Below are 57,671 nucleotides of genomic sequence, written 5' to 3'. Positions count from 1 at the left end.
GACCCGCCCGGCCCCGGTCGAGGTCCTCGTAGCTGAGCGCCGCGAACGGCAGGCCGCCGTTGTAGAGAGTCTGCGGCGTGCCCGTGATCAGCTGGGACAGGATCTCGGTCACCACCGGGTTCACGCGCTGCCAGTAGTGCAGGTGCACGTCCGCCGGGTCGGGATGCTCGGTCTCCATCAGGGCAACCCGGCGGGCCACCTGCCCGAGTGCCATCGACAGGGCCTGCACCGGGTACTCGGGGTGGTCGCCGTCGAGATAGGCCAGCCAGGGTGCGTCGTGCCCGGACTCCATCTTGTCGCGGAACGGCTGCACGTCGCGCGCGGCCGCCGGCATGCCGCTCAGCACGCGGTCGAGGCGTGCCCGGTCCTGCTCGTCGCGCGTCCACCACCACAGCCAGAGCGGGAACTCGAGCTGCATCGGTCCGAAGTCGAACCATCCCTCGGTGCCGTGGCGGTGCGGGACGAGCAGGGCGGGCTCGTCCACCCCCGCGCCGTACCGAGCGCGCCAGAACTGGCTGAGGCTGAACGGTGTCGCGGCCGGCGGCGCCGTGATCGCGTGCTCGAGCACGGTGTCCAGCGCCGTGCGCGTCACGTCGAGGAAGGTGCTGTCGCCGGTGACGAGCGAGGCGTTCAGCCCCGCGACCAGCGTGGCGGAGGCCACCGAGTGCAGCCCGTGGGGCCAGGTCCAGCCGTAGTGGCCGCCGTACCAGCGACCCTCGTGGAGACCTCCGACGGTGCCGTCGGGCGCGACGTTGTCCGGGATCAGACCGCGGTTGCGGTCGGCTCGCTCGTGCCAGCCCCCGACATACCGGGAGATCCAGGACGATGCGGCGGGGTCGCCGTCGTACAGCCAGCGGTTGGCGACCAGCGAGGTCGCCGCGAGGTTGACGGCGGTGTCCCCCTGGGCTCGGTGGTGCAGGGCGCGCCCCATCGCCTGAGCGTTCGCGGGCGAGCGGAGGTCGTCCCAGCTGGTGATGCCCGGGAGCCCGTGCAGCGGCAGCCCGTAGGGCTCCATGTGGACGAGGTCGGCCGAGTACGCCTGCCAGGTGGGGCCGAGCCCCTCGAGCGCGCCGCGTGCGCCGTTGTGCGGTGCGCGGATGATGTTCCGCTCGGGGTCGTAGTTGCCGCGCGCCGGATCGGTGTAGAGGTCCGCGAACCGTGCTGCTCGGCCGGCGAAGGCCGGGTCGCTGGGGTCGGCTGCGCAGAGCCCGTAGAAGAACACGAGCGACTCGCCCTGGTGGAACCAGTCGTAGCCGTTCTCGTACTCCTCGGTGAGCATGCCGGCCTCGGTCAGCTGGGCCGTGACGCCGGACCAGTGGTGCTTGGCCGCGGTCAGCACGGCATCGCTGCCGCCGAGCAGGTAGAAGGCGGGCCAGTTGAAGAAGGGCTCGTAGAGGTCGTCGACGCCGTCGCGGTCCTCGAAGCCACCGCTGTAGCGGAGGCGTCCGTCGGCCTCGGTGTACCGCTCGGCGAACTGTCGCCATGCGGTCTCGATCGCGTCGAACAGCCGGCGCTGCAGCACCGCCCAGGCGGGGACCTCCCGCATGGCCTCGGTCAGGATCGGTTGGTTCATCCCTTGGTCGCTCCTGCCACGAGCCCGCCGATGATGTGGCGCTGCATGATCACGAAGAAGATGACGGCGGGGAGGATCGCGAGCAGCAGGGTGGGGAACACCACGGTGTAGTCGGTCGAGTACTGGCCGACGGCGGCGTAGACGCCCGTCGTCACGGTGTAGATCCCGGAGCTGGGGCCGAGGATGATCTGGGGCGAGACGAAGTCGTTCCAGACACTGATCGAGTTGAGCACCAGGATCGTCGCGACGACCGGCTTCATGATGGGGAAGATGCAGGACCAGAAGGCACGGATCTGGCCCGCTCCGTCGAGCGCCGCCGCCTCGTCGATGTCGCGCGGGACCGTGCGCAGATAGGCGCTGAACAGGAAGATCGTCACCGGCAACGTCGCGGCCGTCTCGAACAGGATGAAGCCCGGCACGGTGTTGATCAGCCCGAGGAGCCGGAGCACGAACACGACCGGGATCAGCGTCACCTGCCCGGGGATGAACAGACCGGACACGAAGAGCAGCAGCAAGCACATGTGCCACTTCTTGCGGCCGCGTGCGATCACGTACGCCACCGGGGCGGCCAGGGCGATGCCGAACACGTTGACCATGAGGACGAAGGACAGCGTGACGCCGTACGCACGGACCACGTTGAACTTCTCGCTGGTCAGCGCTTCCTTCAGGTACTCGAGCGTGAACGTCGAGGGATCGATCAGCAGCGGCTGCTGGATGATCTCGGCCTGCGGCTTGAAGGCACTGATCACCAGGATGTACATCGGGATGAGCATCACCAGCGCCGTCGCTGCGAGCACCACCCACTTGATGGCGGCGCCGGGGACCGTGCCGCGCCTCGTGGCGGCACTCATGCGGCGACCTTCTGCTCGGCGCTGCGACGCGCGAACGTCACGGCGAGTCCGGCGACCGCGGTGACCACGAGGAGCACGACCGATTGCGCGGCACCGAGACCGAGCGCCGAACGCGCGAAGGAGTCCTTGAGGATCTGGTAGACGATCGTCTGGGTACCCGCTGCCGGGCCGCCGTCGGTGAGCGCCAGCACGACGTCGTACACCTTGAGCAGGCCGACGAGCGTGAGCACGAGGTTGACCGTGAGCACCGGTGCGATCAGCGGCACCGTGATCGCGCGGAACTGCTGCCAGCGGGAGGCGCCGTCGACGGTGGCGGCCTCGTAGTACTCGTTCGGCACCGACTTGATGCCGGCGATGAACAGGATCATGTTGAAGCCGAAGCTCGACCACAGGATCGTGGCGATGACGCTGCCCTTGGCCCACGTCGGGTCGATGAGGAACGGGAGCGGCCCGACCCCGACGTGCGCGAGCAACGAGTTGGCGACACCGTTCGGCTGCAGCATCGCCGACCACAGGAACCCGATGATCAGCGAGCTTATGATGTAGGGGTAGAAGAAGATCGTGCGCAGCACGGTGTTCGCCCTGCCGGGCGCTGCGATGAGCACGGCCACCGCCAGCCCGACGACGTTGCACAACGTGGTTCCGACCAGTGCGACGATCGCCGTGAAGATCGCGGCGTCGACCGTGCGCGGGTTCTTGAAGGCGAACCGGTAGTTCTCGAGCCCGATGAAGTCGAAGTTGAGGCTGTAGCCGTTCCAGTCGGTGAGGCTGAGCACGAACGCCAGGATCATCGGGATGATGAACATGAGGACGAACACCAGCACGGCGGGTCCCGCCATGATGAGGTCGGGCACCCTCGACCGCAGTGGCTTGCGGCGTGCGGCTCGCACACGTGGCGGGTGCGGCGCCCGCGGTTGCTGCGGGGGTGCTGTCACGGTCGCTGTCATCTCTCGCCTTCCTGGCCGAGCGGGGGCGCGGGTCTTTGCGGATCCGCGCCCCCGCTGCTTCAGCCTGCGTTCGCCGCGAACCAGTCGTCCATGGCGCCGATGACGTCAGCGGCAGGCGTGCCGCCCATCAGGGCCTGGGTCTGGGTGTTGAGCTCCTCGGAGTACCCGGCGGGGAGACGGCGCTCGCCGTAGCCCTCACCGGTGGGCGTGTACGAGCCGGCGGGTGTCTCGGCAACGATCTGGAACAGCTCGTCGCCCAGCGCCGTCGTCTCGTAGGCGTACCCATCGCGGAAGTTCCCGTCGACGATCAGCTGGTCGATCACCGCGGTCTCGTCCGTCGTCAGGAACTCCACGAGCAACGCGGCCTCGTCGACGACGGGGCTGCTCGACGGGATGCTGTAGGGGCTCGCGATGTTGGCACCCATGGCGGGCTCGCTGACACCCTCGATCGCCGGGGCGCGGAAGACACCGATCTCGGCAGGGTTCTCCGCCGCCGCCTCGGTGCCGGCGAACCAGCTGCCCATCGGGTAGATGGCACTCTCGCCGGCGAGGAACGCCTGCTCGGCGTCGGGGTACTGGATGCCCAGCGCCTCGGTGGGCACATAGCCCGCTGCCACCCAGTCGGCGTACCGCTCGATGAAGGTGCCGTAGGTCTCGCTGAAGGTCGCCTCACCGGAGGACATCCGGGCGTACCAGTCCGGGTCCGTTCCGACCACGCTGGGCAGCGCGAGCGCCTGCAGTGCGTGGCTGCTCATCCAGTCGCCGCCGGTCTGGATCGGTGTCCATCCCGCAGCCGACAGCGCGGCGAGCGCCTCGTCGAGCTCTTCGAGCGTGGTGGGAAGCTCGGTGATCCCGGCCTCCTCGAAGGCGGTCTTGTTGTAGAACATCAGGCTCTGCAGCTGCACGCCGATACCGGCCATGTAGTACTTGCCGTCGATCGTGTACTGCTCCGCGAGCGGCCCCTCCGTCGCCCAGTCGTAGCCCGACAGGTCCACGAGCTCGGGCGCCAGCTCGGGCGTCGGTGGCAACGACTGCACCACGTCGGGTGCGTCACCCGCGGCCAGCAGACGCGGCAGTGCGGCGGCGACGCCTTCGGCACCCGGGTTCTGGATGATGACGTCGATGCCTGGGTTGGCCTCCTCGAAGGGAGCCACCAGCTCGTTCCAGAACTCTTCGGTCAAGTTCGGGGTGACGTTGACGAGCATGCTCACCTCGACCTTGCCGTCCTCGCCTCCTCCCCCGTCGTCGTCGCCGGCGGCGGTGGAGCACCCTGCCAGCGCCACGGCGGCCACGCCCATGGCAGCGAGGGCTGCGCGCTTTCTGATCATCGTCGATCCTCTCGATACGAAGTGCCGTCGTCGGCAGACCAGACAATAATCGATAATCGCTCGATGCGCCAGTGGCGTGGGGTGGACGCACCGCCCGGGGACCTGTGCGAGGGCGCATAGGAGCGCGCTCGAGCTGTGCAGGAACGCCCTCGAACCGTCCGGGAGCGGCCCCCGACGACCCGCGTGTCGTCGGCGTCAAGCAGCGCGCGCGGCGAGCCCCGACCTGCGCGCCAGCGCCCCGTTCACCTCGGGTGCCAGCGATCACATGCCGCCAGGGTGCATGGCACGGACTCAGGCAGCATGCGAACGCTTTCCGCCCAGGCCGCGGCGTATCGCTCGGTGGGTGAGAGTCGAGGGCCTTTCGCGAACGGGTCGCGCACCGGCCTGCGGTCGCGTGGAAGGGGGCTCCCCAGCGCGCTCGGGGCGGTCAGCGCCAGAGGACGGCGAGCGCGTCGCGCGCACCAGCCTGCGCCCGCGTCGAAGCGGGCTCCCCTACACGCTCGTGCGGTCAGCGCCAGAGGACGGCGAGCGCGTCGCGCGCACCAGCCTGCGCCCGCGTCGAAGCAGGCTCCTCCTGGTCGCGCGTGCCGGTCAGCGCCAGAGGACCGCGAGCGCGATGTTGAGGATCGTCAGGCCGGCGATGGCTCCCAGGTAGCCGGTGGTGACGCTCTCGTGCTTGCGGCCACGCCAGACGAGGACACCGACCACGAGCGCCACCACGAGCTTGACGCCGATCTTGATGTTGTTGACCTCGCCGTCGCCCATCTCGAGCACGCCGACCAGGAGGATGCCGGTCACGAGCGCGGTGAGGATCCCGTGCCACACCCCCGGGTTGATCTCCGGCTTGCGCATGCGGGTCACGACACCCCCGAGCACGAGAGCCCACCCGATCAGGTGGAGGACGAGCAGCACACCGTGGACGATCTCCATGGATCTGACGCTACGTCATCACCCCACCCTGGCGCGAATCGGGCCGGCTCCGCGTGTCCCGTACCCGCGAGTTCGCACATCGACGGCGAGATCGCACCGTGCGGAGTGCGATGTCGCCGTCGAGGTGCGATCTCACTAGGCAGCGGCCCACGAGCGACGCCGGCGACCAGCGGCGGCCCCGCGCGTGGGCCGTCACCTCACCGTCGGTAGCTGGCGATCCGCGTCAGCGACGGTGTGCGAGGCGCACCGGAGCCTCCGAAATCGACGGGCGGGTCGACCGGTGCCATCGCGCCCAGGTCCGCGCCACCGAGCGTCCCGGAGACCGTCGACAGCAGCCGGTGGTCGGACGCGGCGTACCAGAGCTGGTCGTCGCCGTTCCGGACGGCGGTCCGGACGCTCGGCATCACGCGCCGGGCGATCGGGTCACTCAGCCGCGCCCACCACAGCCGCTCCCGCAGCGCCGAAGGCTGGAGCCGCAGCAGGTGTCCCAGCGCGGTCCGGCGGCCGACCCCCAGCACGAGATCGAGGCCCGGCCCGGTCACGTGCCAGGCGGGGCCACGCGTGATGTGCACGTCGCCGAGCACGACCTCCTCGAAGCGGTACCGGGAGGTGATCTCCTGGGCCAGCGGCTCGAGCGGGGCGTAGAGCACCCGGCGGCCGTCGGGATGGGCCACCATCACGTCGTCGACCCGGCCGAACGGTCCGGAGTCCCACGAGCCGACGACCACACGCGGGCCTCGGGTCGTGCCTGTGGCCGCGATCCAGCCCCGGAACGGCTCCGTCGCCGCCGGAGCGCGGGTCATGCCGCCGCGCTGCTCACCGCACGCCCGTAGAGCTCGTCGGCGACCGTGAGCACGTCGGGCCACGCCACCGCCGGCGGCGTGGCGGCGTTGGTCGCGCGGATCCGACCGAGCAGCTCCGGCTCCGACGCGAGCCGCACGAGGGTGCGGCTCATCGCCTCGTCGGAGGGAACCAGGAACCCGTTGACGCCGTCCTCGACGAACTCACCCAGCCCCGTTCCCGCACGGCCGACGACCGCCAGCCCGGACGCCCGCGCCTCGAGCGCCGCGATCCCGAAGGCCTCCAGGACCGAGGGCGAGACGAACACGTCCTGGTCGCGGTAGATCGTGGGCAGCAGGGCACGCGGCACCTTGCCCATCACGGTGACCACGTCCTCCAGCCGGTTCGCCTGCACCTCCGAGCGCACCTGTCCCTCGGCCGGCCCGCCGCCGACGAGGGTCATCCTGATGCGGGGCGTGCCGTCGGGATGGCGACCCAGTGCCTCGTGCGCCCGCGCCACCGCCATCAGGAGCGGGATCGCACGCTTGCGCGGCGCCAGCCGCTGGGTGCCGACGACCCTGAGCGAGCCGGGCGAGGCAGCGGGCACCGGGTTGGCGGCGGCCGCGAGCCACGGCGCGAGGTCCAGCCCGTTCGACAGCACGGTCACGTCGGTGCGGTCGAGCGCGTCCGCGACGCGCTCCGCGGCGACGGTGCTGACGGCGCTCGGCGCGAACGGGGCGTCGTCCCAGCCCGTGGCCCTCGCACCGGCCGAGACCAGGCTCTCGACGCCGTCGAGCATGCAGTGCCAGGTGATCGCCAACGGGAGGCCGAGGGACCTGGCCGCCCGGGCGCCGTCGTAGGCGAACGGGGAGACCACACCGGCGTGCACGTGCACGACGTCGGGCTTGAGCATCCGCAACGCCCGCCGGATCAGCCAGAGCCCGAGCGGGTGGACCGGGAGGCCGAACGTGGTGCGGGAGGCGAGCCGGTGCACCCGCAGACCCAGCGACTCGGTGGTGCTGGCGCGATAGCGGCTCCGCCCCTGCGCCTCGGCGCCCTTGGGAAGGGCGGTCGCGGTGAGCACGTGGACGGCGTCACCCCGGGCCGCCTGGTGGGTCGCCAGGTCCTGGACCTGGGTCTCGATACCACCCACCCGGGGCGCGTAGCAGTCGGAGATGTGGACGATCCGCACGTCGCCCTACTCCCACTCGATGGTGCCCGGCGGCTTGCTCGTCACGTCGAGGGTCACGCGGTTGACGTCGGGCACCTCGTTGGTGATCCGCGTCGAGATGCGCGCGAGCACGTCGTACGGCAGCCGTGTCCAGTCGGCGGTCATCGCGTCCTCGCTGGAGACCGGGCGGAGCACGACCGGGTGGCCGTAGGTCCGGCCGTCACCCTGCACGCCGACCGACCGCACGTCGGCCAGCAGCACCACCGGGCACTGCCAGATCTCGCGGTCGAGCCCGGCGGCGGTCAGCTCCGCGCGGGCGATCGCGTCGGCGGCCCGCAACGTCTCGAGCCGCTCCGCCGTGACCTCGCCGACGATCCGGATGCCGAGCCCGGGACCCGGGAACGGCTGACGCCAGACGATCACCTCCGGCACGCCGAGCTCGAGCCCGACGGCGCGCACCTCGTCCTTGAACAAGGTGCGCAGCGGCTCGACCAGCTCGAACTGCAGGTCGTCGGGGAGACCGCCGACGTTGTGGTGCGACTTGATGTTCGCCGCGCCCTCGCCGCCGCCGGACTCCACCACGTCCGGGTACAGGGTGCCCTGCACGAGGAACCTGACCTCCTCCGCGGGCCCGTGCGCATCGACGGCCCTGTCGTGGCCCTCGTTGATGACTTCACGGGCGGCCTGCTCGAACACCCTGATGAACTCGCGGCCGATGATCTTGCGCTTGGTCTCGGGGTCGGTGACGCCGGCGAGCGCGCCCAGGAACTGCTCGCGCGCGTCGACGACCTTCAGCCGCACGCCCGTGGACTCCACGAAGTCGACCTCGACCTGCTCAGCCTCACCCTCGCGCAGCAACCCGTGGTCGACGAAGACGCAGGTCAGCTGGTCGCCGACAGCCTTCTGCACCAGTGCCGCGGCGACCGAGGAGTCGACGCCACCGGAGAGCCCGCAGATCACACGCGCGTCCCCGACCTGCGCCCGGATCGCCTCGACCTGCTCGGCGACGACGTTGCCGGCGGTCCAGTCCCCGGCCAGCCCTGCGCCGTCGTGAAGGAAGTTCTCGAGCGCGCTCTGACCGAGCGTCGTGTGCCTAACCTCGGGGTGCCACTGCATCCCGAACAGCCGCCGCTCGGGGTTCTCGAACGCGGCGACCGGGGACCCCGGCGAGGTGGCGAGCACGTCGAAGCCGTCAGGTGCCGCCTGCACGGCGTCACCGTGCGACATCCACGTGGTCTGGTCGGGCGGCGAGCCCTCGAGCAGCGTTCCCTGGGCGCTCACCTCGACGGCGGTGCCGCCGTACTCACGCGTCCCGGTCTTGGCGACCGTGCCGCCGAGCGCGGCCGCCATGGCCTGGAAGCCGTAGCAGATGCCGAGCACCGGGACCCCGGCCTCGAACAGCGCCGGGTCGACCCGCGGCGCGCCCTCCTCGTAGACCGACGACGGCCCGCCCGAGAGGATGATCGCCGCCGGCTCCTTGGCGAGCATGTCCGGCACCGCCATCGTGTGCGGGACGATCTCGCTGTACACCTTCGCCTCGCGCACGCGGCGCGCGATCAGCTGGGCGTACTGGGCGCCGAAGTCGACGACGAGGACAGGGCGATGCAGCTCGGCAGGCGATGGCACCCCGCCAGGATAGAGGTCGCGTCAGCGAATCTCCTCGCCCGCCCACTCGAAGACGAAGGTCACGCTCGCGTCCCACAGCGCCAGCACCGGCCGGTAGCGAGCGAACCAGCGCTCGTACCGTTCGCCCGTGATGGCCTCCTCCCAGGTCCGGCGGTCGGGCCAGGTCTGGGTGGTGAGGTAGCGCCGGCCCTCGAGCCGCATCAGCCCGAGCGTGACGTCGGCGTGCAGCTCCGCGTACCGCGGCTCGATCTGCTCCTCGACGAGCACGAGGAGATCGGCCTCCTCGCCGCCCTCGACCAGCTCCCACACCTTCCCGGTCACCCAGCTCATGTCAGCGCCCCTCTGCGGCCACGGCCGCGACTCGGTCCTCGAACCACCCTCGTGCGCGCACCTCCATCACGAACGACAGCACCGGCACCACCCCGCCGGCGATCAGCGCGAGGATGCGCCCGAAGGACCAGCGCATCCGGGACCAGAGGTCGAACACCGTGACGGCGTAGATCACGTAGATCCAGCCGTGCACGATCGCGATCCAGTCCCCCAGCACCGCGTTGTCCGGGCCGTTGACCTGGAGCACGTACTTGAGCACCATCTCGACGCTCAGCAGCAGCAGCATCCCGCCGGTCACGAACGCCATCACCCGGTAGCGTCCGAACGCCGCACGCGCCTTGGGCACGTCCAGCGCGGGGTTCGGGGGCTGCGCGGTCTCGCTCGGGTTCTCGGTGCTCACCCGGTCATTCTCTCCGGTCGAGAACGGTGCCGAGAACACGCCTCGCGCGTCATGATGTCGCCATGGTCCGCCTCCGCACCGTCTCGCCCAGCTCCCGAGGATGGAGCCGGCGTCGGCGCGGTGCGGGCTTCTCCTACGTGGACGCCGACGGCGTCCCGCTCGGCTCGGAGGACGTCGCGCGGATCCGCTCGCTCGCGATCCCACCCGCCTGGACCGATGTGTGGATCTGCCCGTTCCCCAACGGCCACCTGCAGGCGGTCGGCACCGACGTCGCCGGTCGCCGTCAGTACCTCTACCACCCCGACTGGCGGATCAAGCGCGACCGCATGAAGTTCGACCGGGTGCTCGACGCGGCTCACCGGCTGGGCGACGCGCGCCGCCGGGTGGCGGCCGACCTCGCGATCAGCGGCATGCCGCTGGAGCGCGCGACCGCGCTCGCCGTGCGGCTGCTCGACCAGGGGTACTTCCGGATCGGGAACGACGCCTACGCCGAGGCCGGCAGCTTCGGGCTGACGACCTTGCAGCGCAGGCACGTGAGGTTGCGCGGTGGCGCGCTGGTGTTCCGGTTCGTCGGCAAGTCCGGGATCGAGCACACGATCGAGATCGCCGATCCCGACGTCATCGAGGCGCTGACACCGATGCGGAGGCGGCGCGCGGGCGAGCGGCTGCTCGCCTACCAGCGGCGGCGCAGGTGGGTCGACCTCGCGTCCGACGACGTCAACGGCTACCTGCACGAGCTGTTCGACGGCGACCTCACCGCGAAGGACTTCCGCACCTGGCACGCGACGGTGATCGCCGCGACCTCGCTCGCGCTCGCCGACCCGGGCGAGACCAAGGCGTCCCGACAACGAGCGGTACGGGCCGCCGTCGAGGAGGTCGCCGAGTACCTCGGGAACACCCCGACGATCGCCAAGAACTCCTACATCGACCCCCGCGTGATCGACCTCTTCGAGGCCGGCACCACGATCGCCGAGGCGGCGCGGACCCGCCACCGCGACCCGGCTCGCCGGCAGGCGGCGCTCGAGCGGGCGGTGCTCGACATGCTCGCGGGCTGAGGCCCGCGCCGCTCGGCCTGAGCGCGCAGAGGTGACCCTGGTCACGACACGCCGCGCGGCGCGGTTATCCAGTCGCCCCGCAGCGGTGCTCGGGCCTACCGTTGAACCTCGTGCGCTCTCTCCCCGAGGCCGATCCCGGCACGCCTCCGCTGACGACGCCGTTGGCCTTCCTCCTGTGGCAGGCGCGGCGCCAGTCCGGCGTGCTCACCGCGGCCGTCGCGTTCGGCATCATCGGTGCCATCTGCCAGGCGGCGCTGCCGTACGTGATCGGTCGCGCGATCGACGACGGCCTCGAGAACGGGCTGACCGCACCGCTGCTGCGCTGGTGCCTGGTGCTGCTCGGGATCGGGCTGGTGACGGTGGTCGCGAACTCCGTGGGCCACCGGTTCGACGTGCAGAACTGGCTGCGCGCCTCCCTCAACGCCTCCCAGCTGGTCGGTCACCACGTCACGCGCACGGGCTCGGCGATCACCAAGGAGCTGCCCACGGGTGAGGTCGTGGCCACCGTCGCGTCCGACGCGCTACGGCTCGGGGAGATCTACGCCCACTCGGCACGGTTCCTCGGCGGCGTGGTGACCTACGTCGTCGTGGGCATCGTGCTCATGCAGAGCTCGGTCCCGCTGGGCGTGGCGGTGCTGGCGGGGCTACCGGTGGTCGCCGCGGTGCTGGGCCTGCTCGTGAAGCCGCTGCAGACGAAGCAGGCCGCGCAGCGCGAGCAGTCCGGTCGACTGACCACGATCGGTTCCGACACCGTGGCCGGGCTGCGGATCCTGCGGGGCATCGGTGGCGAGGAGGCGTTCTCGCGCCGGTACGCCCAGCAGTCGCAGAAGGTGCGGCAGGCCGGCGTGGACGTGGCCCGGGTGCAGTCGACGCTCGACGCGCTGCAGGTGCTGCTGCCCGGTCTGTTCCTCGCCGGGGTGGTCTGGTTCGGCGCGCACCTGGCGCTGCAGGGCGAGATCACCACCGGCCAGCTCGTGACCTTCTACGGCTACGCCACGTTCCTCACGCAGCCGCTGCGGGCGGCCACGCAGGCCGTGCAGAACGGCACCCGCGCGTTCGTCGCCGCCCGCAAGATCATCGGGGTGCTCCGCACCACCTCCGACGTCGCGGACACCGGCACGACCGCAGCTCCCGCCCCGGGTGCGGTGCTGCGTGACGAGCCCTCCGGGCTCGAGATCCGCCCGGGCGAGCTGATCGCCGTCGTCGGGCCCGATCCGGACGAGACCGCCGACATCGTGACGCGGATGGCGCGGTTCGACGACACCGCCGCGGACGTGACCTGGGGCGGCGTCCCGCTCACCGCCTTCCCGCTCGCCGAGCTGCGCGAGCGGATCGTGCTCTCGGAGCCCACGCCCGCGCTGTTCACCGGGAAGCTGTCGACCGAGCTCGACGTGCGTGGTGACCTCAGCGAGGACCAGCTGCTCGAGGCGATCCACGTGGCCGACGCCCGCGACGTGCTCGACTCGATGCCGGACGGCCTGCACGGCGAGATCACCGAGAAGGGTCGCTCGCTCTCAGGTGGGCAGCGTCAGCGGGTCGCGCTCGCGCGCGCCCTGCTGACCGACGCCGAGGTCCTGCTCCTGATCGAGCCGACCTCCGCCGTCGACGCCCACACCGAGGCGCGCATCGCGGCCAACCTGCGCCAGGCGCGGGCCGGGCGCACCACGGCGATCGTCTCCGCCAGCCCGCTCGTGCTGGACGTGGTCGACGACGTGGTGTTCGTGGTCGACGGCACGGTCGTCACGCGGGGCTCGCACCGCGACCTGCTCGAGCGGGCAGCGGCCGGCGAGCGCTGGCCCGAGGCCTACCGGCGCGTCGTCAGCCGGGCGGCTGCCGACGACGGTGACGAGACCCAGCACGCGCTCGCCACGCCCGATGGAGGTGCACGATGAAGCTGCCGGTCGCGGACGGACCCGTGCTGCGCTCGCGCGTCGCCGATCTGCTCAAGATGCACCGCGGTGCCCTGACGAAGGTCGTCGCGCTGCACACCGGTGCGGCGGTCGCCGGGCTCGCCGGACCCTGGTTGCTCGGTCGGATCATCGACGACGTCAGGACCGGCACCACCCCCAGCGCGCTCAACGTCATGGCGGCGATCCTCGCGGTCGCGGTCGTGCTGCAGACGCTGCTGGTGCGGCAGGCGCAGCGCTCCTCGATCGTGCTCGGCGAGCAGGTGTTCGCGGAGATGCGCGAGGACCTCATCGACACCGTGACGTCGCTGCCGCTGTCCACGGTGGAGCGTGCGGGCACCGGCGACCTGATCGCGCGCACCACCAACGACGTCGACAGGATCAACTTCACGGTCCGGTTCGGCGTCCCGCGCGTGCTGGTGTCGGTGGCGAGCATCGTGCTGACCGTGCTGGCCGCGGTGCTGGCGAACGGGCTGGTGGCCCTCGGGATGTTCGTGGGCGTGCCGCTGCTGCTGATCGCGTGCCGCTGGTACCTCAAGCGCGCGGCACCCGGCTACCTGCGCGAGTCGGCGGCCTACGCCACGATCAACGGCTCGCTCACCGAGTCCGTCGAGGGCGCGCGCACGATCGACGCGCTCGGCCTGGGCAGGCGCCGCCGCAACCGCATCGACGACGACATCCACGAGGCGTTCCAGGCGGAGAAGTACACGTTGTGGTTGCGCACGTGGCTGTTCCCGGGACTGGACGGCGCCTTCATCCTGCCGATCATCGCGATCCTCGCGTGGGGTGCCTACCTCGCCAGCACCGGCCAGGCCACCGTGGGGGCCGTGACCACCGTGGTGCTCTACGCCGTGCAGATCATCGGCCCGGTCGACGAGCTGATCTTCTGGCTCGACGAGATCCAGGTGGGCACGGCGCGGCTCGCGCGGATCTTCGGGGTCGGGCTGGTCAAGCAGGACCGCGAGGCCACGGGCGCCAAGCCCGAGGCGCAGGACATCCGTGCGCGTGACCTGGAGTACGCCTACCGCGAGGGTCAGAACGTGCTGCACGGGATCGACCTCGACCTGCGGCCCGGTGAACGGCTCGCGATCGTGGGGCCCTCGGGTGCGGGCAAGTCCACGCTCGGGCGGATGCTGGCCGGGATCCACCCGCCCACCGGTGGCAAGGTCAGCGTGGGCGACGTGCCGCTCGTCGACCTGGAGCTGGAGGACCTGCGCGGTCAGGTGGCGCTCGTGACCCAGGAGCACCACGTGTTCGTGGGGACGCTGGCGCAGAACCTGCGGCTCGCGAAGGAGGACGCCGACGACGAGGAGCTGGCCGAGGCGCTCCGTGCGGTCGACGCCTGGGGCTGGGTGGCCGCGCTCGAGCACGGCCTGGAGACCGAGGTCGGCTCCGGCGGCGTCACGCTGACGCCGGCGCAGGCGCAGCAGATCGCGCTGGCCCGGCTCGTGCTCCTCGACCCGCACACGCTGGTGCTCGACGAGGCCACGTCGCTGCTCGACCCGCGCGCCGCGCGCCACCTGGAGCGATCGCTGTCAGCGGTGCTGACCGGCCGCACCGTGGTCGCGATCGCGCACCGGCTGCACACCGCTCACGACGCCGACCGGGTCGCCGTGGTCTCCGACGGCCTCATCGACGAGATCGGTCCGCACGACGAGCTCGTCGCCGCCGAGGGCTCCTACGCCGCGCTCTGGCACTCCTGGCAGCGCGAGTAGCGCGGTCGGGTCGGCGCGGCACCTCCCCGGCACGCGCCGTGCAACATAGCCGTCGTCAGATCGCCCAAACCTGCGCGATCGAACGCGCATGGGTGATCTGGCGACGGATCTGTTGCAGGTGCGGCACATGTCGCCGTCCACAGGTTTCTCCACAGCTTCGGGGGCGACGACCACGATGAGCATGCACTCGTCGAGGATGCCGAGATGGCCGACCTGCCGAAGCTGCTCACGCGAGCACACCGTCATCCGTCATGGCTCTCGCGCGCGCACCACCAGGGGTTGATCGTTCCGACTCTTCCCGGTGTCTACCTGCGAACTGACGTCGCTGACAGCGTGGCCTGGCGCGCTCGCGCCGCGCTGGTCTGGAGACCGGACATGATCCTGCTCGGCGAGGTGGCGGCGAGCTGGACCTTCTGGCGGGAGATCCCGGTGACCGCCGTCGACGTCGCGACCCGTACGGAGATCGACCGGCCCGGCTACCGGTTCCACCGGCGCAGCGTCCCTCCGCATCTCGTCGGGCGCTACGGGGACTTCCGGACGTCGCTGCCGGCGCTGACCGCGCTCGACCTGATCGGCACCCACGGCCTGGACGCGATCGACCACGTGCTGCGATCTCGGCGGGTGCGGATCGAGGACCTGTTCGCCGCCCTCGAGGCCACCCCGGGTCGCTACGGCAACGTGGACCGGCGCCGCATGCTGGTGCGTTCCCGCACCGAGCCGTGGTCGGCCGCCGAGCGCTTGGCACACGCGATCCTCACGGGCGCCGGCATCTCCGGGTGGCGATCCAACGTGCCGCTCCGTCTCGAAGGTCAGCAGTACTTCCTCGACATCGCGTTCTCGGACATCAAGCTCGTTCTCGAGATCGATGGCCGGGAGATCCACGAGCAGGCGGCCGTGTTCGAGTCCGACCGCGAGCGCCAGAACGCTCTGGTCCTCGCTGGTTGGACGGTGCTGAGGTTCACGTGGCTCCAGCTGCACCGACGGCCCGACTACGTGCTCGAGAGCGTTAACCGCGGCAGGCGACTCGCCACCCGGCTGCAACGAATCCGTCGCCAGATCGCGGATTCCGGCGAAAACTGAGCCCGATCGTCGATGTGGCGACGGGTTCGTTGCGCCGAGCGCTAGATCTGGCCGCGCCGCAGCCGTTCGAGCGCCGCTCGCGGGTCCGCCGGGTCCAGGCCCTCGCCGACGGCGATCACCCGGCGACGACCCGCCAGCTCGTCGGCATCCTCGAGCTCGACAGCATCCTCGAGCTCGTCGGCGGCCACGTCGGCGGGCTCGACGGCGTCGGCGGAGCGCAGGTGCGACGGCGGGCGGCCGTGGGCGCGCCGGGCCAGCACCGCGACCACGAGCCGGCGGTAGGCCTCGTGGTCCTCCGGTGCGGTCAGCCAGGCGTCGGCGGCCTCGGCGACCGCGTGCTCCAGGACCCTCGACACCTCGTCCTGACGACCGTCCATGGCAGGCAGCGTAGTTCGCGCCCGCGGCGACGCCCGAGAGCAGCCGGCTACCGCCGAAGGGATGGCGGCGGGCTCAGGCGGCGACGGGCGGAGTGGTGACGCCGGGGGCGGCTCCGCGCTCGGCCCGCCGCACGCGCACCTCGTCGCGGACCATCCGCCCCCAGAGGACGAGCGCGAAGCCTCCGAAGATGAACCACTCGGCGGCGTAGGCGACGTTGCGGAGGTTCAGGCCCCCGCTGGGCAGCGCGGGCGGCGGCATGCCCTCGATCGCGGCGAGCCCCGCGGGGGCGTCGCCGGGCGCACCGCCCTCGGGCGCTGCCGAGATCAGGATGATGTACCCCGAGTAGATCGGCCCGCCCCAGACGTTGACCAGCGCTCCGGCGCTGACGGCGTCGATCTCGTCGCTGCCCGCGGCGCCCGTGTCGGCCGCCTCGGAGCCGTCGATGAATCCCACCACGGTCACCGTGCCGGCCGGGACCTCGAGATAGCCGGGGTCCTTCTCGGGGACCCATCCGCGCACGACCGGCATGATCGCACCGGTGCGGTCCTCGCGGAAAGCGCTCAGCAGCAGGTAGCCGGACCGCCCGTCGAGCTCGCGGTCGGGGACCCAGTACGTCAGGTCGGGCTCCCAGCTGCCGGTGAGCTCGACGCGCGCACCGACCATCGACTGCGTGAACGAGGTCTGCGGCGCCACCACGTCCGCCACCGGGACCGGAGGGCTCTGCTCGCGGGCGGCCTGCTCGATCGCCGCTTGCTGCTCCGCGGCACCGACGGCCCGGTCGATCTGCCAGGCGCCCAGCCGCACGCAGACGATCGCCCCCACCAGGAGCAGCGCGAAGATGCCGAGCATCCGGGGAGTCGTCGCCGCCCGTACCCAGTCCCGCACTCCCCCAGGGTAGTTCGGCTTCGCGGCAGCGCCGCCACGCGCCCAGAGCTCCCCGCAGAACTCTCTCGAGCTGGGGGACCAACGACCGAGACAACGGGTGCCTGGGTGCAGTTGGATGGGTGATCGTGGGCGTGACGAAGGAGACTGACATGACTGCTGATCCGAGCACCACCACCTGGCCGGCCCGCGCCGTCGTCGATCTCGACGAGGCGACCCTGGACCGCATCGACGCCTGGTGGCGCGCCGCGAACTACCTGTCGGTCGGGCAGATCTACCTGCTGGACAACCCGCTGCTGCGGCGCGAGCTGACCCGGGACGACATCAAGCCACGCCTGCTGGGCCACTGGGGCACCACACCCGGTCTCAACTTCCTCTATGCCCACCTCAACCGAGCCATCCAGCAGCGCTCGACCAACGCCATCTACATCACCGGCCCCGGTCACGGCGGACCGGGCCTGGTGGCGAACTCCTACCTCGAGCGCACCTACACCGAGACCTACCCGGACATCACCAACGACGCCGAGGGGTTGCGCAAGCTCTTCCGGCAGTTCTCCTTCCCCGGTGGCATCCCGAGCCACGTGGCGCCCGAGACGCCAGGCTCGATCCACGAGGGCGGCGAGCTCGGGTACGCGCTCTCGCACGCCTACGGCGCCGCGTTCGACAACCCGGACCTGCTGGTCGCCGCCGTGATCGGCGACGGCGAGGCCGAGACCGGCCCGCTCGCCACCTCCTGGCACAGCAACAAGTTCGTCAACGCCGCCCAGGACGGCGTGGTGCTGCCGATCCTGCACCTGAACGGCTACAAGATCGCGAACCCGACCGTGCTGGCCCGGATCCCGTCCGAGGAGCTGGGCGACCTGATGCGCGGCTACGGGCACACGCCGTACGAGTTCGTCGCCGGGTTCGACGACGAGGACCACCGCTCGATCCACCAGCGGTTCGCGCTCCTGCTCGACGAGGTCCTCAACGACATCGCCGCGATCAAGAAGGCGGCGGCCGAGGGACAGACCGACCGCCCGTCGTGGCCGATGATCATCTTCCGGACGCCGAAGGGCTGGACCTGCCCGCCGGAGATCGACGGCAAGCGCACCGAGGGGTCCTGGCGTGCGCACCAGGTGCCGCTGGCCAACGCGCGGGACACCCCGGAGCACGTCGAGGTGCTCAGCTCCTGGCTGCGCTCCTACGGTCCCGACGAGCTCTTCGACGACGGCGGAGCGTTGCGTCCCGAGATCGCCTCGCTCGCCCCGGAGGGCGAGCTGCGCATGAGCGCGAGCCCGCACGCCAACGGCGGTCTCCTGCTCCGCGACCTGAGGTTGCCGGACTACCGCGAGTACGCCGTCGACGTGCCGGCGCCGGGCGGCGCGATCGCGGAGGCGACCAAGGTGCTCGGCACCTGGTTGACCGACGTGGTCCGCCGCAACCCCGACAACTTCCGGATCTTCGGACCGGACGAGACCGCGTCGAACCGGCTGCAGGCGGTCTACGACGCGACCGACAAGCAGTGGAACGCCGAGATGCTCGCCGAGGACGACGACGACCACCTCGCCAGAGCCGGTCGCGTGATGGAGATGCTGAGCGAGCATCAGTGCCAGGGCTGGCTGGAGGGCTACCTGCTGACCGGAAGGCACGGGCTCTTCAACTGCTACGAGGCCTTCATTCACATCATCGACTCGATGTTCAACCAGCACGCCAAGTGGTTGGACACGACCCGCGAGATCCCGTGGCGGCGGCCGATCGCCAGCCTCAACTACCTGCTCTCCTCCCACGTGTGGCGGCAGGACCACAACGGCTTCAGCCACCAGGACCCCGGCTTCCTGGATCACGTGCTCAACAAGAAGGCCGAGATCGTGCGGGTGTACCTGCCGCCGGACGCCAACACGCTGCTGTCGACCTACGACCACTGCCTGCGCAGCAGGGACTACGTCAACGTGGTGGTCGCGGGCAAGCAGCCCGGACCGCAGTTCCTCGACATGGACGCGGCGATCGCGCACTGCACGCGTGGGCTCGGCATCTGGGAGTGGGCCGGCACGGAGGTGCAGGGCACCGAGCCCGACGTCGTGCTGGCCTGCGCCGGCGACATCCCCACGCTGGAGACCCTCGCGGCGGCCGACCTGCTGCGCCGGCACCTTCCTGAGCTGAAGGTCCGGGTGGTCAACGTGGTCGACCTGATGCGGCTGCAGGATCCTGCCGAGCACCCGCACGGGCTGACCAGCCGCGACTTCGACACGATCTTCACCACCGGGTCCCCCATCATCTTCGCCTTCCACGGCTACCCGTGGCTGATTCACCGGCTCACCTACCGACGCACCGGGCACCACAACCTGCACGCACGCGGCTACAAGGAGGAGGGCACCACCACGACCCCGTTCGACATGGTGATGCTGAACGACCTCGACCGCTACCACCTGGTGATGGACGTGATCGACCGGGTCCCGTCGCTCGGCGCCAAGGCGGCAGGACTGCGCCAGCAGATGGCCGACGCCCGGCTGCGGGCCCGCCAGTACACCCGCGACCACGGCGAGGACATCCCCGAGGTGCGGGACTGGGTGTGGCCCGACGGCGGGGACCAGGTCGACCCCGCGGGCGCGTCCGCCGCGACCGGCGGCGACAACGAGTAGAGGTCCGGCTCACCCTCTGGACAACCGCGGTACGCGGCGGGACGATGACTCATGAGACAACGGAGTCGACTCACCGCCCTCGCTCTCGCCGGGTTCGTCGTCCTCGGCGCCGGCTCGATCGCCTCGGCACCGCCGGCGGCTGCCGCCGTGACCGTCGGCGACGTCGTCGTCACGCCCACCGCCGACGGGTTGGAGGACGGCTTCGGGAGGCTCGTCGTCGATGTGTCGCTGCAGTCCGGCGAAGCCATCCCGGACCAGATCTTCAACGGCGTGCACGACGACGTCTGGTCGGTGCAGATGGAGCGGATCGACGAGGCGCCGTGGGCGACGTCAGCCGAACGTCCGGAGCAGTACTTCGGCTGGTTCGGGCTGACGCGGGTCTCGGGCACGGCGACGGACGGCGTCTGGCGGGGCACCATCACGGCCACACCGTGGCACACAGGCAGGTGGCAGGTCACCCAGATCGAGACCTACGCGTTCGACGCGGTCGACCTCGGCGACCGTGACATCGTCATCGAGCTCGGCGATCCCGTGGCCGGCCCGCCGTGGGTCACGCAGCCCGCGTTCGGCACGCCGGTCAAGGTCGTGACGGGGAACGAGCTGTGGACACCGCGGGCACGGGTCACCGACCGCTCCGCCGGCACGTCGATCAGGGCCCCGTGGACCCCGTGGCGAGGGGGCGACCCCTTCAACCTCCCGCAGTCCACCCTGCCCGTCGGCACGCCGCTGCAGCAGGCTGACGCAGGCGGCTATCTGACGCTGCCTGCACAGCCGGTCGTCGGGGCCGGGGGCGAGCTGGATCGGCCCTTCGTCCACGTCTACGGGCGCTACGGATCGCGGGGATACGCCTGGCACGCCGCGACGGCGCTGTTCCCCTACGTCAAGTGGCAGGCCAACTCTCGCTTCGCCGTGAGCGGCCGCACCGTGACCGTCACCGGCAACGCCTGGCCGGCACCGGCCGTCTACGACGCCGCGAACACCAACATCCACCTGCAACGGCTGGTCAACGGCACCTGGGTGACCGTGGCGACCAGCAACGTGCGCGAGAGCGGCCGCTACACGCTGACCTGGGCGGGCCCGGCCGGACAGGTCATCCTGCGCATCTACAAGCCGGGTGGGAGCGAGTACTACGGGCTCGACCGCAGCGAGGGCACCAAGCTCGCCTCCGTCACGCTCACCCTGCGCTGAGCGGAGCGGTTCGATGTCTGGACACCGACGGGATGCGGCAGGAGCATCGCTCATGAGACGTCGACGTCGTGTCATCGCCCTCGCCGTCGCCGCGGTCGTGATGGCCGGCACCGCGTCGGTCGCCTCCGCACCGCCGGCAGCGGCGGCGGTCACGGTGGGCGACGTCGTGGTCACCCCGGCGACCGTCGGGCTCGAGAACGGGTTCACACGACTCGTCATCGACGTGTCGCTGCAGTCGACAGAACCGCTCGACGACATGCTCTCGAACGGCACCATGGGCGGCGGCGAGGCATACACGGTTCTCCTGCGCCGCGCCGACGACCCCTCGTGGCTGCAGGACGCCGAGATCGCGGGTGCGTCGACCGGCTGGACCACGCTGACCCGGGTCTCCGGCTCCGCCACCGACGGGGTCTGGCGCGGCACCGCCACGGCAGCCCCTGGGCACACCGGCATCTGGCGGGTGACCACCTTCGGGACCGTGACCACCGAGGCCGTCGACCTCAGCGACCGCGACATCACAGTCACCATCGGTGACCTCGAGGCAGGTCCGCCGTGGGTGGTCCGGCCCGTGTTCGGCACCCCGATCAAGATCGTCACGGGTCAGGAGACGTGGCGGCCGCAGGCTCGCGTCACCGATCGAGCCGACGGCAGTCCGATCTCGGCCGTCTGGACCGGCTGGGCCCCCAGCGGGTCGACGCTGCTTCAGCCCTGGTACCCGGCGGGCACGAGCTTCCGTCAGGCCGACGCTGCCGGGTACATCACGCTCCCGCCCGAGTCCGTCACACCCGACAGCTTCCCCCCGAACATCCACGTCTTCGGGCGGTACGCCTCGCGCGGGTACGCCTGGCAGGGCGGGACCATCCTGACGCCCTACGTCAAGTGGCAGGCCAACTCCCGGTTCGCGGTGAGTGGGCGCACCGTGACCGTGACGGGCAACGCCTGGCCGGCACCGTCGGTCTACGCCGCGCCCAACCGGAACGTCCACCTCCAGCAGCTCGTCAACGGCACGTGGGTCACCGTAGCGACCGGCACCGTCCGCGAGACCGGTCGCTACACGGTGACCTGGACGGGGCCGGCCGGGCGGGTCACGCTCCGGGTCTACAAGCCCGGCGGCTCCTTCACCCCAGGCGGCGTCACCCGCAGCGAGGGCACCAAGCTGGCCTCGACCACCCTCGTCCTGACCTGACGGACCCGGACGGCACCGACCCGCCGCGGAGGCAGGGCAGAATCACACGCGGGAGCGCAGCCCGGCGCGCCCAGCCGCAACCAGCAGGAGCCGCTCCATGGCGCGCAGCGTCTACGTCACGTCCCCCGAGGGACACACCGGCAAGTCCTCGATCGCCCTCGGGCTGGTCGAGCTGTTCGCCGCGCAGGTGCGGGTGGGGGTGTTCCGACCCATCGCGCGTGCCGACGAGGGCACCGACTCGGTCCTCGCGCTGCTGCTGGCGCACGACGGCGTCGACCTGTCCTACGACCAGTGCATCGGCGTCACGTACGACGACGTGCACGCCGATCCCGATGCCGCGCTGGCTCAGATCATCCGCCGCTACCGGCAGATGGAGGGCCTGTGCGACGTGGTGGTCATCGTGGGGTCGGACTACACCGACGTCGCGGGCCCGACCGAGCTCGCGTACAACGCGAGGATCGCCGCGAACCTGGGCTCCGCCGTCGTGCTGGTGGTGTCGGCGCTCAACCGCCGTGCCGACGACGTCCGCCAGATGGTCGACATCGCGAGCGGGGAGCTGCTGGCCGGGCACGCCGAGGTGGTCGCGGTGGTCGCGAACCGCGCGGACCCCGCGCACATCGACGAGGTCCGCGAGGCGCTGAGCTCGGTCGACCTGCCCACCTGGGTGATGCCGGACGTGCCGCTGCTGTCGGCACCGACGGTGCACGACCTGATGACCGCGGTCGAGGGTCACCTCGTCGCGGGCGACGCCGAGCTGCTCGAGCGCGAGGCGGAAGGGCTGATCGTGGGTGGCATGACGATGGACCACATCCTCGACCGGCTGGTCGACGGCGGTGTGGTGATCGTGCCCGGCGACCGCTCCGAGGTGGTGCTGGCGATGGTCGCGGCGCACGCCTCCGACAGCTTCCCCTCGCTCGCGGGCATGATCCTCAACGGCGGCTTCCTCCCCTCGGAGCAGGTGACGCGGCTGATCGGCGGCCTGCCGCAGCGGCTCCCGCTCGTGTCGACCGAGCTGGGGACCTTCGAGACCACCCGGCGCGTCGCCGAGACCCGGGGGCTGCTCTCCACCGGCTCGCAGCGCAAGCTCGACACCGCACGCGGGAACTTCAGCCAGCACGTCGACGGCGCGGCGCTGCTCAAGGCCGTCGACCTGCCTCGGTCCGAGGTGGTGACGCCGTTGATGTTCGAGTACGAGCTGATCGAGCGCGCACGCGCGGACCGCAAGCACGTGGTGCTGCCGGAGGGTGGCGACGACCGGATCCTGCGTGCCGCGAGCACGTTGCTGGCACGCGACGTCGTCGACCTCACGATCCTGGGTGACGAGGCGAGCATCCGCGCCCGCGGCAGCGAGCTGGGTCTGGACCTGAGCGCCGCATCCGTCATCTCCCCCACCGATCCCGAGCTGCGGGAGCGGTTCGCGGCGACCTACACCGAGGTCCGGGCCCACAAGGGCATGACGGTCGACCGGGCCCGGGAGATCGTCGTCGACGTCTCCTACTTCGGCACGATGATGGTCCATCTGGGCCTCGCCGACGGCATGGTCTCCGGTGCCCAGCACACGACCGCGCACACGATCAAGCCGTCGTTCGAGATCGTCAAGACCGTGCCCGGCGTCTCGATCGTGTCGTCGGTGTTCTTCATGTGCCTGGAGGATCGCGTGCTCGTGTACGGCGACTGCGCGGTCAACCCCGACCCGACGGCGGAGCAGCTCGCCGACATCGCGATCTCCTCGGCCGCCACCGCGCAGCAGTTCGGGGTGACGCCGCGGGTGGCGATGCTGTCCTACTCGACCGGTGAGTCCGGCTCGGGCGCCGACGTCGACAAGGTCCGCGGCGCCACGGACCTGGTGCGTCAGCGCGCTGCCGAGCTCGTGGTGGAGGGGCCGATCCAGTACGACGCCGCGGTCGACGCGTCGGTCGCCGCCTCGAAGATGCCGGACTCGCCCGTCGCGGGTCACGCCACGGTGCTGGTGTTCCCCGACCTCAACACGGGCAACAACACCTACAAGGCGGTGCAGCGCTCCGCCGGCGCGGTCGCGGTCGGCCCGGTGCTGCAGGGCCTGCGGAAGCCGGTCAACGACCTGTCGCGAGGGGCGCTGGTGCAGGACATCGTCAACACGGTCGCCATCACGGCCATCCAGGCGCAGGCCGACACGACGCAGGGAGCCTCCGCGTGAGCACACCGGTGCTGGTGATCAACTCCGGGTCGTCGTCGTTGAAGTACCAGGTCGTCGACGCGGACGACGGCGGGGCGCTCGCCGTCGGGCTCGTCGAGCGGATCGGCGGCAGCGGGCACGGGCGGCTGACCCACACGGTCGACGGCGAGAAGCACCGGTCCGACGTCGCCGTGCCCGACCACGCCGCCGCGATGGCGGCGATGGCTGACGCGTTCGAGCAGCACGGGCCCGATCTCGCGGCCGCGGGTCTGGTCGCGGTGGGCCACCGCGTGGTCCAGGGCGGCGCGCGCTTCGGGCACTCGGTGCGGGTCGACGAGGCTGCCCTCGAGATCATCGAGGAGCTCTCGGCGCTCGCGCCGCTGCACAACCCCGCCAACGCCGCCGGGATCCGGGTCGCGATGGACACCTTCCCCGACCTGCCGCACGTGGCGGTCTTCGACACCGCGTTCCACCTGACGATGCCGGAGGTCGCCCACACGTACGCGATCGACCGCCAGGTGGCCGCCGACCACCGGATCCGCCGCTACGGGTTCCACGGCACGTCGCACGCCTACGTGTCCCGGCAGGCGGCCGAGCTGCTCGGGAAGCCGCTCGAGGAGACCAACGTGATCGTGCTGCACCTGGGCAACGGCGCCTCGGCGTGCGCGGTCCGTGCCGGCGTCTCGGTCGACACCTCGATGGGCCTGACACCGCTCGAGGGCCTGGTCATGGGTACCCGCAGCGGTGACATCGACCCCGCCGTGGTGTTCCATCTCGCCCGCACCGCCGGCATGGACATCGACGCGATCGACGACCTGCTGAACAAGCGCTCCGGGGTGCTGGGGCTGTCGGGCAGCCAGGACATGCGCGACCTGGTCGACGCGGTCGAGGCCGGCGACGCGGACGCGCAGCTGGCGCTGGAGGTCTACTGCTACCGGGTCCGCAAGTACGTGGGCAGCTACCTGGCCGTGCTCGGCCGCGTCGACGCGATCGTGTTCACCGCCGGGATCGGCGAGAACGCCGACGAGGTCCGTGAGCTGTCCCTGCGCGGACTGGAGAGCCTGGGGATCGAGGTCGACGGCGAGGCGAACCGTGCCCGCTCGAAGGAACCTCGCGACATCGCGACGGCCGCCTCACGGGTGCGTGTGCTCGTGATCCCCACCAACGAGGAGCTCGAGATCGCACGCGACGCCGTGCGGGTCACAGGCTCCTGATCGCGGTCCCAGCGACGACAAACAACCACATGGTTGCGCATCAGGCGATCGAGGGGTAACGTACAACTCGATGGTTGTACATGGGCTCTCCGATGACGACGCGGACCGGATCTTCCACGCACTGGCGGACCGGACGCGGCGGGACATCGTGACGCGAGTGCTGGACGCCGAGCAGTCGGTGTCGGACCTCGCGGAGCGGTACTCGATGAGCTTCGCGGCGGTGCAGAAGCACGTGGCTGTGCTCGAGCGCGCCGGGCTGGTCCGCAAGGTTCGCCGCGGGCGCGAGCAGATCGTGCACGCGGGCCTCGATGTCATCCATCAGGCGAAGTCGCTGCTGGAGAGCTACGAGCATCTCTGGCGGCACCGGGTGGCACGCATCGACGCGCTGCTCGCCGAGAACGACACGACACGAGGAGACTGACATGCCTGTCCTGGACACCCGTCTGGACACCGACGACCTGACGCTGACGGTCGTCACCGAGATCGACGCCACACCCGAGCGGGCGTGGCAGCTGTGGGCGGACCACCGCCAGCTCGAGCAGTGGTGGGGACCGCCGACGTGGCCCGCGACGTTCCACCGCCACGAGCTCGAGCCGGGCGGAGAGAGCCGCTACTTCATGACCGGGCCCGACGGCTCCAAGGGCCACGGCTGGTTCAGCATCGTCGAGACCGACGCCCCGAACCGGCTCGTCTTCAAAGATGGCTTCGCCGGCGAGGACGGTGAGCCGACCGACCCCGAGGACTACGGCACGGTCACCGTCACGATCGAGCCGGCCGGCGAGCGCACCCGCATGAGCGTGCAGACCAGGTTCCGGTCGGCCGAACAGCTCAAGGCCATGACCGAGATGGGCATGGCTGAGGGCATGACCGAGGCCATGGGGCAGATCGACGCGCTGGTGGCCGCGTGAGGCACCTCTAGCCTCGCTACATGCACCACCCGACCCGGACCCGCCTCGCGCGCGGGATCCGGGTCGTCTGGGTTCTCGGGACCACCGTCGGGCGTGCTGACGACCTGTTCGGACCCAGGTGCTCGAGGCTGGGCCTACCATGCAAGGGACCGCCCCACCGCCCACGGACAGCTGAGGTGTGATGAGCGAGAACCCCGTAGCGATCGTGCTACGAGATGTCGAGGACGCCGACCTGCACGCGTTCTACTCCTACCTGCAGGACCCGCAGGCGCAAGCGATGGCGTCGTCCTCGACCGAGGACGGCAGCGACCCGCAGGCGTTCGACTCCTACTGGGCGAAGCTGCGCCGCTCCCCCACCGCGGTGATGCGCACCATCGCGCTCGCGGAGGACCCGGAGCACGCCGTCGTCGGCCACATCGAGAAGTTCGACGACGAGGACCGGCCCTACGTGCGGTACTGGGTCGACCGCGAGTACTGGGGTCGCGGGATCGGGACCAACGCGCTCCGGATGTTCCTGGACGAGGTGCGAGAGCGCCCCGTGTTCGCGCGCCAGAACCGCAGCAACGAGGCCTCGCTGGTGGTCCTCAAGCGCAACGGCTTCCGGCACATCGGGCAGGACACCGGCTACGACGCGATGCGCGGTCGCATGGTCGACGACATCATCCTGCGGCTCGCCTGAGTCGATGTCCGGGACCGATCTCGACGACGACGTCGGGACGCCGCACGCTCCACCGGTGAGCATCCACGTCCCGACGCACCCGGTGCGCGTGGTCACCGCGGCGAGCCTGTTCGACGGTCACGACGCGGCGATCACGATCATCCGGCGCATCCTGCAGCAGCAGGGGTGCGAGGTCATCCATCTCGGCCACGACCGCTCGGTGGCGGAGGTGGTGCGTGCGGTCGCCGACGAGGACGCGCAGGCGGTGGCGATCTCCTCCTACCAGGGCGGGCACGTCGAGTACTTCACGCACCTGCTCGCCGAGCTGGAGCACGTCGGGTGCGGGCACGTACCGGTGTTCGGCGGCGGTGGTGGTGTGATCGTCGCCGAGGAGATCGCGCTGCTGGAGTCGCGCGGCGTCGCGAAGATCTTCTCGCCCGAGGACGGCCAGCGCCTCGGGCTGCCGGGCATGGTCAACATCGTGGTGCGGACCGCCGACGTGGACCCGGCCGTGGTGCCGGAGCCGGTCGCTGAGCTGGCTGCGCTGCTCGAGGGCGACCGGCGTGCGCTGGCGCGGACGATCACGGCCCTGGAGGTCGGGGCGCTCGACGCCGCGCTCGTGGACCAGCTGCGGGAGCGGCGCGGGACCGCGCGGGTGCCGGTCCTCGGCATCACCGGAACCGGCGGTGCCGGGAAGTCCTCGCTCACCGACGAGCTGCTCCGGCGGCTGCGGCTCGACCTGGGCGACCGGGTGCGGGTGGTGGTGCTCGCGGTCGACCCCTCGCGCCGCCGCGGTGGTGCGCTGCTCGGCGACCGGATCCGGATGAATGCGATCGACGGCGACGGGGTGTTCTTCCGGTCGTTGGCCACGCGGGCGTCGGGCTCGGGGCTGCCGGACTGCCTGGACGACGTGATCGCCGCAGCAGCCGCGTGGGGTGCCGGGCTCGTGATCGTCGAGACGCCGGGCATCGGGCAGGGCGACGCGGACGTGGTGGACCACGTGGACGTGCCGATCTACGTGATGACGCCGGAGTTCGGTGCGGCGATGCAGCTCGAGAAGATCGACATGCTCGAGCTCGCCCACGCCGTGGTGGTCAACAAGTACGACCGCGCAGGAGCGCCGGACGCGCTACGGCACGTGCGGCGCCAGGTCGCACGCAGCCGCGAGGCGTGGACCACGCCGCCCGAGGAGCTCCCGGTGTTCGGCACGGTCGCCTCCCGGTTCAACGACGACGGCGTGACCGGGCTGTGGACGTTCCTGCGGGCCGAGCTGGCCGAGCACGGGCTCGACGTGGGCACCTCCGGACCCGCCGATCCGGGGGTGCGGGTCTCGACCCAGGTGTCGCCGCTGATCCCCGCCAACCGGGTGCAGCACCTGGCCGAGTCGGCTGCGCTCGTGCGCGAGTACCACCGCGCCACCGCGGAGCAGGCCGCCCGGGTCCGGCGCGCACAGCACCTGCAGGGCGCCGCAGCCGAGCTGAGCCGGCGCGGTCTCGAGGTGAGCGAGCTGACCGAGGCGAGCTCCGCCGTCGAGCAGGAGGTCGCGCCGTGGGCGCGAGCGCTGCTGACCGGGTGGCCCGACCAGGCCGCGCGGGCGCAGGAGGCCGAGCCGGGGGTCTCGCTCTCGGGCACGAAGGTGCCGAGGCTCGCGCTGCCCCGCCTGCACGATCAGGGCGACCTGCTCACGTGGCTCCGTACCGAGCACCTGCCCGGTCACTTCCCCTTCACCGCCGGGGTGTTCGCGCGGCGGCGCACCGACGAGCACCCGGCGCGGATGTTCGCCGGCGAGGGTGACCCCGCGCGCACGAACCGACGCTTCCACTACCTCGCGGCGGGCCAGCCGGCGACGCGGCTCTCGACGGCGTTCGACTCGGTCACGCTGTACGGCCAGGATCCCGCCGAGCGGCCGGACGTGTACGGCAAGGTCGGGAACTCGGGGGTGTCGATCGCGACGCTGGACGACATGGTGGCGCTGTACGCCGGGTTCGACCTGTGCGACCCGTCGACCTCGGTGTCGATGACGATCAACGGTCCCGCGCCCACCATCCTGGCGATGTTCCTCAACACCGCGATCGACCAGCAGCTCGCGCTGTTCGAGGAGCGGGAGGGCCGGACGCCCACGGAGGACGAAGCGGCCGAGATCCGCTCGACTGCGCTGCGCACCGTGCGCGGCACCGTGCAGGCGGACATCCTCAAGGAGGACCAGGGACAGAACACCTGCATCTTCTCGACGGACTTCTCGCTCGGCGTGATGGCCGACATCGCCGAGTGGTTCGTCGAGCACGAGGTGCGGCACTTCTACTCGGTCTCGATCAGCGGCTATCACATCGCTGAAGCCGGAGCCAACCCTCTCAGCCAGCTCGCCTTCACGTTGGCGAACGGCTTCACCTACGTCGAGGCCTACCTTGCGCGCGGGATGGCGATCGACGACTTCGCACCCAACCTGTCCTTCTTCTTCAGCAACGGCATGGACCCCGAGTACGCGGTGCTGGGTCGCGTGGCGCGGCGGATCTGGGCCATCGTGATGCGCGACCGCTACGGAGCCAGCGAGCGGTCGCAGCGGTTGAAGTACCACATCCAGACCTCGGGCAGGAGCCTGCACGCGCAGGAGATCGCCTTCAACGACATCCGCACCACGCTGCAGGCGCTGATCGCGCTGTACGACTCCGCGAACAGTCTGCACACCAACGCCTACGACGAGGCGATCACCACGCCCACCGAGGAGTCGGTGCGGCGCGCGCTCGCGATCCAGATGATCATCAACGCCGAGTGGGGGCTCAGCATGAACGAGAACCCCAACCAGGGCTCGTTCGTGCTGGCCGAGCTGACCGATCTCGTGGAGGAGGCTGTCCTCGCCGAGCTCGAGCAGATCTCCTCCCGCGGCGGCGTGCTCGGTGCGATGGAGACCGGGTACCAGCGCGGCCGGATCCAGGACGAGTCGATGCTGTACGAGATGCGCAAGCACGACGGCTCGCTGCCGATCATCGGCGTCAACACCTTCCGCGCGCCTGCGGGCGACACGCAGCGCGCGCCGGTCGCGCTGATGCGCTCGAGCGAGGAGGAGAAGTCGGGCCAGGTCGGCCGGCTCGCCGACTCCCACGCGCGGCACGCCGACGAGGCGCCTGCTGCGCTGGACCGGCTGCGGCAGGCGGCCCTGGCGGGCGAGAACGTGTTCGACGTGCTGATGGAGACGGTGCGGGTCGCCAGCCTGGGGCAGATCACGCAGGCGCTGTTCGACGTCGGCGGCCGGTACCGCCGCAACGTCTGAGCCCGACGCACTCAGGCGGGGGTGAACCGGGCGCGCGTGGCCGTGCGGCGGAGCAGCGGCAGCACGACCCTCCCGACGACGGCGATCCCCACCACCGTGGTGATCGCGCGTCCGATGTCCCAGCCCAGGGAGGTCACCACGGTGAAGGTGACGAACCGCCGCAGGTTCTCGCCGAGCGGTCCGCCCGGCAGGTAGGACAGGTCGCTGCCGACGCCGAGGACGAACGGCCAGAACGAGAGGTTCATCGCCACGCCGAACACGAGCGCGGCGACCGCCCCGTAACCGCACAGCACGGCGATCTCCCTCCAGCTCCCCCGCCGGTGCAGCCGCGGCAGCAGCCCGGCGCCCAGGCCCACCCAGGAGGCGGCGACCATCTGGAACGGCAGCCACGGGCCCACGCCCCCGGTCAGCAACGCGGAGGCGAACAGCGTGGTCGCACCGAGCACGAACCCGAACCCGGCCCCGAACACCCGCCCGCCCAGGATCACCAGCACGAACACCGTCTCGATGCCCGCAGCCCCGGCCGAGAGCGGCCGCACGACCGCGCCCACGGCGGCCAGCAGCCCCAGCATCGCGACGGCACGGACGTCGAGCCCGTCCTCGCCGAACGCGACCAGCACAGCAGCCAGCACCCCGAGCAGCACGACGCCGAGCACGAGCGGGGCGGCCGTCGCGTCGTCGAGCGCGGCACCGGGGCCCACCAGCAGCGGCCAGCCGAAGGCGAGCAGACCCACCAGCGTCGCCAATCCCAGCACGAGCGCGGAGCGCGGGTGGAGCGGGATCGCCTCACCCATCCCGACCACCGCCTCGGGCCAGCCTGGTCGCGACGTCCGCCACGGTGAGCACCCCGGCGTGCGGGAGCACCTTCGCGACCTGGGGTGCCAGCATCGGCGAGGCGCGGAGCACGTCGGTCGCGACGCCGTCGGCCACGACCTCGCCGCCGGCGAGCACGACGACCCGGTTCGCGCAGGTCGCGGCGAACTCCACGTCGTGCGTCGTGACGACCACGGCCCGTCCCTGCTCCGCGAGCTCACGGAGGCGAGCCGACAACGCGGCCTTGGCCACGGCGTCGAGCCCACGCGTGGGCTCGTCGAGCAGCACGACCTCGGCGTCCGCACTGAGCTGGACCGCGAGCGCGAGCGCGAGCCGGCCGCCCTCGGAGAGGTCGCGGGGATCGGTCTCGTCGGCGATCCCGGGCACGAGGGCGTCGAGCTCGGCGCGCGCGCGACCGGAGCCGCCGTCAGCGGCGGCGCACTCGCTGGCCACGTCGGCCAGGTAGAGCAGGTCGGAGGCAGGTTGTGGCAGCAGGGTGATGCGGCTGCGAGCGGCGACCGGGTCGAGCGCGGCGGTCTCGGCGCCGTCCGCCAGCCGCACGCTGCCGCTCGTCCGTCTCCCGGAGCCCTGCAGCGCCCACAGCAGCGACGACTTGCCGGCCCCGTTGCGTCCCATCAGCGCGACGACGTCGCCCTGGTGCAGGTCGAGATCCACGCCGTCGACGGCGGTCGTGGACCCGTGCCGGACCGTCACCTTCCGGGCGGACAGGACCGGCTCCCCGGGCGGCACGTACGAGCCGGTCGGCGGCGACGTTCCCAGCTGCGCCGCCAGCGGACCCGCCAGTCGCCGTGCCTCCCGCACGGTGATCGGCACCGGCTGCCAGCCGACGAGCGCGCCGAGACCGACCACCGGCGGCGCCCCCTCGTACGCGGGCAGCAGCGCGGCGGGCTCCCCCACCCGCACACGACCCTGGGCCACGACCGCGACCCGGTCCACGAGCCCGGCGACCCGCTCGGTCCGGTGCTCGGCGAGCACCACGGTGAGCCCGAGGTCGTGCACCAGCCGGTGCACGGCGGCGAGCACGTCCTCGGCGGCCGCGGGGTCGAGCGCCGAGGTGGGTTCGTCGAGCACGAGCACCTGCGGGTGGGCGTTCAGCACGGCGCCGATCGCGACGCGCTGCTGCTCGCCACCGGAGAGCGTCTCGAGCGGCCGCGCGCGCAGGTGCGCCAGCCCGAGCTGGTCGAGCGTGGCCTCGACGCGGGTCCGCATCACCGCCGGCGGCAGCCCCAGCTGCTCGAGCGTGTAGGCGAGCTCCTCCTCCACCGTGCCGGTCACGAAGGTCGCCTCCGGGTCCTGCCCGACCACCCCGACGACATCGGCCAGGTCGCGCGGCCGGTGCTCGCGGGTGTCGCGACCGGCCACCCGCACCGACCCGCGCAGCTCACCACCCGTGCTGTGCGGGAAGGCCCCGCTGATGGCGGCGAGCAGGGTGGACTTGCCCGATCCCGTCCCCCCGACCACCAGGAGCATCTCGCCACGCTCGACGGCGAGGCTCACCTCGCGCAGCACCGGCGCCGCGGCGTCGGGGTAGGTCAGGGTGACGTCGACCAGCTCGATCACGGCCCCGCCTCCAGCCGTTGGGGACGACCGCCGATCGCCACCGCCGGCATGGCCGCGAGCGCCGCGACCGCGAGCGCCTGCCACGCCAGCGGCGGCGCGCCGGGGAGCACGGTCTGACGCAGCTCGGGGCTGAGCAGCGCGAGCGCGGCGGCCACCACGCCGGACGCCGCGACGAAGCTCTCGGCCAGCCCCCAGCGATCGGGTCGGTACCGGGTTCGTCGCGAGCGTCGGCCCGCCACCCAGCCGGCCGCGAGCGCGACGGTGGTGCCGGCCGCGAGCATCGGCACGCCGAGCCACCAGGGTGCCTGGGCGTCGAGCAGCCCGTAGGTGCCGATCACGGCCGCCGCCAGCGCGAGCGTCAGCGCCGCACCCACGTCGCGGCGACCCGAGACGCTGCGTGCATATCCGCGGGAGTCCATCGAGGCGGCCAGCGCGAGCGCGTGGTCGAGGGCGTCGGACAGCACCGGGACGACCGTGGCCGCGAGCCCGCGCCACCCGCGGCCCGGCAGCCCGCGCAGCCGTTGCGCGCGGCGCACCCGCGCGAACGAGGTCACCAGCCGCGGGGCGACCGTGACCGCCACCACGACGGCGGTCCCGATCGGGTGCAGCGCGGCGGGCAGGCTCCGCAACGCCCGGACCGGGTCCGCCAGGCTGTTGGCGGCGCCGAAGCACAGCAGCAACGCACCGAGCGCGAGCCCGCCGTAGACCGCGCTCAGCAGCCCGCCCAGCCGCACCGGGCCGAGCAGGTCGAGCCCACCGGCCCAGGCAGGCAGGTCGAGACGTGGCAGGTCCAGCAGCACGGGACCTGCGCCGTCGACCCCCACGAGGAGGTGGAAGACGACCCGGATCACCACGACGACGCCGGCGAGGACGAGATACCCCCGGAAGGCGCGGCCCCAGCGGCCGTCGCCACGACAGGTCAGCACGACCGCGACGACGGCGACCACCAGCAGCAGCACCACGACCGGGTTCGTGACGCGGCTCAGCGCCACGGCGAGCGCCAGCGCCCACGCCCACCACGCGAGCGGGTGCAGCGAGAGCGCCACCGCCCGCGGTCGCCGCGTGGCACGCTCGGCGACCGCCGTCGTCACTTCTGCGCTGCCTCCTTGGCGCGCCTGGCGCGAACCACGACGCCCACGACGATCCCCAGCACGACCACGCCGAGGACCACCCACAGCGCCGGGCTCACGCCACCGGCGTCCTGCTCGGACCCGTCGTCGGTGGCGTCCTCACCCGCGGTGGTGCCGTCGCCGCTCTCCTCGGTGCCGGTGTCCTCGGTGGTCGCCTCGTCGGTGGCCGCATCCTCGGCGCCGGCCTCGTCGGTCGCGGTCTCGTCGGTCGCGGCCTCGTCCGTGCCTTCCTCGGTGGCCTCACCGGTCGCGCCACCGCCGACACCGGCGGCCGCGTCCGGGAGCGGCGGCGGGACGGAACCGTCGTTGTAGCGCCAGCCCTCGATGCCGCCGGGGGTGGGGTCGGCCTCGTCGAAGCCGACCTCGGAGGCGACCCACTCGCCGTCGTGCACCTGCCAGTAGGCCCAGTAGCTGCCCTCGAACGCGGTCGGGCACGGGTCGGGCTGGTCGTCGATCGTGCAGACCAGCCCCGGGGTGGCACCGTCGACGGGCGCGAACCCTGCCAGCTCGAGCGCGTCCCGTCCGGACTGGGGGTCCCCTTCGGCGCAGCCGGTCTCCACCTCGCCGCCGAGGTCGGTGAAGTCGACGACCACGAGCACGCCGCCCTCGCAGGACTCGACGGCGGCGCCCGCGGGGGCGGCGAGGAGCACGGCCGAGGCCATCAGGCTCGCCGCCCCGAGCGCGGTGGTGGCGGCGATGCTGGCAACGGTCCTGGTCATGATGGCTGCTCTCGGTCGTGGGGGTCGAACGGCGCAGCCCAGCCGAACGGCCGCCGAGGCGCTGTTCGTGAACGGGCCCGCCCGCAGACCTCGGCGGTGGGTTCCTCTCGTCCCGGGCAGGCGATCCGGCTCATCGCGCGTGCGATCTACGGTTGCGGGTCAGCGTCGGGCTTCGACCGACTTCCCCTGACCCCGGGACGCGTGTGCAGTTGTGAGAGTCATTGTGCCCGCCTCGGAGTCCCGCCGCCTGCCATCCTCGACCCATGGCGAGCTCGATCTACACCAGGACCGGCGACGACGGCACCACCGGCCTGTTCCACGGCGGCCGGGTGTCCAAGGCTGACGCGATCGTCGACGCCTACGGCGCGGTCGACGAGCTCACGGCTGTGCTCGGGGTGGCGCGCGCAGGCTGTCCGGATGCCGCGCTGGCCGCAGACCTGCTGGCGCTGCAGCGGGAGCTGTTCGTCCTCGGTGCCGACCTCGCGACCCACCCGGAGCGACGCAGCAAGCTCGAGGACGGCGTCTCGCGCGTCAGCCCGGCCATGGTCGCCGCGCTCGAGGCCCGGATCGACGCCGAGCTGGTGGTCCGGCCGCTGCGGCCGGTGTTCCTGGTCCCGGGGTCCAACCCCACCGAGGCCGCTCTCGATCTCGCGCGCACCGTCGCCCGGCGAGCCGAGCGGCTCGCCGTCGCGGCCGCCGACGGCGGAGCGCACGTGAGCCAGGACGCTCGCCACTACCTGAATCGGCTCTCCGACCTGCTGTTCGTGCTCGGGCGGCGCGCGGCCGGCGAGGAGGAACCGGCCAGCCGGGCCTGAGCCGGGGGCGGGCGGCAATCGGCGGCAAGCCGGTGCGCGGCGTATCTCCCACCCCTAGCGTCGTCCCATGACGACCATCGGCGCTCAAGGCTTCACGCTTCGCACCCGGTTCGCGGAGCTCGGTATCACCGAGACCTTCCGACGGGTGGCGGAGATCGGCTACCGCTCGATCGAGATCTCCGCGCTGGCGATGACCCCGGACAACGTCGCGGAGATCGCCGCGGCCTCGACCGAGCACGGCGTGGCCGTGAACGCCACGAGCGCGCCGCTGACCGCCGAGGACGGCCACTCGCTCACGCAGGACGCCGTGGGGGTCGCGGAGGCGGCCGTGAAGCTCGGCAGCCCGTTCGTGCGGATCGGGATGTTTCCGCCGGCGGCGTACGAGAACGCCGACACGATCCGCGCGGCCGCCCGGCAGGCCAACGCGGCCGCCCCGGTCCTGGCCGAGCGCGGCGTCACCCTCTGCTTCCACAACCACGCGATCGAGTTCGCCCGCGTGGGCGGCGACCGGGTGCTCGACATCATCCTCGATGCCGCCCCGCTCGTGCAGCTCGAGCTCGACGTCCACTGGATCCACCGCGGCGGTCTGGACCCGGTGCGGACGCTGCGCCACTACGGTGACCGCGTCGCGCTGGTGCACCTGAAGGACTACCGGCTGGCGCTGCCGAACGCCGAGGCGTACGAGGCGCTGCGCGCCGGCGACCCCGGCCCGGTGCGCGAGGCGCTGTTCGGCGTGCAGTTCGCGGAGGTGGGCGAGGGCACGCTGGACATGGAGGCGATCGTGCGCACCGCCGTCGAGATCGGTGCGCCGCACGCCTTCGTCGAGCAGGACGCCACCTACGGCGTGGACGAGTTCGACGCCCTGGCCCTCTCCTACCGCCACCTGGTCGACCTCGGCTTCACCGACCTGCTCCGCCACTAGCGGGCAGAACTGGTCGCCCGCGAGCGCGGCAACCGGTTGTCCCGGCGCCTGGAGTCCGACGGGCGTCGAGTTCTGCCCGCCCGACGGCCGGTCAGTTACCCCTGCGTCACCGCGTGGTCGTGCAGCCTCATGAGGTCCCGGACGTTGCCCTCGTAGATCCGGTGCCGGACCTCCTCGGAGATGTCGAGCTCGTCGATGACCTTGATCATCTCGCGGATGTACATCGGCCCGCCCTCGGGGTCGAACGGGCAGTCGCTGGCGAACACCACACGCTCGGATCCGAAGAACTCCAGCCCCGCCCGGGTGCCGATCGCCGACCCCGACAGCGCGGTGTCGGCGTAGAAGTCGCGGAAGTACTCGATCGGTTCCCGCTCGAGCCGCGACACCAGCGACGCGTACTCGGGGTCGTCCGTCCGGCTGCCGAACTGGTCCGCCCAGCCGAGCCGGATGCGCCCCTCCATCGACGGGATCATGGCGCCCATGTGGTGCGTCACCACCCGCAGCCCCGGGTGCCGGTCGAACATGCCCGAGAAGACCATCCGCGCCATCGCGGCGCTGGTCTCGTAGGGCCACCCGAACGCCCACCAGATCTCGAACCTCGACGTCGTCTCGGTCCGGTAGTCCGCCGCAGCGGCGCTCCGCGTGGGGTGCATCCACACCCCCAGCTCCCGGTCGGAGGCGGCGCCGAAGACCGGCGCGAACCGGGGCGAGTCCAGGGCCTCGCCGTTGACGTTGGTGAAGACCTGCACGCCCCGCGCACCCAGCACGTCCACCGCGTGATCGATCTCGCGCACGGCCGACTCGGGTGCGTTCATCGGCAGCGACGCCACGAATGCGGGAAACCGCTCGGGGTACCGGTCGCACAGCTCGCGCATGCACTCGTTCGCCAGCCTGGCCAGCCCCGGGGACGCCTCCGGCGGTGCGAGCAGCTCGATCGGCGGTGACGAGAGCGTGAGGATCTGCTGGTAGTCCGGGCCGAACTCGTCCATCATCTCCAGCCGCGCCTCGACGTCGTGCAGGGCGTCGAGCTCGAGCCAGCGCTTGAGCGAGCCCGGGTCGGTGACGAACTTCTGCATCTCCTCGAAGTACCGGCGAGGCAGAATGTGGCTGAAGGCGTCGAGCTTCATGCGGCGTCCTTGGATGTCTGAGGGACCCAGCTCGTGATGCGTCGGTCGACCAGCTGGGTGAGGGCGACGGCGGCCACGGCGACGACGATGATGACGAGCAGGATCGCGAGCACACCGGCGCCGTCGAACCTCTTGCCGGCCTGCGTCACGATCCGGCCCAGCCCGACGACGGCGATGAACATCTCGCCGTTGATCATGCCCGTTACTGCGCGGCCGACGCCGAGGCGGATACCGGTGAAGATCGAGGGCGCCGCGGCCGGCAGGATCACGCGGGTCAGCAGTCGCCACTCGCCGGCTCCGTAGGAACGGCCCATCTCGACCAGACCCGGTGAGACGTTCTCGACGGCGGACGCGGTCGTGATGATCATGATGAAGGTCGAGTACATGACGACGACGCCCACGATCGAGCCTCTGCCCGAGCCCAGGATCGAGAAGAAGATGGGCGCGAACACCAGCGAGGGCGCCGTCAGCAGCGCGTACACGTAGATCCCGAACATCGCGTTGACGCGCCGGTAGCGACCCATCGCCGTTCCCAGCACCAGACCGATCGTGAGCGAGACCCCGAAGCCGATCACGAGGTTGCCCAGGCTCTCGGCGAGATTGCCCACGATCTGGCCGGTGACGACCATGTCCCCGAGCCTGACGAGGACCTCGCTCAGGGGCGGGAAGAACGGCACCTGCGCAACCCGGCCGACGATCTCCCACAGCACCGCACCGATCGCGAGGGACAAGGCGCTGGCCTGGGCACCGCTCAGCCGCTCGACGCGCGTGCGCAACGACGGGCTCGGAGCCAGCGCGGCGCTCACGAGGCGATCCCGCCGACACGTCCGTGCTCGGCGTGCATCTCGCGGAGCCGCTCCCAGAGGTGCGCCGTGATCTCGCTGTACTCGCTCGAGCGCTCCAAGCCCCCGACGTCGGAGGAGCGGGGCCGCTCCAGGGGCACGTCGACGATCTCGGAGATCTGGCCGGGGCGCGCGCTCATGAGCACCACGCGGTCGCCGAGCAGCACCGCCTCCTCCATCGAGTGCGTGATGAAGACGACCGTGACGCGGTTGTGCTCCCAGATCGCCAGCAGCTCCTCCTGCAGCAGCCGCCTGGTCTGCTCGTCCACCGCGCCGAAGGGCTCGTCCATCAGCAGCACCTTCGGCTGCACGGCCAGCGCCCGCGCGAGCCCGACCCGCTGCTGCATGCCGCCCGAGAGCTCGCCCGGCCGCTTGGTCTCGAAGCCGGCGAGCCCGACCGTCGTGACGAGCTCGCGAGCACGTTCATGACGCTCCGCCTTGCCGACGCCGCGCATCTCGAGCCCGAACGCCACGTTGTCGAGCACGGTCGCCCACGGGAGCAGCGCGAAGTTCTGGAACACCATCGCCCGCTCGGGACCGGGCCCGTCGACCTCGACGCCGTCGATCGCGATCGACCCCTCGTCCCACGGGATCAGCCCGGCGATCATCTTCAGCATGGTCGTCTTGCCGCAGCCGCTCGGCCCCAGCACGGTGAGGAACTCGTTGTCCCGCACCGTCAGGTCGACGTCGGCGAGCGCCTGGACCTGCGAACCGTCCTGTCCTCGATAGGCCTTGCTCAGGCCGCGGATCTCGATCATGTCAGCCGTTCTTCCGCTGGTTGACGGCCCAGGGGGCCAGTCGGCTCTCCAACCACCGCGCGGCACCGATGAGGACCAGGGCCTCGATCAGAATGAGCACGATGGTGGCGTACAGGTGGGCGCCGTCGAAACGGCTGCGATAGTTGAGGATGAGGCCGCCGAGCGCGACGGAGACCATCAGGAGCTCGACGATCACCATGCCGGTGACCGCGCGGCCCAGGCCGAGCCTGATGCCGGTCATGATCGACGGCAGCGCACCGGGGATCAGCACCCGCATCCAGGTCTGACGTTCGCTGGCGCCGAACGACCTGGCCATCTGCAGCAGTGCCGGGTCCACCTGGCGCACCCCGGAGCGCACGTTCACCACGACCATGACGATGGCGAAGATCGTCACGAGGATCACGCGGGAGGCCAGCCCGAACCCGACCGACATCACCAGCAGCGGGATGATCGCGGCCATCGGTGTGACGAGCAGGATGTTGAGGTACACGTTGCTCAGCCGCTCGGCCACCGGGAACCGGCCGAGCAGCAGTCCCAGCGGGACACCGAGCACGACGGCCGCGAGAAATCCCAGCACGAGCGCCTGGTTGCTGACGGCGAACGCCGACCAGAACTCCGGGTCGACCACGAGATCGCCGACCGCGAGCACGGTCTCGGTGAACGTCGGGACCAGCAGCCCGCCCCAATAGGTGCCGTACAGCTGCCACGCGACCGCGAACAGCGCGAACCCGAGCAACTGGTAGGCGGTGGTGCTGTCGAGCGCACGGACCCACGCGGGCCGCCGGTCACGCCGACGAGGCGGTACCGGCGACTCCGAGGTGCGCTCGGGCGTCCGCGCGGGCACGGTCGCGGTCATCCGAGAAAGCTGAGGTCGGCGACCTGCTCGGCCGTCATCCCCTCGGAGATCACGCCGGCGCCGATGAAGAAGTCGATCGTTCCCTGGACGCTCTCCGGAGTGAGGGAACCGGCGTCGAAGAGCCCGTTCTCGACGTAGGTCGTGGCGATCTCCAGCGTCAGGTCGTCGCTCTCGCCGAGGTGCGTCTCGACCAGCTCCACGAGGTGGGTCGGGTCCGCGTTGATCGCCTCGTGCTGCGTCACGAGCGCGTCCACGAAGGCCTGGGCGGCCTCGCTCTGCCCCGACAGGAACTCGTCGTTGGCGTAGACGGTCTGCGGGTGCAGCTCGGGGAGCTCCTCGCCGAAGTCGACGATCTCGGTGAACTCCACGTCACCGGCCGCGCTCAGCGTGACCACGTCGGAGATCTCCAGAGCGGTGGCTTGGATCTGGCCCTGCAGGAGCGCCTGCGCGCGCACGTCCGAGCCTCCGATCACGAGATACTCGGGCTCACCGTCGCTGCAGTCCTGCGCGACCCAGTCGCGCACCATCGCGGTGGCGACGGCGCCCTCGCTGAAGATCCCGAAAGGCTGTCCCACGAGGTCGTCGCAGGTGGCGATGCCCTCCTGGCCGTAGACGGCCCACTGGTTCCCGATGACGTTCGCGATGATCTTGATCGGTGCGCCGGCCTCGATGGCGACGAGCGCGGGGCTGGTGGACTCGGCCGAGATCGCGTAGTCGCCGTTGGAGAGCCCTTCGATGGCGAGCTCCGGCTCAGCGAGCTCGACCACCTCGATGTCGTAGCCCTGCTCGCGCATGTCCTCCAGCGCGGCCAGCAGCGGCACGGTCGTGATGTCCGGCTCGATCACGGCCACCGTGAACGACTGCCCGCCCTCGCTGCCGCCATCGCCGTCGGAGCAGGCGGCGAGGCCCAGCCCGGCGACCGTCACGGCTGCCAACGTCGTGACAAAGCGGCGGGATCGATCCCGATTACGGTTACTAGACATCGTCGTCCTCCAAGGCGTCAGGGTGATTCCCCGAGGCAGACGGTACCGGGATCGATCCCGATTGGTCAACCCGGCCGTGCCACGGACTCCCGTTCGACGAGCACGGGCGCCGTGGTGCGGGTGACCCCGGGCTCGATCTCGTGGCCGGCCGAGAGCAGATCCATGGCGTCCCGGGCCAAGGCGGTGAAGTCCACGCGCACGCTCGTCAGCGGCACGGCAAGGTTGGACGCCAGCCGCGTGTCGTTGTAGCCGACCACCGAGAGATCCGTGGGCACCCTCAGGCCACGTCGCTGCGCCACGGCGAGCAGGCCGACGGCGAGGCTGTCGTTCGCGGTGAACACCGCTGTCGGCGGCTCGGCCAGCGCCAGCAGCCGCCGCCCCGCGTCCGCACCGGCTTCCATGCTGAAGTTGGACTCCAGCACCAGCTCGGGCGCGACCTCCAGGCCGGCCGCCTGCAGCGCCTCGCGGTATCCGCGCTCCCTGCCCTGAGAGCTCGACGCGTAGCGAGGGCCACCGACGAAGGCGATCCTGCGATGCCCGTGATCGAGCAGGTGCTGGGTCGCCAGGGTGCCCCCGAGGACGTCCTCGACCGCCGCGCACGGGCTGATGCCGTCGCTGCGCAGAGCCAAGGCGTGCGGAACCCCCTGCTCGCGTAGCTCGGTGAGCAGCGGATCAGAACCGTCGGTCCGCGCCGTCGTCAGGATCAACCCGTCGACCCGTTGGGCGACCAACGACCTGCCGAGCTCCAGCTCACGCCTCGGCTCGTCACCCGTGGTGACGACCGTCGCCCGCAGACCTCGGCTCTCGCACTCCACGACCAGCGCCTCGTACAGCATCGCCATGATGGTGTCGGTCAGCCGGGGCACGACCACGCCGATCAGCCCGCTGCGCTGCCGGCGGAGGTTGGCCGCCCACGCGTTGGGGACGTAGCCGTGCTCGGCCGCGATCGCGCGGACCCGCTTCGCGCCTGCCGAGTTCGACGGCGACTGCTGATCGAGCGCACGCGAGGCCGCCGACCGACTGACTCCCGCGAGTCGCGCGATGTCGGACAGCGTCAACGGCGCCGCCTGCTCGTCCCGTGCTGGCATCTGAAGATCCTCCCCTGGCCCGATCGGGATCGATCTCACCACAGATGGCGAGCCGCGCGCTCACCGGCTCGCGGTCGACGCCGTGGGCCGGCGGCGGCGACGCCGTCGCCGTTGCTCAGGCGGGCGTGAGCTCCTTGCGGAGCACCAGCTCGGTGGGCTCACCGGGGAGCAGCAGGCTTCCGCTGTCCACGTATCCCAGGTGCCGGTAGAGATGCTGCGCCGACTCCGTCGCCAGGGTCGAGGTGAGCACCAGGCTGTGACCGTCGGCGGCCATCGCGCGCTCCCAGACCTCCACGAGAGCACGACCCAGCCCTCGCCCGCGGTGCGGCTCGAGCACCATCAGCAGGTTCATGAACGGGATCTGGTCCCAGAACAGACCCCACCGCAGCCACCCCGCCGCTGCACCGTCGACCTCGGAGACCAGCACCCTGCCGCGCGCGATCACCCCGTGGAGCTCGTCCGCCGAGATGTGGCGCTCGTGCTCGGTCAGGAACGCGTGATCCGCCGCCCGCACCGGCCGGACCACGGCACCCGTCACGGGTGCGTCATCGACATCACGTCGAGAGCGGCGTCGAGCTGCTCGACCGAGACCTCGCCGCGCTCCACGTACCCCAGGTCGATCACCGCCTCACGGATCGTCAGCCCCTGCGCGACCGAGTGCTTGGCGATCTTCGCCGCCGCCTCGTACCCGATCACCCGGTTCAGCGGCGTGACGATCGACGGCGAGGACTCCGCGAGCTGCCGGCACCGGTCCACGTTCGCCGTCAGCCCGTCCACGCACCTGGTCGCCAGCGCCCGGGAGGCGTTCGCGAGCAGGTTGATCGACTCGAGCACGTTCCGCGCCAGCACCGGCAGCATCACGTTGAGCTCGAAGCTCCCCGACGCACCGGCGAACGTGATCGTCGCGTCGTTGCCGATCACCTGCGCACACACCATCAGGGTGGCCTCGGGGATCACCGGGTTGACCTTGCCCGGCATGATCGAGGACCCGGGCTGCAGGTCGGGCAGTGCGATCTCGCCCAGACCGGTGCGGGGTCCGGACCCCATCCAGCGCAGATCGTTGCAGATCTTCACCAGCGAGACCGCGATCGTGCGGAGCGCCCCGCTGACCTCGACGAGCGAGTCCTGCGCACCCTGCGCCTCGAAGTGGTTCGGCGCCTCCGTCACCGGGAGGCCGGTGTTCTCGGCGACGAGCGCGATCACGCGCTGCGGGAATCCCGGCGGGGTGTTGATGCCGGTGCCCACGGCGGTGCCGCCCAGCGGCAGCTCGGCCAGCCGCGGCAGCGCAGCCTGCACGCGCGCGATCCCGTTGCGGATCTGCTGCGCGTAGCCGCCGAACTCCTGGCCCAGCGTCACCGGCGTCGCGTCCATGAGGTGGGTGCGGCCGGACTTGACGACGTCGGCCAGCTCGGTCGCCTTCGTCTCGAGCGAGCTCGCGAGCGTCTCCAGCCCCGGCAGCAGCTCGGAGATGACCGCTTCGGTGGCGGCGATGTGGATCGACGCCGGAAACACGTCGTTGCTGGACTGGCTCGCGTTGACGTGGTCGTTCGGGTGCACCTCGGTGCCGGCCTCGGTGGCGAGCGTCGCGATCACCTCGTTGGTGTTCATGTTCGAGGACGTCCCGGACCCGGTCTGGAAGACGTCGATCGGGAAGTCGTGGTCGAACTCGCCCGCGATCACACGGTCGGCGGCGACGACGATCGCCTCGGCCCTGGCCTGGTCGATCACCCCGAGCTCGGCGTTCGCCAGCGCGGCGGCTCGCTTGATCTGCGCGAGCGCAGCGATGTGGTGCCGGGAGAGCCCGACGCCGGAGATCGTGAAGTTCTCCACGGCCCGTTGGGTCTGGGCCCGGTACTTCGCCGTCTTCGGGACGCGGACCTCCCCCATCGTGTCGTGCTCGATCCGGTACTCCTGCGCGTCGGCGCTGCGCTCGCTCATCATTCCGCTCCGTCAGGGTCAGCTCTGCCGCCTGCGAGTATCCCACCGGTGGGTGCCTCGGTCGGCCTCTCGTCCCCGACGGCGGCGCACCGGTCTGCGACGATGCTCCTGTGACGCAGCCGCCACCCGCCCCGTGGGGCGACCCGGGATCCGCACCGGCCCCCGCGCCGCCCTCCGCCGTCGGCGGTCCTCCGGCCGGCTACGGCGCCTACGGCCCGTACGCCGGCTTCGCCCCACCCGCGCGGCCGACGTCGCCGGCGCTCGGCCGGGTCGCCCTCGGGGCAGGGATCGTCGCGGTGCTCGGCTCGCTCGTCAACGGCCTCGCCGTCGCCGCGGTGCTCACGCCGGCGGCGCTCGACGGTCCCGGCGGCGGGAACGTGGCGATGCTGACGTCGTTCGGCCTGGTCAACGGGTTGCTGCTGTGGTTCGGGTTCGGGCTGTGGGCGATCATCCAGGGCGGGGTCGCGATCAGCCAGCGGCGCGGCCGCGCCGAGGGCATCGGCGCGGTGCTGCTGGGGGTCGTCGGGCCCTGGATCGGCGTCGTCATCACGGCGGGCGCGTTCGTCTCGGTGCTCGGCGAGCGCTGAGGCGTCCACCCTGGGAGACCGGTCGATCGACGCGGCCGCCGGCGCGCCACAATGCCCTCATGACCGGCACGTTGCGCATCGGGATCGTGTGCCTGCACACCGACCCGTTCCAGCCGCCGGGCTCGGGTGACGTCGGAGGCATGAACGTCGTCGTTCGCCAGACGAGCGCGGCGATGGCCGCGGCGGGCCACGAGGTGACGGTGTGGACCCGGCTCAGCAGTGCTGACCGGCCCGAGCGGGAGGACGTCGACGGCGTCCGGTTGCGCCGGCTGCCGGTCGGCCCGCCACGCACGCTGCTCAAGAGCGACCACGACCACCTGATCGAGCCGTTCCGGGTCGCGCTCGCCGCCGACCGGCCGCAGGTCGACGTGCTGCACTCCCACCACTGGTTCTCGGGTGTCGCGGCGCTGCCGCTGGCACGCGAGCTCGGGGTGCCGCACCTGCAGTCCTTCCACAGCATCGCGGCGCCGCCGCAGGCCGCGCTGTCCGAGGGCGAACCACCCGAGTCGCAGGCTCGGCTCGAGGGCGAGACCTGGCTCGCACGTCGCACCGACGCCGTGGTGGCGGTGTCCGAGGCCGAGGCGCGCACCGTCGTCGACCGGCTCGGCGCCGACCCGGCCGTCGTGCACGTGGTGCACCCGGGTGTGGATCCCGACCTCTTCCACCCCGAGCCGGTCCCCGGTGGTCGACCGATGCTGCTCGCCGCCGCCCGGCTCGAGCCGCTCAAGGCGATCGATCTCGCGATCCAGACGCTCGCCGGGGTGATCGAGCGTCGATCCCCGGACGCCCCGCGCCCGCGTCTGGTCGTCGCGGGCGGCGCCACGAGCGACGAGGCGTATCCGCGCAGCCTCGCCGCTCTGGCCGAGCGGCTCGGCGTCGCCGACGACGTCGCGCTCGTCGGTCCGCAGGACCGCCGGGCGCTGGCGGCACTGATGCGCGCGTCCGCCCTGGTGCTCGTTCCCTCGCACTCGGAGACCTACGGACTCGTTGCGCTGGAGGCCGCCGCGAGCGGCGTCCCCGTCGTGGCCGCCCGGACGGGCGGGCTCGCCGAGTCGGTGGTCGATGGCGTCACGGGTGTCCTGCTGCCCGGCTGGAACCCGAGCACCTGGTCCGAGGCCGTCGCGGCGCTGCTCGCCGACCCGGAACGAGCCGCCGCCCTCGGCGCCGCGGGCCGCGCCCACGCGCTCGAGAGGCGCTGGGAAGATGTGGCCGAGGCGACGATCGCGTTGTACCGCGGGAGTGCAGGCGCGCGGCTGAGCCGTCGTCGTAGGCGTTGTCGTGTCGTAGGTTGTCGTGTCGTAGGCGCTGTCCACGACGCCTCTGCAGCGCACGGCCGGCCGAGGCCGTAGCCACACCGTCCTCGACCGCCCGAGGCGTCGCACGCGCGCGGCCTACGATGGCGGGACGCACCGAGGACTGGAGCAGCATGGAGCAGAGCTCGCCCGCAGCCGCGTCACGCCCGAGGTCACGTTCGCCCTGGCGCATCGGCAAGGCGGTCGCGCAGGGCGCGCTGGGCGCGGTGCTGGCCTCGGCCGGGGTCAGTCACCTGACGACGGCCCGTCAGGAGTTCCGTGCGCAGGTGCCGTCCTGGTTCCCCGCCGACCCGGACACCGTGGTGCTCGTCTCCGGCGTCGTCGAGATCCTGCTCGGGTCGGCGCTGCTGGTGACGTGGAAGCAGCCTCACCGACGCCGGGTCGGACTGCTGGTCGCGGCCTTCTTCGTCGCGGTGCTCCCCGGCAACGTCGCGCAGCTCCTGGAGCAGAAGGACGGCTTCGGGCTCGACACCGATGCCAAGCGGCTCGCCCGCCTGCCGTTTCAGGCGGTGCTCGTGGCCTGGGCGCTGCTCTCGACGCGGCGCCCTCGCGGCGGTCGCTGAGGCGAGGCCCGGAGCGGCTCGGCCTCGGCGGCTCGCCGGCTCACGGCTCACGGCGCACGGCGCTAACCGACGCTGCGCAGCTGCCAGCGTTCGGTGGCGACTCCCACGGCGTACTCCAGCTCGAGCGGTCCGCCGTTGACGGGATCCAGTGGCAACGGGTCACCGGTTCGGGTGCCCGCGGTCAGACCCGAAGGCGACAGCGCGGGCGCGGGATCGAAGGCCCGCGGGACGGCGGGGACGAGGTGGCCCTTGTTGTCGTAGATCGTGACGGTGGCGCCGCGCAGGGCGAGCGTGTACTCGCCCTCGTGAAGCAGGCGGTGATGCTGCCCGCACAGCAGCACGAGGTTGTCGAGGTCGGTCCGGCCGCCATCAGCCCAGTGGACGATGTGGTGCGCGTGCAGGTGCCGACGCCGCTCGCAGCCAGGGAACCGGCAGCCATGGTCGCGGTCCCAGAGCGCCCGTAGCTGGGCACGGCTCGCCAGCCGGCGCCGCCGTCCCAGGTTGAGTGTGCGACCCGGTCGGGCGTTCGGCATCGCCGTCAGGTGTGCCCGGACGGCCCTGGTCTCCTTGTGGAGGCTGAGCAGGAGTCCGGTGTCGCAGCACAGCCGGCGCGCTGTGCTCGGGTGCAGCGCCGGCCCCATCTCCAGCCGCGGTCCGATCCGCACAGCCTGGTCCGGGTTCGGCGCTTCCGCGGAAGCGCCCGGTCGAGGGTCCACCGCTTCCGCGGAAGCGCTCGGTCGAGCGTCCACCGCTTCCGCGGAAGCGTTGCGGCTCTGACCCGTGGCCGCAGCCTCCGTGAGCTCGTCGAGCGTCACGTGCAGCACGGTCTCGCTGCGCCGCGAGCCGATCGCCTCGTCGGCGGTGGTGGGCTCCTCGGCGTTGCCGACGCCGGGCTCCTCGCAGACCAGCACCAGCGCGTCGATCAGTGCGCGCCCTCGCACGACCTCGCGCTCCTCGCAGGGCGCCGGCGTGCTGTCGGTGGTGTGCTCGGGGTCCGTGGCGGCGGTGCGGCGCAGGTAGTCCTGGACGAGCCGCAGCCGTTCCAGGATGACCGCGCCATCCTCCGGCGAGCAGCGGCCGGAGAACGTCACCGACCCGTCGGCCTCGGTGCGGAACGAGAGGTAGCGGCTGCTGTGCCGGGCGTTGACATCGTCCACGCTCGCGACTGTGGCAACGCCCGCGACGAAGCGGTCCAGCTGGTTGGCCGTGGCAGCGGCAGCCACCGCGAGCAGCTCCGACTCGGTCTCGGCGGTTGCCACCCGAGTGATCGCGCGCACCTTGGAGTAGGACAACCGGCCGGCAGCGAACTCCTCGACCGTGCGGGGCAGGCCCTCGAGCTTGCGCGCCACCCGGACCTGCTCGCGTGCCGTGGTGGTCGACATCCCGCACCGCCAGCTCAACCAGTGCGTGGCGGAGGAGACGCCCTGCCCCGCCCATCCCTCACGCCGGTCGAACTCGGCCAGCAGCAGCAGGAACCGACAGGTGGTCGCTGCCAGGGTCGCCGCCAGCGTGCCCAGCTCGTGCGCGATCGCGTTCAGCTCTCGCTCAGGCTCACGTTCCGGCAGCGGCTCCAGGGCCTTCAGCTCGTCATCGAGCGCTGCGGGTGCGGTCATCATCGATCCGTCCTCTCCATCCGGTGCGTCTGGTCCCGACACTACGGATGGGGTACGACATCGACGCCGGCCTCACACGTCCCGACGGCGAAGCGCCCGGGCCTGGTGGGCAGGCCGTGGGACGTCGTGACCAGCTCAGCCGAAGGCGATCCCGTGCCGCTCGCGGTGCGCTGCGAGGACGTCGTCGATCACCCTGGTGGTGCGGAGCGCCGTCGCGCCGGTGCTCAACGGCGCGGCGCCACGCAGCAGCGAGTCCATGACGTTCTCGATCAACGGCTGCTGCACCACGGGCGGCTCGTCAGCAGGCAGCTCGACGGTGCCGCCGGCGGTCGTCAGCACGGCCGGCTCGGACCCGAAGCTGGACATCCGCAGCGTGCCCTCGGCTCCGACGATCTCGATCTCGTCCTGCTCGTGCATGGCGGCGAAGTCCCAGCGCCCGGACCCGGTCACGCCTGAGGCGAACGAGAACGACGCCCTCACGACCGACTCGGCCGGTCCGCCGTCGACCTCGGCCTCGACGTCGGCGACCGGACCGAGGGCCAGGTCGAGCCAGTCGAGCGTGTGGGAGGCGAGGTCGACAAACAGCCCACCGCCCGAGGCCGTCGGGTCCATACGCCAGCCGCCGCCTCCTGCACCCCGCAGCAAGGTGACGCGCACGGACTCGATCGCACCGAGGCGACCCTCGCGGATCGCCCTTTCGGCGGCGACGAAACGGGGCAGCGCCCGGCGGTAGTACGCCACGAACAGCCCGACGCCGGAAGGCTCGCAGGCGTCGATCATCGCCTCGCACTCGGCCGCCGACCGTGCCATCGGCTTCTCGACGTACACGGGCTTGCCCGCCGCAGCCGCACGGATCGTGTGCTCGGCGTGACTGCCGGGCGGGGTGGCCACGTAGACGGCGTCGACGGTCTCGTCCTCGACGAGCGCCTGGGCGTCGTCGTACCAGCGCGGAACCCCGTGGCGGCGGGCGAAGTCAGCGGCGAGATCGCCGTCGCGGCGCATCACGGCGGAGATGCTCGAGCCCGGCACGGACTGCAGCGCCGGTCCGCTCTTGCGCTCGACCACGTCGCCTGTCCCGATCACGCCCCATCGGACCCCGGGCCCGCGCACCGAGGTCAGGCCGGGTGGTACGGCGAGACGACGACCTCGACGCGCTGGAACTCCTTGACGTCGGAGTAGCCGGTGGTCGCCATCGCGCGGCGCAGCGCCCCGATGAGGTTCACGGTGCCGTCGGCCTGGCTGCCGGGACCGACCAGGATCTGCTCGAGCGTGCCGACCGTGCCGACCTTGACGCGCTCGCCGCGCGGCAGGTGCGGGTGGTGCGCCTCCGGGCCCCAGTGCCATCCGCGCCCGGGCGCCTCGCTCGCGCGGGCGAGCGCGGCACCGAGCATCACGGCGTCGGCGCCGCAGGCGACCGCCTTGACAAGATCGCCGGAACGACCCACGCCGCCGTCGGCGATGATGTGGACGTAGCGACCGCCGGACTCGTCGAGGTAGTCGCGGCGTGCCGCCGCGACATCGGCGACGGCGGAGGCCATCGGCGCGTGGATGCCCAGCGTCGTGCGGGTCGTGTGGGCCGCTCCCCCGCCGAACCCGACGAGCACGCCCGCGGCTCCGGTCCGCATCAGGTGCAGCGCCGCGGTGTAGGTGGACGCGCCGCCGACGATGACCGGGACGTCGAGCTCGTAGATGAACCGCTTGAGGTTGAGCGGCTCGGCGTTGGAGGACACGTGCTCGGCGGAGACCGTGGTGCCGCGGATGACGAACAGGTCCACGCCCGCACTGACCACGGTGCGCCAGTGGTCCTGCGTGCGCTGCGGCGACAAGGCGCCCGCGACCGTGACACCCGCCTTGCGGATCTGGCCGAGCCGCTCGGTGATCAGCTCGGGGATGATCGGCGCCGAGTACAGCTCCTGCATCCGGGCGGTCGCTCGGTCTGCGGGCAGCTCGGCGATCTCCGCCAGCACCGGCTCCGGGTCGGAGTACCGCGTCCACAGACCCTCGAGGTCGAGCACGCCGATGCCACCGAGCTGGCCGAGCCGGATCGCCGTCTCCGGGCTCATCACGGAGTCCATCGGAGCCGCGAGCACGGGCAGGTCGACGTGGTAGGCGTCGATCTGCCAGCTGACGGAGACGTCCTCAGGATCGCGGGTTCGCCGCGACGGGACGACCGCGATGTCGTCGAAGGAGTACGCGCGGCGGCCGCGCTTGCCACGGCCGATCTCGATCTCGTAGGTCACCGGCCCAGGCTACCGGCCGCCGTCGGGCCGGCCGGCCCGAGGACCTCAGCCGCGGAAGGAGTAGTTCGGCGCCTCGGAGACCATCTGCACGTCGTGCGGGTGCGACTCCTTGAGCCCGGCGGAGGTGATCCGCACGAACTTCCCCCGCCGCTGCAGCTCCGGGATCGTGCGGGCGCCGACGTAGAACATCGACTGGTGCAGCCCGCCGGTGAGCTGGTGCGCGACCTGCCCCACCGAGCCCTTGTAGGCGACGCGGCCCTCGATGCCCTCGGTGATGACGTCGTCGTCGGAGACGTCGCCCTGGAAGTAGCGGTCCTTGGAGAAGGACCGGCGGTCCCCGCGCGACTGCATCGCGCCGAGCGAGGCCATGCCGCGGTAGAGCTTGAACTGCTTGCCCCCGGAGAACACCAGGTCGCCGGGCGCCTCGTCGGTGCCCGCGAGCAGGCTGCCGAGCATCACCGAGTCGGCACCGGCGACGAGCGCCTTGGCGATGTCGCCCGAGTACTGCAGGCCGCCGTCACCGATCACCGGCACCCCCGCCGGCTTGGCCGCCAGCGAGGCCTCGTAGATCGCGGTCACCTGCGGCACGCCGACACCGGCGACCACGCGGGTGGTGCAGATCGATCCCGGCCCCACGCCCACCTTGACGGCGTCGACGCCGGCATCCACGAGCGCCTGCGCACCCTCACGGGTGGCGATGTTGCCTCCGATGACCTGCACACCGCGGGTGGCGGGGTCGGACTTGAGCCTGCGCACCATGTCGAGCATGAGCCGCGCGTGACCGTTGGCGGTGTCGACCACCAGCACGTCCACGCCGGCCTCGACGAGCGCGGTCGCACGCTCCCAGGCGTCCCCGAAGAACCCGACGGCGGCACCCACCACGAGGCGGCCCTCGCCGTCCTTGGTGGCCAGCGGGTACTGCTCGGACTTGACGAAGTCCTTGACGGTGATCAGCCCGGTCAACCTGTTGTCGGCGTCGACGATCGGAAGCTTCTCGACCTTGTGCTTGGCGAGCAGCGCCGAGGCGTCCTCGCGCGAGACGCCCACGCTCGCGGTCACCAGCGGCATCGGGGTCATCGTCTCGCGCACGCGGATCGTCTCGAACCTGCTGGGCTCTACGAAGCGCAGGTCGCGGTTGGTGATGATGCCGAGCAGCTTGTTCTCGGCGTCGACGACCGGGAGCCCGGAGACCCGGAATTTCGCGCACAGCGCGTCCAGCTCGGCGAGCGAGGCGTCGGGGCCGATCGTCAGGGGGTCGGTGACCATGCCCGACTCCGACCGCTTCACCAGGTCGACCTGCGCGGCCTGGTCGGCGATCGGGAGGTTGCGGTGCAGGATCCCGATACCGCCGTGGCGCGCCATCGCGATGGCCATGCGGCCCTCGGTCACGGTGTCCATCGCCGCCGACACCAGCGGGATCTTCATGGAGATCTCGCGCGTCAGCCGGGTGCTGGTGTCCGCGTCGCTGGGGATGACGTCGGTCTCGCCCGGCAGCAAGAGCACGTCGTCGTAGGTGAGTCCGACAAATCCGAAGGGGTCGTGCTGCAGCTGCGTCACGAGAGCAAGTCTAGGCAGCGCCCGACGGCGGATCGACCCCGGTCTCGCCCCTCACCCGTGAGTTCGCTCACCCGGGCGGAGCCGGGCCGTGCCCGGACAGCGGAAGGCCCCGAGCACCACGAGGGTGTCGGGGCCGACGCCTGAGCTCGACGCGGGTGGCGTCAGCTCACTTCTCGACGACGGCGAGGACGTCGCGCGCGGAGAGGATCAGAAGGTCCTCGCCCCCGTACTTGACCTCGGTGCCGCCGTACTTGCTGTAGATGACCTTGTCGCCGACGCTGACGTCGACCGGAACACGGTTGCCGTTGTCGTCGACACGACCCGGACCGACCGCAAGGACCTCGCCCTCCTGGGGCTTCTCCTTCGCGGTGTCCGGGATGACGAGGCCAGAGGCCGTGGTCTGCTCGGCTTCGCTCGCCTTGACGACGATCCGGTCCTCGAGCGGCTTGATGGAGACCGACACTGACGGACCTCCCCTTTCGCATTCTCAACTGATCAGGACATGGGGCCGTGCCGGAGCTTGCTGGTCGTCGCCGTCGCGGGGGTCGACGACCGGCCTTCGGCACGGTCACAGGCTCCGAGTGGAACCTTCGGACCCAATCTAGGCTTGCGTTAGCACTCGGTCAAGGCGAGTGCTAAACGTGTCGCTCCGTGGTCGCCGTCGAGCGCCCTCACAGGCGGGCGCCCTGGGCGAGTGCCATCACCTCGGAACGGGACTGCGCCATCGTCTGCAGCAGCTCGACCTCGTCGATCCGGGCACGGTTCCCCACGTGCCCGGTGTACAGGTCCTGCCGCGCGTAGGCGAGCCGTGCCGCGGCGTGCTGGTAGCTGCGCATCGCCTTCTTGGCGCTCGGACCGAACCGGGCCGCCCACGTGCGCCCGGCACGCGAGGCGCGCATCGACGACAGGCTCTGCACCTCCTCCTCGGTGAGCCAGCCGCTGGGGACGTAGTCGCGCAGACGTGCGGAGATCACGGCCGCCTCGCGGCGGCGCAGCCAGATGACCACGCCCGCGAGCAGGGCGAACGGCACCCAGTTGAGGAAGACGAAGATCGCGACGATGTCCCCGAGCCCGGTGGCCGCCGTCAGGCTCCCGTTCCAGCCCATGTGCAGGCCGACGCCCACGAGGTAGCCGATCGGGAACAACCAGAGCCACGCCGCCTTCGACCGCTGCCGGGAGGCGAACCCGAGCGCGATCCCCATGGGGAGCGAGTAGATCAGGTGACCGAACGGGCTGAGCAGCGCCCGCATCACGAAGATGGCGCCCACACCCTCGGAGTTGAGCGCGAAGTACTGCACGTCCTCGACCACCGCGAAGCCGAGCGCCACGACGGCGGCGTACACGACGCCGTCGACCGGGCCGTTGAACTGCCTGCGGCGCACCAGGAAGATCAGCAGGATCCCCAGGCCCTTGGCGGCCTCCTCGACGATCGGGGCGCCGAACACGGCCGCGGCGCTGTCGGGGTCCATGCCCGGCGCCAGCACCGCACCCACCGCCGGGCCCACGACCGAGTTCAGCAGGCTCGCGATCAGGACGGCGACGCCGCCGCCCCACAGGAGCGCGCCGATCAGGAGGAACCGCGGCTCGGGCTCCCAGCGGTCGATCCACAGCACGACCATGCCGATCATCACGAGCGGCACCAGCGACAGCAGCACGGCCACGATCACCTCGGCACCGCTGGTGACGACGGCCATCAGGACGACGAACGCGGAGGCCGCGAGCCCTCCGAGGACCACGAGCACGATCTCGAGCACGACGGGGCGCCTGCGCCTCGGTGCAGCCCACGGCATCGCGCCGGGCTGCGGCGCCATCGACGACACCGGCGGCTGGACGTGCACCGCGGCCGGCTGGTAGCCGTAGCCCTGCACGTACACGGGCTGCTGCTGCGCGTAGACCTGCTGGCCGTAGCCGGGCTGCTGGCCGTAACCCTGCTGCTGCCCGTACCCCTGCTGCGGTGCGTACCCCGGCTGGCGCGTGTAGTCGGGCTGCTGGGTGTAGCCGTACTGCGCGTCCTGATGGGGGTGGCCGAGCGGCGCGCCGCCTGGCTGCGGTGCCCGCTGATCGCCCGGCTGCGGTTGCTGGGGCGGCTGGTTGTACGTCACCGCACGGACGCTAGCGGTCGCAGCGCCGACTGTCGCGCTGCTTGAGGGGGCCAACTGCCCGTGCCGCTCGCGTCGCGAGCAGCCTCAGACGTCGCCGCCGAGGTACGCCGCGCGCACGGCGGGGTCACCCGCCAGCTCCGAGCCCGTACCCGAGCGAACGATCTCGCCCGTCTCGAGCAGGTAGGCCAGGTGCGCCCGCCGCAGCGCCTGCGCCGCGTTCTGCTCCACGAGCAGCACCGTGGTGCCCTGGGCGTTGATCTCCTCGATGATCCGAAAGATCTGCTGGATCAGCTTCGGCGCCAGCCCCATCGAGGGCTCGTCGAGCAGCAGCAGCCGCGGCTGCGCCATCAGCGCGCGGCCGATCGCGACCATCTGCTGCTCGCCGCCGGAGAGGTTGCCCGCCGGCTGCTTGATGCGCTCGGCCAACCGCGGGAACAGCGTCAGCACCCGCTCGAAGTCGGGCGCCAGCGCCGCGGCGCTGCGGTTGCGCCGCACGTAGGCGCCCATCTCGAGGTTCTCGCGGACCGTCATCCCCGGGAAGATGCCGCGGCCCTCCGGCGCCTGGCTGATGCCCATCTGCACGCGCCGGTCGGCCGAGACCTTGGCGAGGTCCTGCCCGTCGTAGACGATCGACCCGGTGCGCACCTTCCGCAGCCCGGAGATGGTCTTGAGCGTGGTGCTCTTGCCGGCACCGTTGGCACCGATCAGCGTGACGACCGACCCCTCGGGGACGTCGAAGCTGATGTCACGGATCGCCTCGATGTGCCCGTAGTTGACCGACAGGTCGCGCACCTCAAGAAGCATCGGAACCCTCACCGTCCTCGTCCGCGATCTCGTCGTCGTCGACGCCGAGGTACGCCGCGATGACGCCGGGGTCGTTCTGCACCTGGCTGGGCGTGCCGTCGGCGATCTTGCGTCCGAACTCCAGCACCACGACACGGTCGACGGCGCCCATCACCAGCCGCATGTCGTGCTCGATCAGCAGCACGGTCAGTCCCCGGTCGCGGATGCTGCGGATCAGCTCCATCAGCGCCTGCTTCTCCGAGGGGTTGAAGCCGGCAGCAGGTTCGTCGAGGCACAACAGCTGCGGCTGCGTCGCCATCGCACGCGCGATCTCCAGGCGCCGCTGGTCACCGTAGGAGAGGTTGCCGGCGAGCTCGTCGGCGCGCCCTCGCACCCCCACGAAGTCCAGCAGGTCGTGCGCGATCTCCCGGCCCGCTGCCTCCTCACGGCGGTGCAGCGGCAGCCCGAGCAACGCCGAGATCGGGCCGGTGCGGTGCTGGGCGTCCGCACCGACCATGACGTTCTCCAGCACCGTCATGGCCTTGAACAGCCGGATGTTCTGGAAGGTGCGCGCGATCCCCCGCTTGGCGATCTGGTACCGCTTGAGCCGCGCGGTGGAACCGCCGTCGAACGTCACCGACCCCGAGGTCGGGCGGTAGATCCCGGTCATGACGTTGAACGCCGTCGTCTTGCCGGCACCGTTCGGACCGATCAGCCCCAGGATCTCGCCCCGGTCGATGTGGAAGCTGACGCCGTCGAGAGCGGTCACGCCGCCGAACCTCAGCGTGACGTCGTTCATCGAGAGCAACGGCTCGGGCGCGGACGCCGGGTTCATCGACGGCTGCTGGATGACCTCAGCCACGAGGGCTCCTCTCCTCGTCCGGGGGCACCGGCGCGTCGTCGACCGGATTCCGTGCCACAGGGCCGGCGGTGGCGAGCTCGGCGTCAGGGTCGGCCTCGCCCACCTCCAACGCCTGGGACTCCTCTTCCATCCGCTGGGCGCGCACGGTGCGCCGGGGTGGCAGCAGACCCTGCGGCCGGTAGATCGCGAGCAGCATCAGGGCGATGCCGAACACCAGCACCCGCCACTGCTCGAAGCCGCGGAACCGCTCGGGCAGGTACGCGACGACGATCGCGCCGATCACGGCGCCCCACCGGTTGCCCTGCCCGCCCAGCACGACGGCGGACAGGAACAGGATCGAGATCAGCAACGTGAAGGACTCGGGGTTGATGAACGTCTGCCTCGTGGCGAACATCGACCCCGCGATGCCGCCGACGAACGCACCGAGCGCGAACGCGAGCAGCTTGAACCGGAAGGTCGGCACGCCCATCAGCTCGGCCGCGTCCTCGTCCTCACGGGTGGCCTCCCACGAGCGGCCGACGCGCGAGTTCTTGATCCGCTTGTCGGCCAGCAGCACGAGGATCACCAGCGTCAGCGCCAGCCAGTAGAACGGCACCGGGTCGGTGACGCCGAACTCGATGAACGTCGTCGTGTCGCTGAAGTCGACCAGCGGCACTCCCGTGCTCCAGTCCAGGTGCGGGATCTCGAACAACGGCAGGCTCGGCGGCGCCGGGATCGAGCTGATGCCCCGCGCGTCACCGAGCCACTCGCTGTTGATGAGCGTGAGGCGGACGATCTCGCCGAAGCCCAGCGTCACGATCGCGAGGTAGTCGCCCCGCACCCGCAGCGTCGGCCACCCGAGCAGCACACCGGAGATCATCGTGACGACCAGCGCCGCCGGCAGGCTCAGCAGCCAGGGCCAGGTCGCGTGGTGCGAGGTCAGCACGCCCACGGTGTACGCGCCGATCGCGTAGAAGCCGACGTAGCCGAGGTCGAGCAGCCCGGCGTAGCCGACCACGATGTTGAGGCCGACCGCCACCAGCACGTAGATCGAGACCGTGAACAGCACGGCGCCGAAGTCGGTTCCCGGCGTGGAGATGACCGGCGGCTCCAGCAGCGGCAGCAGGTAGCAGAACAGGGCCAGCGCCACCATGAGGAGGAACTGCGCCCAGCGCGGCGTCCTGCGCAGCCGCGAGCCCAGGCTCGACCGCAGCGAGCTGGCCCACGACATGCGTGCGGCCGGTCGGGTCGTCGTCGTCTCGCTCATGCGCGCGCCTTCCCGAGGGACTCACCGAGGAGGCCGGTCGGCCGGAACAGCAGGATGAGGATGAGCAGCACGAACGCCACCACGTGGCGCCACTCGTTGCCGAACAGCCCGGCGCCGAGCCCCTCGGCGACGCCGAGCACGAGCCCGCCGACCAGCGCTCCGCGGAGGTTGCCGATGCCGCCCAGCACGGCGGCGGTGAAGGCCTTGACGCCGAGGAGGAAGCCGGCGTTGTACCGCGTCGCACCGATGTGCAGCATGTACAGGGTGGCGGCGGCACCCGCGAGCATGCCGCCGATCAAGAACGTGATCTGGATGACCCGGGTGCTGTTGACACCCATGAGAGAGGCCGTCTCCGGGTCCTGCGCGACGGCACGGATGCCACGCCCGGTGCGGGTGCGTCGGATGAACTGGTCGGCGGCGACCATCATCAGCACCGCAGAGACGACGACGATGATGTTGACGTTGGTGACCCCGTACCCGAAGAGCTCGAACTGGACCGTGGTCGTCCGGTCGGTCGGCATCCCGAGGTTCTCGCGCGAGCGGGCCACGTAGCGGCCGAGCGTGTCGCTGAGTCCCAGTGCCGAGGCGATGGCCCCGCGCAGACCCATCGCCTCCGACAGCACGAACGAGGCGCCGATGGCGGAGATCAGCGCGATCAGTCTCGGTGCGCCGCGTTTGAGCAGGGGGCGGTACGCCACCCGCTCCAGCAGCAGCGCCACGCCGCCGGAGGTGATCATCGAGGCCACCATCGCGAACGCGATCGACAGCACGAGGGCGACGCCCATGGTCGTGGCGTCCGCACCGATGAGCCACAGCGCCCACACGGTCGCGAAGGTGCCGAACATGAACACCTCGGAGTGCGCGAAGTTGATGAGCTGCAGCACGCCGTAGACCATCGTGTACCCGAGCGCGATGAGCGCGTACACCGAGCCGAACACGAGTCCGCCGATGAACAGGCTCGCGAAGTTGTCGAAGACGTACTGGAAGTGCACCGGCGGAGCTCCTCGCGCATGAAGGGTGGTCGGGGGCCCCGGCCGGGCCCGCGCTGCCCGGGGGGGGCGAGCAGCGACGCGCTCGGCTGG

52 protein-coding genes (1 of these 52 running past the window's edge) are annotated in these 57,671 nt (G+C 71.4%); 18 read left to right on the top strand and 34 right to left on the bottom strand.

The genetic code is table 11. From position 1 onward, the window contains the following. The 10 genes from GPA04_RS11140 to GPA04_RS11095 form a co-directional block, all read right to left on the bottom strand. Positions 1–1,573 carry the 5' portion of a DUF8034 domain-containing protein gene (locus GPA04_RS11140; protein ID WP_156224176.1) on the bottom strand. 377 nt of this gene lie to the left of the window's left edge, so the window shows 1,573 of its 1,950 coding nt (coding positions 1–1,573); it begins with the start codon at positions 1,571–1,573; its stop codon lies beyond the left edge, outside the window. Beyond that, positions 1,570–2,424, bottom strand: coding sequence for a carbohydrate ABC transporter permease (locus GPA04_RS11135; RefSeq protein ID WP_156224175.1), 855 nt, complete (start codon positions 2,422–2,424; stop codon positions 1,570–1,572). Before GPA04_RS11135 ends, GPA04_RS11140 begins: the two co-directional genes overlap by 4 nt. Next, positions 2,421–3,278: a carbohydrate ABC transporter permease gene (locus GPA04_RS11130; protein WP_241680740.1), complete on the bottom strand. Its 858-nt coding sequence runs from the start codon at positions 3,276–3,278 to the stop codon at positions 2,421–2,423. The genes GPA04_RS11135 and GPA04_RS11130 overlap by 4 nt, the downstream gene beginning before the upstream one ends. A 152-nt stretch (positions 3,279–3,430) precedes the next feature. Beyond that, positions 3,431–4,699 (bottom strand): ABC transporter substrate-binding protein, encoded by a 1,269-nt coding sequence (locus tag GPA04_RS11125; RefSeq protein ID WP_156224173.1) that lies wholly within the window; start codon positions 4,697–4,699, stop codon positions 3,431–3,433. A gap of 591 nt (positions 4,700–5,290) precedes the next feature. Next, entirely contained in the window at positions 5,291–5,629 is a 339-nt protein-coding gene (locus GPA04_RS11120; protein WP_156224172.1) for a hypothetical protein, read from the bottom strand. Between the two features lie 197 nt (positions 5,630–5,826). Next, complete coding sequence (locus GPA04_RS11115) at positions 5,827–6,432, bottom strand: hypothetical protein (RefSeq protein ID WP_156224171.1); 606 nt, start codon at positions 6,430–6,432, stop codon at positions 5,827–5,829. After that, complete coding sequence (locus GPA04_RS11110) at positions 6,429–7,601, bottom strand: glycosyltransferase family 4 protein (protein ID WP_156224170.1); 1,173 nt, start codon at positions 7,599–7,601, stop codon at positions 6,429–6,431. Before GPA04_RS11110 ends, GPA04_RS11115 begins: the two co-directional genes overlap by 4 nt. Before the next feature lie 6 nt (positions 7,602–7,607). Continuing rightward, entirely contained in the window at positions 7,608–9,206 is a 1,599-nt protein-coding gene (gene guaA / locus GPA04_RS11105; RefSeq protein ID WP_156224169.1) for a glutamine-hydrolyzing GMP synthase, read from the bottom strand. A gap of 21 nt (positions 9,207–9,227) precedes the next feature. After that, on the bottom strand, positions 9,228–9,536 hold the full coding sequence (locus GPA04_RS11100) for a hypothetical protein (RefSeq protein ID WP_156224168.1): 309 nt from the start codon (positions 9,534–9,536) through the stop codon (positions 9,228–9,230). A 1-nt stretch (position 9,537) separates the two neighbouring features. After that, positions 9,538–9,936, bottom strand: a complete 399-nt coding sequence (locus GPA04_RS11095) for a DUF3817 domain-containing protein (protein WP_241680739.1) — start codon at positions 9,934–9,936, stop codon at positions 9,538–9,540. A gap of 62 nt (positions 9,937–9,998) precedes the next feature. Between GPA04_RS11095 and GPA04_RS11090 the strand changes: the two genes are divergently transcribed. From GPA04_RS11090 to GPA04_RS11075, 4 genes are all read left to right on the top strand, one after another. Next, positions 9,999–10,991 (top strand): DNA topoisomerase IB, encoded by a 993-nt coding sequence (locus GPA04_RS11090; protein WP_156224167.1) that lies wholly within the window; start codon positions 9,999–10,001, stop codon positions 10,989–10,991. Positions 10,992–11,101: 110 nt separating this feature from the next. Then, complete coding sequence (locus GPA04_RS11085) at positions 11,102–12,883, top strand: ABC transporter ATP-binding protein (protein ID WP_156224166.1); 1,782 nt, start codon at positions 11,102–11,104, stop codon at positions 12,881–12,883. Beyond that, on the top strand, positions 12,880–14,613 hold the full coding sequence (locus GPA04_RS11080; protein WP_156224165.1) for an ABC transporter ATP-binding protein: 1,734 nt from the start codon (positions 12,880–12,882) through the stop codon (positions 14,611–14,613). The genes GPA04_RS11085 and GPA04_RS11080 overlap by 4 nt, the downstream gene beginning before the upstream one ends. A gap of 204 nt (positions 14,614–14,817) precedes the next feature. After that, complete coding sequence (locus GPA04_RS11075) at positions 14,818–15,693, top strand: DUF559 domain-containing protein (RefSeq protein WP_156224164.1); 876 nt, start codon at positions 14,818–14,820, stop codon at positions 15,691–15,693. A gap of 41 nt (positions 15,694–15,734) precedes the next feature. Here the strand turns inward: GPA04_RS11075 and GPA04_RS11070 are convergent, their stop codons facing one another. Continuing rightward, complete coding sequence (locus GPA04_RS11070; protein ID WP_156224163.1) at positions 15,735–16,070, bottom strand: hypothetical protein; 336 nt, start codon at positions 16,068–16,070, stop codon at positions 15,735–15,737. Positions 16,071–16,143: 73 nt separating this feature from the next. Then, positions 16,144–16,956 carry an SURF1 family protein gene (locus tag GPA04_RS11065; protein WP_156224162.1) on the bottom strand — a complete coding sequence of 271 codons (813 nt, stop codon included), beginning with the start codon at positions 16,954–16,956 and terminating at the stop codon, positions 16,144–16,146. Between the two features lie 149 nt (positions 16,957–17,105). On the opposite strand from GPA04_RS11065, the gene GPA04_RS11060 reads away from it, so the two are divergent. The 9 genes from GPA04_RS11060 to icmF all read left to right on the top strand — a co-directional run bounded on the left by GPA04_RS11060 (position 17,106) and on the right by icmF (position 30,151). Then, complete coding sequence (locus GPA04_RS11060; RefSeq protein ID WP_156224161.1) at positions 17,106–19,574, top strand: phosphoketolase family protein; 2,469 nt, start codon at positions 17,106–17,108, stop codon at positions 19,572–19,574. 51 nt (positions 19,575–19,625) lie between these two features. Further along, on the top strand, positions 19,626–20,762 hold the full coding sequence (locus tag GPA04_RS11055; RefSeq protein ID WP_156224160.1) for a hypothetical protein: 1,137 nt from the start codon (positions 19,626–19,628) through the stop codon (positions 20,760–20,762). 52 nt (positions 20,763–20,814) lie between these two features. Further along, entirely contained in the window at positions 20,815–21,948 is a 1,134-nt protein-coding gene (locus tag GPA04_RS11050) for a hypothetical protein (protein WP_156224159.1), read from the top strand. A gap of 97 nt (positions 21,949–22,045) precedes the next feature. Further along, positions 22,046–24,124, top strand: a complete 2,079-nt coding sequence (gene pta / locus GPA04_RS11045; protein WP_156224158.1) for a phosphate acetyltransferase — start codon at positions 22,046–22,048, stop codon at positions 24,122–24,124. Beyond that, on the top strand, positions 24,121–25,317 hold the full coding sequence (locus tag GPA04_RS11040) for an acetate/propionate family kinase (protein ID WP_156224157.1): 1,197 nt from the start codon (positions 24,121–24,123) through the stop codon (positions 25,315–25,317). The genes pta and GPA04_RS11040 overlap by 4 nt, the downstream gene beginning before the upstream one ends. Before the next feature lie 70 nt (positions 25,318–25,387). Continuing rightward, positions 25,388–25,738 (top strand): ArsR/SmtB family transcription factor, encoded by a 351-nt coding sequence (locus GPA04_RS11035; RefSeq protein ID WP_156224156.1) that lies wholly within the window; start codon positions 25,388–25,390, stop codon positions 25,736–25,738. Between the two features lies 1 nt (position 25,739). After that, positions 25,740–26,225: an SRPBCC family protein gene (locus GPA04_RS11030; RefSeq protein ID WP_156224155.1), complete on the top strand. Its 486-nt coding sequence runs from the start codon at positions 25,740–25,742 to the stop codon at positions 26,223–26,225. A gap of 181 nt (positions 26,226–26,406) precedes the next feature. Next, complete coding sequence (locus GPA04_RS11025; RefSeq protein ID WP_156224154.1) at positions 26,407–26,904, top strand: GNAT family N-acetyltransferase; 498 nt, start codon at positions 26,407–26,409, stop codon at positions 26,902–26,904. Positions 26,905–26,908: 4 nt separating this feature from the next. Beyond that, positions 26,909–30,151 carry a fused isobutyryl-CoA mutase/GTPase IcmF gene (gene icmF / locus GPA04_RS11020; protein WP_156224153.1) on the top strand — a complete coding sequence of 1,081 codons (3,243 nt, stop codon included), beginning with the start codon at positions 26,909–26,911 and terminating at the stop codon, positions 30,149–30,151. A gap of 11 nt (positions 30,152–30,162) precedes the next feature. Here icmF and GPA04_RS11015 read toward each other — a convergent pair whose 3' ends face one another. Genes GPA04_RS11015 through GPA04_RS11000 form a run of 4 tightly spaced genes read right to left on the bottom strand, consistent with a single transcriptional unit; the run spans position 30,163 to position 34,394 of the window. Then, positions 30,163–30,945 carry an ECF transporter S component gene (locus GPA04_RS11015; protein ID WP_156224152.1) on the bottom strand — a complete coding sequence of 261 codons (783 nt, stop codon included), beginning with the start codon at positions 30,943–30,945 and terminating at the stop codon, positions 30,163–30,165. Continuing rightward, positions 30,938–32,545 (bottom strand): ABC transporter ATP-binding protein, encoded by a 1,608-nt coding sequence (locus GPA04_RS11010; protein WP_156224151.1) that lies wholly within the window; start codon positions 32,543–32,545, stop codon positions 30,938–30,940. Before GPA04_RS11010 ends, GPA04_RS11015 begins: the two co-directional genes overlap by 8 nt. Then, positions 32,542–33,636 carry a CbiQ family ECF transporter T component gene (locus tag GPA04_RS11005; RefSeq protein WP_162458589.1) on the bottom strand — a complete coding sequence of 365 codons (1,095 nt, stop codon included), beginning with the start codon at positions 33,634–33,636 and terminating at the stop codon, positions 32,542–32,544. Before GPA04_RS11005 ends, GPA04_RS11010 begins: the two co-directional genes overlap by 4 nt. Further along, positions 33,633–34,394 (bottom strand): hypothetical protein, encoded by a 762-nt coding sequence (locus tag GPA04_RS11000; RefSeq protein ID WP_156224149.1) that lies wholly within the window; start codon positions 34,392–34,394, stop codon positions 33,633–33,635. The genes GPA04_RS11005 and GPA04_RS11000 overlap by 4 nt, the downstream gene beginning before the upstream one ends. Positions 34,395–34,657: 263 nt before the next feature. On the opposite strand from GPA04_RS11000, the gene GPA04_RS10995 reads away from it, so the two are divergent. Together GPA04_RS10995 and GPA04_RS10990 are read left to right on the top strand one after the other, a co-directional pair. Continuing rightward, entirely contained in the window at positions 34,658–35,209 is a 552-nt protein-coding gene (locus GPA04_RS10995) for a cob(I)yrinic acid a,c-diamide adenosyltransferase (protein ID WP_156224148.1), read from the top strand. A gap of 67 nt (positions 35,210–35,276) precedes the next feature. Beyond that, positions 35,277–36,131, top strand: a complete 855-nt coding sequence (locus GPA04_RS10990) for a sugar phosphate isomerase/epimerase family protein (RefSeq protein ID WP_156224147.1) — start codon at positions 35,277–35,279, stop codon at positions 36,129–36,131. A 95-nt stretch (positions 36,132–36,226) separates the two neighbouring features. Here GPA04_RS10990 and GPA04_RS10985 read toward each other — a convergent pair whose 3' ends face one another. From GPA04_RS10985 to GPA04_RS10950, 8 genes are all read right to left on the bottom strand, one after another. Beyond that, positions 36,227–37,258 (bottom strand): amidohydrolase family protein, encoded by a 1,032-nt coding sequence (locus tag GPA04_RS10985; protein ID WP_156224146.1) that lies wholly within the window; start codon positions 37,256–37,258, stop codon positions 36,227–36,229. Then, positions 37,255–38,064: an ABC transporter permease gene (locus tag GPA04_RS10980; RefSeq protein ID WP_206674199.1), complete on the bottom strand. Its 810-nt coding sequence runs from the start codon at positions 38,062–38,064 to the stop codon at positions 37,255–37,257. Before GPA04_RS10980 ends, GPA04_RS10985 begins: the two co-directional genes overlap by 4 nt. Beyond that, entirely contained in the window at positions 38,061–38,858 is a 798-nt protein-coding gene (locus GPA04_RS10975) for an ABC transporter ATP-binding protein (protein ID WP_156224145.1), read from the bottom strand. Before GPA04_RS10975 ends, GPA04_RS10980 begins: the two co-directional genes overlap by 4 nt. A 1-nt stretch (position 38,859) precedes the next feature. Beyond that, positions 38,860–39,714 carry an ABC transporter permease gene (locus GPA04_RS10970; RefSeq protein WP_156224144.1) on the bottom strand — a complete coding sequence of 285 codons (855 nt, stop codon included), beginning with the start codon at positions 39,712–39,714 and terminating at the stop codon, positions 38,860–38,862. Then, positions 39,711–40,640 carry an ABC transporter substrate-binding protein gene (locus tag GPA04_RS10965; protein ID WP_206674198.1) on the bottom strand — a complete coding sequence of 310 codons (930 nt, stop codon included), beginning with the start codon at positions 40,638–40,640 and terminating at the stop codon, positions 39,711–39,713. Before GPA04_RS10965 ends, GPA04_RS10970 begins: the two co-directional genes overlap by 4 nt. Positions 40,641–40,762: 122 nt before the next feature. Further along, entirely contained in the window at positions 40,763–41,785 is a 1,023-nt protein-coding gene (locus GPA04_RS10960; RefSeq protein WP_156224142.1) for a LacI family DNA-binding transcriptional regulator, read from the bottom strand. 115 nt (positions 41,786–41,900) lie between these two features. Next, complete coding sequence (locus GPA04_RS10955; RefSeq protein WP_206674197.1) at positions 41,901–42,323, bottom strand: GNAT family N-acetyltransferase; 423 nt, start codon at positions 42,321–42,323, stop codon at positions 41,901–41,903. Then, positions 42,320–43,723 carry a class II fumarate hydratase gene (locus GPA04_RS10950; protein WP_156224141.1) on the bottom strand — a complete coding sequence of 468 codons (1,404 nt, stop codon included), beginning with the start codon at positions 43,721–43,723 and terminating at the stop codon, positions 42,320–42,322. The genes GPA04_RS10955 and GPA04_RS10950 overlap by 4 nt, the downstream gene beginning before the upstream one ends. Positions 43,724–43,833: 110 nt before the next feature. On the opposite strand from GPA04_RS10950, the gene GPA04_RS10945 reads away from it, so the two are divergent. From GPA04_RS10945 to GPA04_RS10935, 3 genes are read left to right on the top strand one after another with little or no spacing between them, the layout of a single operon-like run. Beyond that, on the top strand, positions 43,834–44,310 hold the full coding sequence (locus tag GPA04_RS10945) for a hypothetical protein (protein ID WP_156224140.1): 477 nt from the start codon (positions 43,834–43,836) through the stop codon (positions 44,308–44,310). Between the two features lie 59 nt (positions 44,311–44,369). Further along, entirely contained in the window at positions 44,370–45,659 is a 1,290-nt protein-coding gene (locus tag GPA04_RS10940) for a glycosyltransferase (RefSeq protein WP_156224139.1), read from the top strand. A gap of 47 nt (positions 45,660–45,706) precedes the next feature. Continuing rightward, positions 45,707–46,186, top strand: coding sequence for a DoxX family protein (locus GPA04_RS10935; protein ID WP_241680738.1), 480 nt, complete (start codon positions 45,707–45,709; stop codon positions 46,184–46,186). 62 nt (positions 46,187–46,248) lie between these two features. On the opposite strand, the gene GPA04_RS10930 is transcribed toward GPA04_RS10935, so the two are convergent. The 10 genes from GPA04_RS10930 to GPA04_RS10885 form a co-directional block, all read right to left on the bottom strand. Further along, positions 46,249–47,799, bottom strand: coding sequence for an HNH endonuclease signature motif containing protein (locus tag GPA04_RS10930; RefSeq protein ID WP_162458588.1), 1,551 nt, complete (start codon positions 47,797–47,799; stop codon positions 46,249–46,251). Positions 47,800–47,934: 135 nt separating this feature from the next. Further along, positions 47,935–48,882 carry a Gfo/Idh/MocA family protein gene (locus GPA04_RS10925; protein WP_206674196.1) on the bottom strand — a complete coding sequence of 316 codons (948 nt, stop codon included), beginning with the start codon at positions 48,880–48,882 and terminating at the stop codon, positions 47,935–47,937. A gap of 32 nt (positions 48,883–48,914) precedes the next feature. Then, complete coding sequence (locus GPA04_RS10920) at positions 48,915–50,039, bottom strand: GuaB3 family IMP dehydrogenase-related protein (RefSeq protein ID WP_156224136.1); 1,125 nt, start codon at positions 50,037–50,039, stop codon at positions 48,915–48,917. Positions 50,040–50,084: 45 nt separating this feature from the next. Then, positions 50,085–51,596 carry an IMP dehydrogenase gene (gene guaB, locus GPA04_RS10915; protein WP_156224135.1) on the bottom strand — a complete coding sequence of 504 codons (1,512 nt, stop codon included), beginning with the start codon at positions 51,594–51,596 and terminating at the stop codon, positions 50,085–50,087. 166 nt (positions 51,597–51,762) lie between these two features. Continuing rightward, positions 51,763–52,059 (bottom strand): co-chaperone GroES, encoded by a 297-nt coding sequence (gene groES / locus GPA04_RS10910; RefSeq protein ID WP_156224134.1) that lies wholly within the window; start codon positions 52,057–52,059, stop codon positions 51,763–51,765. Between the two features lie 208 nt (positions 52,060–52,267). After that, on the bottom strand, positions 52,268–53,698 hold the full coding sequence (locus tag GPA04_RS10905; protein ID WP_156224133.1) for a PrsW family intramembrane metalloprotease: 1,431 nt from the start codon (positions 53,696–53,698) through the stop codon (positions 52,268–52,270). A gap of 84 nt (positions 53,699–53,782) precedes the next feature. Next, positions 53,783–54,502, bottom strand: a complete 720-nt coding sequence (locus tag GPA04_RS10900; RefSeq protein WP_156224132.1) for an ABC transporter ATP-binding protein — start codon at positions 54,500–54,502, stop codon at positions 53,783–53,785. After that, the gene (locus GPA04_RS10895) at positions 54,492–55,316 is read right to left on the bottom strand and encodes an ABC transporter ATP-binding protein (protein WP_156224269.1); all 825 of its coding nucleotides are present in this window, start codon (positions 55,314–55,316) and stop codon (positions 54,492–54,494) included. The genes GPA04_RS10900 and GPA04_RS10895 overlap by 11 nt, the downstream gene beginning before the upstream one ends. A gap of 19 nt (positions 55,317–55,335) precedes the next feature. Then, positions 55,336–56,589 (bottom strand): branched-chain amino acid ABC transporter permease, encoded by a 1,254-nt coding sequence (locus GPA04_RS10890; RefSeq protein ID WP_241680737.1) that lies wholly within the window; start codon positions 56,587–56,589, stop codon positions 55,336–55,338. Then, on the bottom strand, positions 56,586–57,581 hold the full coding sequence (locus GPA04_RS10885) for a branched-chain amino acid ABC transporter permease (protein ID WP_156224131.1): 996 nt from the start codon (positions 57,579–57,581) through the stop codon (positions 56,586–56,588). Before GPA04_RS10885 ends, GPA04_RS10890 begins: the two co-directional genes overlap by 4 nt. Positions 57,582–57,671: the final 90 nt, after the last annotated feature.

Source organism: Pseudactinotalea suaedae, assembly GCF_009733815.1.
Lineage (GTDB): Bacteria > Actinomycetota > Actinomycetes > Actinomycetales > Beutenbergiaceae > Pseudactinotalea > Pseudactinotalea suaedae.
The sequence above is the reverse complement of the archived record's forward strand: the minus strand, read 5'-3'. Positions and strand labels throughout refer to the sequence as shown.

Bases quoted from the DNA above. Each gene is read 5' to 3' on its own strand.
- GPA04_RS11135 (WP_156224175.1), bottom strand. From the start codon at position 2,424: ATGAGTGCCGCCACGAGGCGCGGCACGGTCCCCGGCGCCGCCATCAAG.
- GPA04_RS11125 (WP_156224173.1), bottom strand. From the start codon at position 4,699: ATGATCAGAAAGCGCGCAGCCCTCGCTGCCATGGGCGTGGCCGCCGTG.
- GPA04_RS11120 (WP_156224172.1), bottom strand. From the start codon at position 5,629: ATGGAGATCGTCCACGGTGTGCTGCTCGTCCTCCACCTGATCGGGTGG.
- GPA04_RS11115 (WP_156224171.1), bottom strand. From the start codon at position 6,432: ATGACCCGCGCTCCGGCGGCGACGGAGCCGTTCCGGGGCTGGATCGCG.
- GPA04_RS11100 (WP_156224168.1), bottom strand. From the start codon at position 9,536: ATGAGCTGGGTGACCGGGAAGGTGTGGGAGCTGGTCGAGGGCGGCGAG.
- GPA04_RS11090 (WP_156224167.1), top strand. From the start codon at position 9,999: ATGGTCCGCCTCCGCACCGTCTCGCCCAGCTCCCGAGGATGGAGCCGG.
- GPA04_RS11080 (WP_156224165.1), top strand. From the start codon at position 12,880: ATGAAGCTGCCGGTCGCGGACGGACCCGTGCTGCGCTCGCGCGTCGCC.
- GPA04_RS11075 (WP_156224164.1), top strand. From the start codon at position 14,818: ATGGCCGACCTGCCGAAGCTGCTCACGCGAGCACACCGTCATCCGTCA.
- GPA04_RS11070 (WP_156224163.1), bottom strand. From the start codon at position 16,070: ATGGACGGTCGTCAGGACGAGGTGTCGAGGGTCCTGGAGCACGCGGTC.
- GPA04_RS11060 (WP_156224161.1), top strand. From the start codon at position 17,106: ATGACTGCTGATCCGAGCACCACCACCTGGCCGGCCCGCGCCGTCGTC.
- GPA04_RS11055 (WP_156224160.1), top strand. From the start codon at position 19,626: ATGAGACAACGGAGTCGACTCACCGCCCTCGCTCTCGCCGGGTTCGTC.
- GPA04_RS11050 (WP_156224159.1), top strand. From the start codon at position 20,815: ATGAGACGTCGACGTCGTGTCATCGCCCTCGCCGTCGCCGCGGTCGTG.
- pta (WP_156224158.1), top strand. From the start codon at position 22,046: ATGGCGCGCAGCGTCTACGTCACGTCCCCCGAGGGACACACCGGCAAG.
- GPA04_RS11035 (WP_156224156.1), top strand. From the start codon at position 25,388: ATGGTTGTACATGGGCTCTCCGATGACGACGCGGACCGGATCTTCCAC.
- GPA04_RS11030 (WP_156224155.1), top strand. From the start codon at position 25,740: ATGCCTGTCCTGGACACCCGTCTGGACACCGACGACCTGACGCTGACG.
- GPA04_RS11025 (WP_156224154.1), top strand. From the start codon at position 26,407: ATGAGCGAGAACCCCGTAGCGATCGTGCTACGAGATGTCGAGGACGCC.
- icmF (WP_156224153.1), top strand. From the start codon at position 26,909: ATGTCCGGGACCGATCTCGACGACGACGTCGGGACGCCGCACGCTCCA.
- GPA04_RS11015 (WP_156224152.1), bottom strand. From the start codon at position 30,945: ATGGGTGAGGCGATCCCGCTCCACCCGCGCTCCGCGCTCGTGCTGGGA.
- GPA04_RS11000 (WP_156224149.1), bottom strand. From the start codon at position 34,394: ATGACCAGGACCGTTGCCAGCATCGCCGCCACCACCGCGCTCGGGGCG.
- GPA04_RS10995 (WP_156224148.1), top strand. From the start codon at position 34,658: ATGGCGAGCTCGATCTACACCAGGACCGGCGACGACGGCACCACCGGC.
- GPA04_RS10990 (WP_156224147.1), top strand. From the start codon at position 35,277: ATGACGACCATCGGCGCTCAAGGCTTCACGCTTCGCACCCGGTTCGCG.
- GPA04_RS10985 (WP_156224146.1), bottom strand. From the start codon at position 37,258: ATGAAGCTCGACGCCTTCAGCCACATTCTGCCTCGCCGGTACTTCGAG.
- GPA04_RS10975 (WP_156224145.1), bottom strand. From the start codon at position 38,858: ATGATCGAGATCCGCGGCCTGAGCAAGGCCTATCGAGGACAGGACGGT.
- GPA04_RS10970 (WP_156224144.1), bottom strand. From the start codon at position 39,714: ATGACCGCGACCGTGCCCGCGCGGACGCCCGAGCGCACCTCGGAGTCG.
- GPA04_RS10960 (WP_156224142.1), bottom strand. From the start codon at position 41,785: ATGCCAGCACGGGACGAGCAGGCGGCGCCGTTGACGCTGTCCGACATC.
- GPA04_RS10950 (WP_156224141.1), bottom strand. From the start codon at position 43,723: ATGAGCGAGCGCAGCGCCGACGCGCAGGAGTACCGGATCGAGCACGAC.
- GPA04_RS10940 (WP_156224139.1), top strand. From the start codon at position 44,370: ATGACCGGCACGTTGCGCATCGGGATCGTGTGCCTGCACACCGACCCG.
- GPA04_RS10935 (WP_241680738.1), top strand. From the start codon at position 45,707: ATGGCGGGACGCACCGAGGACTGGAGCAGCATGGAGCAGAGCTCGCCC.
- GPA04_RS10930 (WP_162458588.1), bottom strand. From the start codon at position 47,799: ATGACCGCACCCGCAGCGCTCGATGACGAGCTGAAGGCCCTGGAGCCG.
- GPA04_RS10900 (WP_156224132.1), bottom strand. From the start codon at position 54,502: ATGCTTCTTGAGGTGCGCGACCTGTCGGTCAACTACGGGCACATCGAG.
- GPA04_RS10895 (WP_156224269.1), bottom strand. From the start codon at position 55,316: ATGAACCCGGCGTCCGCGCCCGAGCCGTTGCTCTCGATGAACGACGTC.
- GPA04_RS10890 (WP_241680737.1), bottom strand. From the start codon at position 56,589: ATGAGCGAGACGACGACGACCCGACCGGCCGCACGCATGTCGTGGGCC.